General features: G+C 69.0%; 51 protein-coding genes and 1 tRNA gene. 22 read left to right on the plus strand and 30 right to left on the minus strand.

Annotation, left to right across the window (positions count from 1 at the left end; genetic code table 11):
• Positions 1-37: 37 nt before the first annotated feature.
• From ABD927_RS22960 to ABD927_RS22980, 5 genes are all read left to right on the plus strand, one after another.
• Positions 38-550, plus strand: coding sequence for a (2Fe-2S)-binding protein (locus ABD927_RS22960; protein WP_345252267.1), 513 nt, complete (start codon positions 38-40; stop codon positions 548-550).
• A gap of 11 nt (positions 551-561) precedes the next feature.
• Entirely contained in the window at positions 562-1575 is a 1014-nt protein-coding gene (locus ABD927_RS22965) for an FAD binding domain-containing protein (RefSeq protein ID WP_345252218.1), read from the plus strand.
• Complete coding sequence (locus tag ABD927_RS22970) at positions 1572-3806, plus strand: xanthine dehydrogenase family protein molybdopterin-binding subunit (protein WP_345252219.1); 2235 nt, start codon at positions 1572-1574, stop codon at positions 3804-3806. Before ABD927_RS22965 ends, ABD927_RS22970 begins: the two co-directional genes overlap by 4 nt.
• Positions 3807-3934: 128 nt before the next feature.
• A complete protein-coding gene (locus tag ABD927_RS22975; protein ID WP_345252220.1) occupies positions 3935-4231 on the plus strand; it encodes an ArsR/SmtB family transcription factor in 297 nt (98 codons plus the stop codon).
• Positions 4232-4274: 43 nt separating this feature from the next.
• A complete protein-coding gene (locus ABD927_RS22980; protein WP_345252221.1) occupies positions 4275-5330 on the plus strand; it encodes an alkene reductase in 1056 nt (351 codons plus the stop codon).
• 66 nt (positions 5331-5396) lie between these two features.
• Here ABD927_RS22980 and zigA read toward each other — a convergent pair whose 3' ends face one another.
• The 8 genes from zigA to ABD927_RS23020 form a co-directional block, all read right to left on the minus strand.
• On the minus strand, positions 5397-6593 hold the full coding sequence (zigA, locus tag ABD927_RS22985; RefSeq protein ID WP_345252222.1) for a zinc metallochaperone GTPase ZigA: 1197 nt from the start codon (positions 6591-6593) through the stop codon (positions 5397-5399).
• A 140-nt stretch (positions 6594-6733) separates the two neighbouring features.
• Positions 6734-6919: a hypothetical protein gene (locus ABD927_RS22990; protein ID WP_345252223.1), complete on the minus strand. Its 186-nt coding sequence runs from the start codon at positions 6917-6919 to the stop codon at positions 6734-6736.
• A gap of 197 nt (positions 6920-7116) precedes the next feature.
• Positions 7117-7192 (minus strand) — tRNA-His (locus tag ABD927_RS22995).
• Between the two features lie 49 nt (positions 7193-7241).
• Entirely contained in the window at positions 7242-8090 is an 849-nt protein-coding gene (locus ABD927_RS23000; protein ID WP_345252224.1) for a fumarylacetoacetate hydrolase family protein, read from the minus strand.
• Positions 8091-8179: 89 nt separating this feature from the next.
• Positions 8180-9352 carry a CaiB/BaiF CoA transferase family protein gene (locus ABD927_RS23005; RefSeq protein WP_345252225.1) on the minus strand — a complete coding sequence of 391 codons (1173 nt, stop codon included), beginning with the start codon at positions 9350-9352 and terminating at the stop codon, positions 8180-8182.
• A 55-nt stretch (positions 9353-9407) separates the two neighbouring features.
• The gene (locus tag ABD927_RS23010) at positions 9408-10382 is read right to left on the minus strand and encodes a Bug family tripartite tricarboxylate transporter substrate binding protein (RefSeq protein WP_345252226.1); all 975 of its coding nucleotides are present in this window, start codon (positions 10380-10382) and stop codon (positions 9408-9410) included.
• Positions 10383-10450: 68 nt separating this feature from the next.
• Entirely contained in the window at positions 10451-11239 is a 789-nt protein-coding gene (locus ABD927_RS23015; protein WP_345252227.1) for an enoyl-CoA hydratase-related protein, read from the minus strand.
• Between the two features lie 43 nt (positions 11240-11282).
• Entirely contained in the window at positions 11283-12248 is a 966-nt protein-coding gene (locus ABD927_RS23020) for a hydroxymethylglutaryl-CoA lyase (protein ID WP_345252228.1), read from the minus strand.
• A 187-nt stretch (positions 12249-12435) separates the two neighbouring features.
• On the opposite strand from ABD927_RS23020, the gene ABD927_RS23025 reads away from it, so the two are divergent.
• Positions 12436-13206, plus strand: a complete 771-nt coding sequence (locus ABD927_RS23025) for a GntR family transcriptional regulator (RefSeq protein ID WP_345252229.1) — start codon at positions 12436-12438, stop codon at positions 13204-13206.
• Between the two features lie 52 nt (positions 13207-13258).
• Here the strand turns inward: ABD927_RS23025 and ABD927_RS23030 are convergent, their stop codons facing one another.
• Both ABD927_RS23030 and ABD927_RS23035 read right to left on the minus strand, forming a co-directional pair.
• Positions 13259-14200 carry a TauD/TfdA dioxygenase family protein gene (locus tag ABD927_RS23030; protein WP_345252230.1) on the minus strand — a complete coding sequence of 314 codons (942 nt, stop codon included), beginning with the start codon at positions 14198-14200 and terminating at the stop codon, positions 13259-13261.
• A 130-nt stretch (positions 14201-14330) separates the two neighbouring features.
• Positions 14331-15311: a LacI family DNA-binding transcriptional regulator gene (locus ABD927_RS23035; protein ID WP_345252231.1), complete on the minus strand. Its 981-nt coding sequence runs from the start codon at positions 15309-15311 to the stop codon at positions 14331-14333.
• A 233-nt stretch (positions 15312-15544) separates the two neighbouring features.
• Between ABD927_RS23035 and ABD927_RS23040 the strand changes: the two genes are divergently transcribed.
• The 3 genes from ABD927_RS23040 to ABD927_RS23050 all read left to right on the plus strand — a co-directional run bounded on the left by ABD927_RS23040 (position 15545) and on the right by ABD927_RS23050 (position 16723).
• Complete coding sequence (locus ABD927_RS23040) at positions 15545-15712, plus strand: hypothetical protein (RefSeq protein WP_345252232.1); 168 nt, start codon at positions 15545-15547, stop codon at positions 15710-15712.
• A gap of 274 nt (positions 15713-15986) precedes the next feature.
• Positions 15987-16205 carry a hypothetical protein gene (locus ABD927_RS23045; RefSeq protein ID WP_345252233.1) on the plus strand — a complete coding sequence of 73 codons (219 nt, stop codon included), beginning with the start codon at positions 15987-15989 and terminating at the stop codon, positions 16203-16205.
• A gap of 119 nt (positions 16206-16324) precedes the next feature.
• On the plus strand, positions 16325-16723 hold the full coding sequence (locus ABD927_RS23050; protein WP_345252234.1) for a response regulator: 399 nt from the start codon (positions 16325-16327) through the stop codon (positions 16721-16723).
• Between the two features lie 59 nt (positions 16724-16782).
• Here ABD927_RS23050 and ABD927_RS23055 read toward each other — a convergent pair whose 3' ends face one another.
• From ABD927_RS23055 to ABD927_RS23070, 4 genes are all read right to left on the minus strand, one after another.
• Positions 16783-17022, minus strand: coding sequence for a hypothetical protein (locus ABD927_RS23055; protein ID WP_345252235.1), 240 nt, complete (start codon positions 17020-17022; stop codon positions 16783-16785).
• Positions 17023-17054: 32 nt separating this feature from the next.
• Positions 17055-17312 (minus strand): hypothetical protein, encoded by a 258-nt coding sequence (locus tag ABD927_RS23060; protein ID WP_345252236.1) that lies wholly within the window; start codon positions 17310-17312, stop codon positions 17055-17057.
• 80 nt (positions 17313-17392) lie between these two features.
• Positions 17393-17857 (minus strand): OB-fold protein, encoded by a 465-nt coding sequence (locus ABD927_RS23065; protein WP_345252237.1) that lies wholly within the window; start codon positions 17855-17857, stop codon positions 17393-17395.
• A gap of 136 nt (positions 17858-17993) precedes the next feature.
• A complete protein-coding gene (locus ABD927_RS23070) occupies positions 17994-18422 on the minus strand; it encodes a hypothetical protein (RefSeq protein ID WP_345252238.1) in 429 nt (142 codons plus the stop codon).
• A gap of 122 nt (positions 18423-18544) precedes the next feature.
• Between ABD927_RS23070 and ABD927_RS23075 the strand changes: the two genes are divergently transcribed.
• The 4 genes from ABD927_RS23075 to ABD927_RS23090 all read left to right on the plus strand — a co-directional run bounded on the left by ABD927_RS23075 (position 18545) and on the right by ABD927_RS23090 (position 21930).
• Positions 18545-19534: a GGDEF domain-containing protein gene (locus ABD927_RS23075; protein ID WP_345252239.1), complete on the plus strand. Its 990-nt coding sequence runs from the start codon at positions 18545-18547 to the stop codon at positions 19532-19534.
• 30 nt (positions 19535-19564) lie between these two features.
• Positions 19565-20443 carry a dienelactone hydrolase family protein gene (locus ABD927_RS23080; protein ID WP_345252240.1) on the plus strand — a complete coding sequence of 293 codons (879 nt, stop codon included), beginning with the start codon at positions 19565-19567 and terminating at the stop codon, positions 20441-20443.
• Positions 20444-20484: 41 nt separating this feature from the next.
• Positions 20485-21054, plus strand: coding sequence for a PIN domain-containing protein (locus ABD927_RS23085; protein WP_425570351.1), 570 nt, complete (start codon positions 20485-20487; stop codon positions 21052-21054).
• Positions 21055-21153: 99 nt separating this feature from the next.
• Positions 21154-21930 (plus strand): ZIP family metal transporter, encoded by a 777-nt coding sequence (locus ABD927_RS23090; protein WP_345252242.1) that lies wholly within the window; start codon positions 21154-21156, stop codon positions 21928-21930.
• 46 nt (positions 21931-21976) lie between these two features.
• Here the strand turns inward: ABD927_RS23090 and ABD927_RS23095 are convergent, their stop codons facing one another.
• Genes ABD927_RS23095 through ABD927_RS23110 form a run of 4 tightly spaced genes read right to left on the minus strand, consistent with a single transcriptional unit; the run spans position 21977 to position 26698 of the window.
• Positions 21977-23662, minus strand: coding sequence for a Na/Pi cotransporter family protein (locus ABD927_RS23095; protein WP_345252243.1), 1686 nt, complete (start codon positions 23660-23662; stop codon positions 21977-21979).
• 17 nt (positions 23663-23679) lie between these two features.
• On the minus strand, positions 23680-24870 hold the full coding sequence (locus ABD927_RS23100) for a DUF3734 domain-containing protein (RefSeq protein ID WP_345252244.1): 1191 nt from the start codon (positions 24868-24870) through the stop codon (positions 23680-23682).
• A gap of 8 nt (positions 24871-24878) precedes the next feature.
• Positions 24879-25661: a 3-hydroxybutyrate dehydrogenase gene (locus ABD927_RS23105; RefSeq protein ID WP_345252245.1), complete on the minus strand. Its 783-nt coding sequence runs from the start codon at positions 25659-25661 to the stop codon at positions 24879-24881.
• 41 nt (positions 25662-25702) lie between these two features.
• A complete protein-coding gene (locus tag ABD927_RS23110; RefSeq protein WP_345252246.1) occupies positions 25703-26698 on the minus strand; it encodes an LLM class flavin-dependent oxidoreductase in 996 nt (331 codons plus the stop codon).
• 284 nt (positions 26699-26982) lie between these two features.
• Here ABD927_RS23110 and htpX point away from each other — a divergent pair, with 284 nt between their 5' ends.
• The gene (gene htpX / locus ABD927_RS23115; RefSeq protein WP_345252247.1) at positions 26983-27861 is read left to right on the plus strand and encodes a protease HtpX; all 879 of its coding nucleotides are present in this window, start codon (positions 26983-26985) and stop codon (positions 27859-27861) included.
• Between the two features lie 16 nt (positions 27862-27877).
• Here the strand turns inward: htpX and ABD927_RS23120 are convergent, their stop codons facing one another.
• A complete protein-coding gene (locus ABD927_RS23120) occupies positions 27878-28198 on the minus strand; it encodes a BON domain-containing protein (protein WP_345252248.1) in 321 nt (106 codons plus the stop codon).
• A gap of 279 nt (positions 28199-28477) precedes the next feature.
• Positions 28478-29653: an aromatic ring-hydroxylating oxygenase subunit alpha gene (locus tag ABD927_RS23125; RefSeq protein WP_345252249.1), complete on the minus strand. Its 1176-nt coding sequence runs from the start codon at positions 29651-29653 to the stop codon at positions 28478-28480.
• A 259-nt stretch (positions 29654-29912) separates the two neighbouring features.
• Between ABD927_RS23125 and ABD927_RS23130 the strand changes: the two genes are divergently transcribed.
• From ABD927_RS23130 to ABD927_RS23150, 5 genes are all read left to right on the plus strand, one after another.
• Entirely contained in the window at positions 29913-30206 is a 294-nt protein-coding gene (locus tag ABD927_RS23130) for an exodeoxyribonuclease VII small subunit (protein ID WP_345252250.1), read from the plus strand.
• 3 nt (positions 30207-30209) lie between these two features.
• On the plus strand, positions 30210-31103 hold the full coding sequence (locus tag ABD927_RS23135; RefSeq protein ID WP_345252251.1) for a polyprenyl synthetase family protein: 894 nt from the start codon (positions 30210-30212) through the stop codon (positions 31101-31103).
• Positions 31104-31123: 20 nt separating this feature from the next.
• Positions 31124-33025: a 1-deoxy-D-xylulose-5-phosphate synthase gene (gene dxs, locus ABD927_RS23140; RefSeq protein WP_345252252.1), complete on the plus strand. Its 1902-nt coding sequence runs from the start codon at positions 31124-31126 to the stop codon at positions 33023-33025.
• On the plus strand, positions 33022-33816 hold the full coding sequence (gene folE2, locus ABD927_RS23145; RefSeq protein WP_345252253.1) for a GTP cyclohydrolase FolE2: 795 nt from the start codon (positions 33022-33024) through the stop codon (positions 33814-33816). Before dxs ends, folE2 begins: the two co-directional genes overlap by 4 nt.
• Positions 33817-33974: 158 nt before the next feature.
• A complete protein-coding gene (locus tag ABD927_RS23150; protein WP_345252254.1) occupies positions 33975-34250 on the plus strand; it encodes a helix-turn-helix domain-containing protein in 276 nt (91 codons plus the stop codon).
• A 17-nt stretch (positions 34251-34267) separates the two neighbouring features.
• Here ABD927_RS23150 and ABD927_RS23155 read toward each other — a convergent pair whose 3' ends face one another.
• Complete coding sequence (locus tag ABD927_RS23155) at positions 34268-34753, minus strand: YajQ family cyclic di-GMP-binding protein (protein ID WP_345252255.1); 486 nt, start codon at positions 34751-34753, stop codon at positions 34268-34270.
• Between the two features lie 167 nt (positions 34754-34920).
• Here ABD927_RS23155 and murB point away from each other — a divergent pair, with 167 nt between their 5' ends.
• Positions 34921-35994 carry a UDP-N-acetylmuramate dehydrogenase gene (gene murB / locus ABD927_RS23160; protein ID WP_345252256.1) on the plus strand — a complete coding sequence of 358 codons (1074 nt, stop codon included), beginning with the start codon at positions 34921-34923 and terminating at the stop codon, positions 35992-35994.
• A 114-nt stretch (positions 35995-36108) separates the two neighbouring features.
• Here murB and ABD927_RS23165 read toward each other — a convergent pair whose 3' ends face one another.
• The 3 genes from ABD927_RS23165 to argF form a co-directional block, all read right to left on the minus strand.
• The gene (locus ABD927_RS23165) at positions 36109-36834 is read right to left on the minus strand and encodes a glutamine amidotransferase (protein WP_345252257.1); all 726 of its coding nucleotides are present in this window, start codon (positions 36832-36834) and stop codon (positions 36109-36111) included.
• A 73-nt stretch (positions 36835-36907) separates the two neighbouring features.
• The gene (locus ABD927_RS23170) at positions 36908-38134 is read right to left on the minus strand and encodes an argininosuccinate synthase (protein WP_345252258.1); all 1227 of its coding nucleotides are present in this window, start codon (positions 38132-38134) and stop codon (positions 36908-36910) included.
• A 318-nt stretch (positions 38135-38452) separates the two neighbouring features.
• Complete coding sequence (argF, locus tag ABD927_RS23175; protein WP_345252259.1) at positions 38453-39403, minus strand: ornithine carbamoyltransferase; 951 nt, start codon at positions 39401-39403, stop codon at positions 38453-38455.
• Between the two features lie 265 nt (positions 39404-39668).
• On the opposite strand from argF, the gene ABD927_RS23180 reads away from it, so the two are divergent.
• Entirely contained in the window at positions 39669-39992 is a 324-nt protein-coding gene (locus ABD927_RS23180) for a DUF3579 domain-containing protein (protein ID WP_345252260.1), read from the plus strand.
• A 273-nt stretch (positions 39993-40265) separates the two neighbouring features.
• Here ABD927_RS23180 and rpsT read toward each other — a convergent pair whose 3' ends face one another.
• Positions 40266-40526, minus strand: coding sequence for a 30S ribosomal protein S20 (gene rpsT / locus ABD927_RS23185; RefSeq protein WP_345252268.1), 261 nt, complete (start codon positions 40524-40526; stop codon positions 40266-40268).
• A gap of 191 nt (positions 40527-40717) precedes the next feature.
• Here rpsT and murJ point away from each other — a divergent pair, with 191 nt between their 5' ends.
• Positions 40718-42277 carry a murein biosynthesis integral membrane protein MurJ gene (gene murJ / locus ABD927_RS23190; protein ID WP_345252261.1) on the plus strand — a complete coding sequence of 520 codons (1560 nt, stop codon included), beginning with the start codon at positions 40718-40720 and terminating at the stop codon, positions 42275-42277.
• 151 nt (positions 42278-42428) lie between these two features.
• On the opposite strand, the gene ABD927_RS23195 is transcribed toward murJ, so the two are convergent.
• The 5 genes from ABD927_RS23195 to ABD927_RS23215 form a co-directional block, all read right to left on the minus strand.
• Positions 42429-44495 (minus strand): sodium-translocating pyrophosphatase, encoded by a 2067-nt coding sequence (locus tag ABD927_RS23195; protein WP_345252262.1) that lies wholly within the window; start codon positions 44493-44495, stop codon positions 42429-42431.
• 208 nt (positions 44496-44703) lie between these two features.
• Positions 44704-45357, minus strand: a complete 654-nt coding sequence (adk, locus tag ABD927_RS23200) for an adenylate kinase (RefSeq protein ID WP_345252263.1) — start codon at positions 45355-45357, stop codon at positions 44704-44706.
• Positions 45358-45790: 433 nt separating this feature from the next.
• Positions 45791-46555, minus strand: coding sequence for a 3-deoxy-manno-octulosonate cytidylyltransferase (kdsB, locus tag ABD927_RS23205; RefSeq protein WP_345252264.1), 765 nt, complete (start codon positions 46553-46555; stop codon positions 45791-45793).
• Positions 46556-46565: 10 nt separating this feature from the next.
• A complete protein-coding gene (locus tag ABD927_RS23210; RefSeq protein ID WP_345252265.1) occupies positions 46566-46763 on the minus strand; it encodes a Trm112 family protein in 198 nt (65 codons plus the stop codon).
• Positions 46744-47184, minus strand: a 441-nt coding sequence (locus ABD927_RS23215) for a tetraacyldisaccharide 4'-kinase (RefSeq protein WP_345252266.1), incomplete at its 5' end; no start/stop codon positions are given. The genes ABD927_RS23215 and ABD927_RS23210, both read right to left, overlap by 20 nt.

Here is a 47184-nt window from a genome sequence, read left to right on the forward strand (position 1 = left end):
CGCCGCCGCGGCCGCCGCCGCCGCCGCGGCGCCGGCGATGGCCGCACCGGCCGTGCGGCCGCGTCCGGCGCCGGCCGCCGCGTCGGCGATGACGGTCGCGTTCAGCATCAACGGTCAGCCGTGTTCGGTCGAACTCGACCCGCGCACCACGCTGCTCGACTGCCTGCGCGAACGGCTGGCGCTGACCGGCACCAAGAAGGGCTGCGACCACGGCCAGTGCGGCGCCTGTACCGTGCACCTGAACGGCCGGCGGGTCAACGCCTGCCTGGTGCTGGCCGCTACGCTGGACGGCAACGACGAGGTCATCACCATCGAAGGGCTGGCGCGCGACGGCGCGCTGCATCCTGTCCAGCAGGCTTTTCTCGAACACGACGGCTACCAGTGCGGCTACTGTACGGCCGGCCAGATCATGTCGGCCGCGGCGCTGCTGAACGAGCCCTGCGGCCCGTCGGACGCAGACGTCAAGGAGTGCATGAGCGGCAACATCTGCCGCTGCGGCGCCTATGCCAACATCCTGGCCGCCATCCGGCAGGTCCGGGCCGCATCCTGACGGAGGCCGTCATGCAAGCTTTCGAATTGAGCCGGGCCGGCGACGTGGCCCAGGCCGTGCGCACCGCCGCCGACATGGCGCGGCAAGGCGTGCCGCTGCGCTTCCTGGCCGGCGGCACCACGCTGGTCGACCTGATGAAGCTGGACGTGGAACGGCCGAGCCGGGTGCTCGACATCAACCGGCTGCCGCTGGCGGGCATCGATGCGCTGCCCGACGGCGGCCTGCGCATCGGCGCCATGGTGCGCAATGCCGACCTCGCCCACCATCCGCTGGTGGCCAGCCGCTATGCCGTGCTGTCGCAGGCGCTGCTGTCGGGCGCCTCGCCGCAGCTGCGGCACATGGCCACCACCGGCGGCAACCTGCTGCAGCGCACCCGCTGCGTGTATTTCCGCGACGTCGCGATGCCTTGCAACAAGCGCGAGCCCGGCAGCGGCTGCGCGGCGATCGGCGGCTTCAACCGCAATCTCGCGGTCATGGGCACCAGCGACGCCTGCATCGCCAGCAATCCGTCGGACATGAACGTGGCGCTGATGGCGCTCGATGCCGTCATCCACATCGAGGGGCAGGGCGGCGCGCGCCAGGTCGCGATCGGCGATTTCTTCACGCTGCCGGGCGACACCCCGCAGCGCGAAACCGTGCTGGAGCCCGGCGACCTCATCACGCACGTAACGCTGCCGCCGCTGCCGGACGGCAGCCGCTCGCTGTACCTGAAGCTGCGCGACCGCGCCTCGTACGAATTCGCGCTCGCCTCGGCCGCCGTGGTGGTACGCATGGACGGCCCGCGCATCGCGAGCGCGCGCTTCGCGATGGGCGGCATCGGCGCGCGTCCGTGGCGGGTGCCGCAAGCCGAGGCGATGCTGGCCGGCCGCGCGCCCGAGGACGCCGCCTTCGACGCCGCCGCCAGGCGGGTGCTGCAGGGCGCGCGTCCGCAAAGCGAGAACGGCTTCAAGGTGGAGCTGGCCAGGCGCTGCCTGGTCCACGCGCTGCAGGCAGCCACCAGCACAGACGGGAGAGCAGTTTCATGAGCGATACCCTACAGACCGAGCCTTTCATCGGCGGCGCCTTTCCGCGCGTGGAAGGCCCCTACAAGCTGACCGGCCTGGCCCGCTACACCTCCGATCACGATTTCGAAGGCATGCTGTACGCGGTGCCGGTGTGCGCCACCATCGCCAACGGCCGCCTGCGCGCGCTGCATACCGAGGCGGCGGCCGCGATGCCGGGCGTACACATGGTCTATACGCGCGACAATATCGGCCGCTTCTACCGCGTGGCGGCCGACGCCGGCGCCAAGGTGGACGAGACCCGGCCGCCGTTCGAGGACGACGTCATCCGCTACTACGGCCAGTACGTGGCGCTGGTGGTGGCCGATACCTACGAACAGGCGGTCGCCGCGGCGGCCGCGGTGCGGGCCGAGTACGACGCCAGCGCGCCCGACGTGTCGATGCGGCTGGCGCCCGACGATCCACCCAAGGTGGAGGACGAGCGCGGCGACGCGGCGGCGGAATTCGCGCGCGCGCAGATCCGCCTCGACCGCACCTACACCACGCCGATCGAGACCCACAATCCGATCGAGCTGCACGCCAGCGTCGCGCTGTACGACGGCCAGTCGTTCACGTTGTACGAAACCACGCAGGCCATCCAGAACCACAAGCGGGCGATGGCGCAGATGCTGGGCGTGCCGGAAGACCGCGTGCGGGTGGTGACCGAGCACCTGGGCTCGGGCTTCGGCGGCAAGCTGTGGCCGTGGCCGCACGCGCTGCTGGCGGCAGCCGCCGCGCGCAATCTGCGGCGGCCCGTCAAGCTGGTGGTCGACCGCCGGATGATGTTCCACAACGTCGGCCACCGCGCCAACACCCAGCAGCGCGTGCGCCTGTCGGCGCGGCCCGACGGCCGGCTCACCTCGCTGCAGCACGACTACCTGTACCACGTGGCGCAGGCCGAGTTCATGAAAGAGAACTGCGGCGAGGCCACGCCCTACCTCTACAGCACGCCCAACCTGCGCGTGACATCGGGCTCGGCGCGCCGCCACCTGGCGCCCAATACCTCGATGCGCGGGCCGGGCGCCGTGCCCGGATTGTTCGCGCTCGAATCCGCGATGGACGAACTGGCCATCCAGCTGGGCATCGACCCGGTCGAACTGCGGCTGCGCAACGAGCCCGGCATCGACGAATCCGAGAACGTGCCGTTCTCCAGCCGCCACATGCGCGAATGCCTGCAGCAGGGCGCCGAGGTTTTCGGCTGGGGGCGCCGCGACCCGCGCGTGGGATCGATGCGGCGGGCCGACGGCGCCGTGCTCGGCTGGGGCATGGCCTCGTGCTCGTGGATGGCCAAGCGGCAGCCGGCCGAGGTCTCGGTGCAGCTCAATGCCGACGGCACTGCCCGCGTGGCCACCGGCAGCCAGGACATCGGCACCGGCACCTACACCGTCGTGGCGCAGATGGCGGCGCAGGCCTGCGGCCTGCCGCTCGACCGCATCCAGGTGGTGCTGGGCGATACGACGCTGCCGCCCGGGCCGCTGTCGGGCGGATCGATGGCCACCGGCTCGCTGGTGCCGGCCGTGCTCGCCGCCGCCCGCGAGGCCACCCGCCACGCCATCGACTGCGCGCTGCGCGCGCCGGGTTCGCGCTTCGCCGGCGCCAAGGCCGAGGAGCTGGCCTTCAGCGCGGGGCGCATCCATCGCCGCGGCGAGCCGCCGTCGTCCGGCGAGCCGTTCGAACGCTTCCTGCAGGCCGAGCGGATCAGCCACGTGACCGGCCATGGCCGCTCGGACTCCAGCGACGCCGACCCGGACGCCGGCAAGTACTCGATCCATTCCTACGGCGCCCATTTCGTCGAAGTGGCGTGGGAGCCTGCCATCGCCCGCTTGCGCGTCGAGCGCGTGGTGACCTTCATCGACGCCGGCAAGGTGATCAACCTGCGCACGGGGCGCAACCAGATCGAGGGCGCGGTCGTGATGGGCATCGGCATGGCGATGTTCGAGCAGACCCACTACGACGCCCGCAACGGCGCGCCGGTCAACGGCAATCTGGCCGACTATCTGGTGGCCACGCATGCCGACGCGCCGCCGATCGACGTGCATTTCATCGATGCGCCCGATACGAAGCTCAACGAACTGGGGGCGCGCGGCATCGGCGAGATCGGCCTGGCCGGCTTCGCGGCGGCCGTGACCGCGGCCGTCCATCACGCGACGGGGGTGCGCGTGCGCGACCTGCCGGTGAGAATCGAAGACCTGCTGATGGCGCCCGTACATGCCTGACCGGCCGGGCGGCATATCGCCGCCCGGCATTTCCTTATGAATATATATCGAATGAAGGCGTTTTTTGAATCTTTGTCTTCCGATATATGATTCGTAAATCAACGATATATTGCGTAGCCAAGACGCACATGGACATCGACGCCATTCACAAAGCCCTCGCCAATCCGGTGCGCCGGCAGATCCTCGGCTGGCTGAAGGACCCGGCGCAGCATTTCTCGGCCCAGGAACATCCGCTCGACATCGGCGTCTGCGCCAGCCTGATCGACCAGCGCGCGGGGCTGTCGCAATCTACCGTCTCGGCGCACCTGGCCACGCTGCAGCGGGCCGGCCTGATCACGTCGCGGCGGGTGGGCCAGTGGATCTTCTTCAAGCGCGACGAACACACCATCCAGGCTTTCCTGCGGCATATGCAAGGCGAACTCTAGCGGACGCCGGGCAAGCCGTCCTTCCACTCCCAAGGCAACTTCCATGACGACTCTTTTCGACCCCGTGCGCGTGGGCGCGCTCGAATTGCCCAACCGGATTTTCATGGCTCCGCTGACCCGTTCGCGCGCCGTGGGCGGCGGCCGCGTGCCCAACGACCTGATGCGCGAGTACTACGCGCAGCGGGCCTCCGCCGGCCTGATCCTGACCGAGGCCACCTCGGTCACGCCGCAGGGCGTGGGCTATGCCGACACCCCGGGCATCTGGACCTCCGACCAGGTGGCGGGCTGGCGCCGCATCACCGAGGCCGTGCACGAGAAGGGCGGTCGCATCTTCCTGCAGCTGTGGCACGTGGGCCGCATCTCCGACCCGATCTTCCTCGACGGCGAACTGCCGGTCGCGCCCAGCGCCATCCGGCCGGCCGGCCACGTCAGCCTGGTGCGGCCGCAGCGGCCCTATGTCACGCCGCGCGCGCTCGACCTGGACGAGATCCCGCACGTGGTGGCCTCCTACCGCCTGGGCGCCGAAAACGCCAAGGCCGCCAGCTTCGACGGCGTCGAGATCCACGGCGCCAACGGCTACCTGCTCGACCAGTTCCTGCAGGACCGCAGCAACCGCCGCACCGACGACTACGGCGGCTCGATCGAGAACCGCGCCCGGCTGATGCTGGAAGTGACCGACGCCGTGATCGACGTCTGGGGCGCCGACCGCGTCGGCATGCACCTGGCGCCGCGCGGCGACGCGCACGACATGGGCGACTCCGATCCGCTGGCGACCTTCGGCTATGTGGCGCGCGAACTCGGCCGCCGCAAGATCGCCTTCATCTGCGCCCGCGAATCGCTCGGCGCCAACCGCATCGGCCCCCAGCTGAAAGAGGCGTTCGGCGGCGTGTACGTGGCCAACGAGAACTTCGACTTCGAGACCGCCAGCAAGGTGGTCGAATCCGGCGAGGCCGACGCGGTGGCCTTCGGCAAGCTGTTCATCGCCAATCCCGATCTGCCGCTGCGCTTCCGGCGCGGGGCTCCGCTGAACGCGCCGGATCCCGGCACGTTCTACGGCGGCGGGCGCGAAGGGTACGTGGATTATCCGGCGCTGGCCTGATCCGGCGACGGGCGCCCCGCCACTGGAGAGGGGCGGCACGCGCAGGCCGCGTCCCGTCGCCCCGTCTCATGCCTCCCAGGCCGGAAACGGGTCGCGATAGCCTGTCCAGGCGGCTGGCCCGTCCGCCATTTCCGCATCGCTCAGCAGGCAGGCATCGAAGCGCGCACGCAGGCCTGCCTCGTCCATGCCGATGCCGATCAGCACCAGTTCCTGGCGCGCGTCGCCCACGTCGTCGGCCCAGTTGGCGCGGATCAGCGCTACCGCTTCGGGGTCGTCCGGCCAATGCCGTTGCGGCACGGCGGCCCACCATTGGCCTGCGATGCCGTGGCGGCACACGCCCCCGGCCTGCGACCACGAGCCGGCAAGCGTGGGCCGGCTGGCGAGCCAGAAGAATCCCTTCGACCGGATCACGCCGGGCCACTCGCTTTCGATCAGCGCGTGGAAGCGCTCGGGGTGGAAGGGGCGGCGGGCGCGATAGACGAAGCTGGCGATGCCGTAGGCCTGCGACTCCGGCGTGTGCTCGCCGCGCAGTTCCTTGAGCCAGCCGGGCGCCAGCGAGGCTTGGTCGAAATCGAACAGCCCGGTATCGAGCACTTTGTCGAGCGCCACCGCGCCGAATCGGGCAATCTCGATCCGGGCGCGCGGGTTCAGCCCGCGCAGGATCGCCAGCAGCCGGTCGCGCTCTGCGGGGCCGACCAGGTCGATCTTGTTGAGCACGATCACGTCGCAGAACTCGATCTGTTCGATCAGCAGGTCCACCACGGTGCGGTCGTCTTCCTCGCCCATCGATTCGCCGCGCGAGCGGATGCTGTCGTGCGACTGGTAGTCGCGCAGGAAGTTGAAGGCGTCCACCACCGTCACCATGGTGTCGAGCCGGGCGACGTCGGACAGGCTGCGGCCGTCCTCGCCGGCGAAGGTGAAGGTCTCGGCCACGGGCAGCGGTTCCGAGATGCCGGTGGACTCGATCACCAGCTGGTCGAACCGGCCTTCCTGCGCCAGGCGCTGCACCTCGACCAGCAGGTCTTCGCGCAGCGTGCAGCAGATACAGCCGTTGCTCATCTCCACCAGCTTTTCGTCGGTGCGCGACAGCGCGGCGCCGCCGTCGCGCACCAGCGCGGCGTCGATGTTGACCTCGCTCATGTCGTTGACGATGACGGCCACGCGCCGCCCTTCGCGGTTGTTGAGAATGTGATTGAGCAGGGTGGTCTTGCCGGCGCCCAGGAAGCCTGAGAGCACGGTCACGGGGAGCCGGGGAAAAGTCATGGGCAGCCTCTCTGCGCCGCATGGCGGTTGCGGGCTGGCCCAGGGGAGGGCACGCCGAAAGCCGCCGGTTATTTGCAATGGAGTTGCATTATAGGCTTATGCAACCGTGTTGCAATTATGGCGAGAGAACGCGGAACGCTTCAACGGGGCCGCAAGGCGTGCCAGCAGGCGACCGCGATGGGGATGAACAGGGCCACCCATGCAGTGCCATGCCAGATCCCGGTGCCCAGCAGGGCGGCCAGCAGGCCGAATGCTGTCAGCACGGCCAGCGCGATGGGCATGCGCCACACGAACCAGAAGGAATGGCGGATGGCTGCCTTGCTCATGGGATCGATCCTTTGTATGGCGGCGGAAAATGCGACAGGAGCGCCGTGCGGGTTCTTGCGCGTGCGGAACGCCGAATTATTGACAGTAATTCTCATTACTGCAAATGCTGCGCATCGGACATAGAAAAAGGCCCCTAGTGGTTCACTAGGGGCCTTTCACGGCCAAGGCACTGCGCGCCTTATGCCAAATCTTAAGTTGGGGTGGCTGATGGGACTCGAACCCACGACAACCGGAATCACAATCCGGGACTCTACCAACTGAGCTACAGCCACCACCGAAAGCAAGACAAAGATTCTAGCCGATTTGCCCGATTTTTGCGAATCAGCCGGCGTCCGCTTCGTCCACCACCGGGTTGCGCAGCGTCCCCAGCCCTTCGACCGTCACTTCGCACACGTCGCCCGCCTTCATCAGCAGCCTGGGTTCGCGCGTCCAGCCGATGCCGGCCGGCGTGCCGGAAACGATCACGTCGCCCGGCTCCAGCGTCATCACGTCGCTGATCAGCGAAATCAGCGTTGCCACGTCGAACAGCATGTCGCTGGTGTTGGCCGACTGCACCACCTGGCCGTTGAGCCGGGTCTCGATCCGCAGGCCGCGCGCGCCGGGCGGCAGTTCGTCGGCGGTGACGAGGTCCGGGCCGAAGCCGCCGGTGCGGTCGAAATTCTTGCCGGCCGTCCATTGCGTCGTCCTGAACTGGTACTCGCGCACCGAGCCGTCGTTGAACAGCGCGTAGCCGGCGACGAGCTCGAGCGCGCGTTCGCGGTCGACGAAACGCCCGCCCTTGCCGAGAACGACCGCCACCTCGCCTTCGAAGTCCAGCGAATCGGACGCGGCCGGGCGGACCAGGGGCGCCTGGTGCGCCGCCAGGCTGGTCGGCACCCGCAGGAACAGCGTCGGGTAGTCCGGCTGTTCGAGTTTCGTTTCCTTGGCGTGATCGGCGTAGTTCAGGCCCACGCAGATGATCTTGGGCGGCCGGGCCAGTGGCGGGAGGTAGGCCGCCTCGCTGGCCGAAACCACCTCGCCGACGGCTTGCTGCGCGCCGTGCCGGGCCAGGTCGACCCCGCGGGCGAGCAGCGATTCGATGCTCTCGTCGCCGATGATTCCGATGTTGCCGTCGGCCGTCCTCAGTCCCAGGACGGGTTTGCCGTTGTGTTGGATTGCGACGTAGCGCATGAATGTCCTCGCAGGGGAAAGTCTGTGTCGATGCGGCCGCGGGCGGCGGCAGGCAATGATGCCCGGTACGGGCCTGCCGCCGCAAGGGTTCAGGCCTGGGCGGGGTCTTCCGGGGCCGCGCCGCCGCATAGCCCGGACAGGATCTCCCCGGTATGTTCCCCCAGCCCCGGCGCCGCCCGGCGGAACGGCGGGCGGGCGCTGTCGAACGACAGCGGCAGGCCGAGGATGTGGCCGGCGCCGTCCGGCGACGGCTGGAAGATCTCCAGCGCCTGCGCATGCGGATCGTCCACCACTTCGTCGATCCGCTTGATGGGGCTGCACGGCACCCCGGCCGCTTCCAGCAGGGCCAGCCATTGCGCCGTGGTCTTGCGCCGGAAGATGGGTTCGAGTTCGGCCAGCAGGGCGGGGCGGTGCTCGACGCGGCCCTTGTTGGCGGCGAAGCGCGGGTCGAGCGCGAGATCCGGCCGCTCGAGCGCGCCGCACAGCTTCCGGAAATTATTGTCGTTGCCGGCGGCCACCATCAGGTAGGAATCCGCGCTTTCGAAGGCCTGGTACGGCGCCATCATGGCGAGCCCCGACCCTTCGCGCTTCGGCACCACGCCGGAGGCGTCGAACGACGAATATTGCACGGTCAGCCAGCACAGCGCGGTTTCGAACAGCGAGGTATCGACCACGCCGCCGGCGCCGCTGCGCCGGCTTTCCTGGTAAGCCGCCTGGATGCCGATCACGGCCCACATCCCGGCCGCCTGGTCGGTGATGGAGACGCCCACCCTGACGGGCGGCCGCCCTTCCTCGCCCATGATGCTCATGATGCCCGTATAGGCCTGCATCAGCGGGTCGTAGCCGGGCCGGTCGCGCAGCGGCCCGGTGCGGCCGAAGGCGCCCACGTTGCAGTAGACCAGCCCGGGCTTGAGCCGCAGCAGTTCCTCGGCGCCGAAGCCCAGCTTTTCCATCGCGCCGTATTTCAGGTTGTGCAGGACCACGTCGGCTTTTTCGACGATCAGCCGTTTCAGCAGCGCGGCGTCGCGCGGCCGTTTCATGTCGAGGGCGATGCTGCGCTTGCCCCGGTTCAGCGCCTGGTAGACGGCCGAGGCGCCGTCGCGGAAGGGCGGCATGCCGCGCGTGTAGTCCCCGGCGTCCGGGTTCTCCACCTTGATGACGTCGGCGCCCAGTTCCGCGAGGATCATCCCCGCATAGGGCGCCGCCACGGTATGTCCGATCTCGATGACGGTCATGCCCTGCAAAGGCAGCGTAGAAGACATATGGGGTGTGCCTGGAATCGAAGGGTTTGCGTGGACCGGGGCCGATGCCCGGCGATTACTCGACGCTGATGCGGGCCTCGGCGATGATCGCGCGGTACTTTTCCGTTTCCTGCTGCAGGAAGCGCTTGAGTTCGCCGGGGTCCTTGCTGTCGATGCTGATGGCCTGCTGGGCCAGCAGCTTGGCTAGCTCGGGGTGGCTCAGCGCGGCCGTCAGCTTCTCTTGCAGGGTCCTGGCGATATCGGCGGGCAGCGCCGCGGGCGCGAACACGCCGTACCAGGTTTCGATCGACGTGGCGGGCAGCCCCGGGGTCTCGGAAATGGTGGGGATGTCCGGCGCGAATTCGCTGCGCCTGGCCGAGCTGACCGCATAGCCCTTGATCTTGTCGGTCTGGATCAGGGGCAGCACCGACGCCAGCGTGGCGATGCCGAGCTCGACGTGGCCGGCGGCCAGGTCGGCGGCGAGCGGGCCGGCGCCCCGGTAGGCCACGTGCGTCAGCGGCGCGTTGGCGCGCAGCTTCAGCATTTCGCCCACCAGGTGCTGGATGGTGCCGACGCCCGAGGTTCCGTAGTTCAGGCCGCCGCCCTGCGCGCGGGACAGCTCGATCGCTTCCTTCAGGTTCGACGCCTTCAGCGATGTCTTGCCGGCGATGACGATGGCGCCGGTGCCGATCGAGGCCAGCGGCGTGAAGTCGCGCGTCGCCTCGTACGGCAGTTCGGGGCGCAGCAGCTTGTTGATCAGCAGCTCCGAGTTGGCCCCGAGCAGCAGGGTATAGCCGTCGGCCGGCGCCTGCGCGGCGCGCTGCACGCCGTTGGCGCCGCCCCCGCCGCCGACGTTCTCGACCACCACCGCCGTGCCCAGCGCATCGCCCAAGAACTTGGCCACCTGCCGGCCCACGATGTCGGACGATCCGCCCGGCGCGTAGGGCACGATCAGCTTGATCGGATGTTCGGGGTAGCGGGCGTGGGCCGCGGTGGCGCCCAGCGCCAGCATGGATACGATGGCCAGGCGCTTGAGCGCGGATAGTTTCATGGTCTGTCTCCTGATTCCGTTTTGCTTTCGGGGTGCGCGGGCCGGCATCCGGCACCGCGCGCACGTTGCTAGCGCCCGGTAAAGCGGGGCGGGCGCTTTTCGTTGAAGGCGGCGATGCCTTCCTTGCGGTCTTCCGAGGGAATCACTTTCTCGTAGGCCTGGACTTCGAGCATCAGGCCGGTTTTCAGGTCGGTCTGCAGGCCGTAGTGGATCGCCTTCTTGGCCTGCGCGACCGAAATGGGGGCGTTGCCGCAGATCCTGCGGGCCACGGTCAGCACGGTGGGCATCAGCGCGTCGGGCTCGCACAGCGCATTGACCATTCCCCATTCGTAGGCCTGCTCGGCCGAGAACGGCGTGGCGCTCATGATGAGTTCCTTGGCGCGCCGTTCGCCCACGGCGCGCGGCAGGTTCTGCGTGCCGCCCGCGCCGGGGATGATGCCCAGGCTGGCCTCGGTCAGCGCGAAGCGCGCGTTGCGGGCGGCGTAGATGAAGTCACAGGCCAGCGCCAGCTCGCATCCGCCCGCATACGCCACGCCGTTGACCGCCGCGATGACGGGAACCGCGCAGTCCATGATCGCGTAGAAGGCTTCTTCGAAAATGGCGTGCTGCAGGCGCCAGGCCTCTTCGGTCATGCCCCTGCGTTCCTTGAGGTCGCCGCCCGACGAAAAGGCCTTGTCGCCGGCGCCCGTGACGACGATGCAGCGCAGGTCGCCGGGCGTGAACCGCAGGGGCAGGAAGACGCTGCGCAGGTCCTTGCCCATCTGTGTGTTGACCGCATTGCGCAGTTCCGGCCGGTTGAGCGTCACGACCATCAGGCCGTCTTCCGTGCGTTCGCAGCTCAGGGTTTCGTATTCCATGTCCGCCTTTGTCTTGTCCGTTGGAGTGGGGAGGGCGCCGGCGTCAGGAAACGCTGGCCGGCCGCGCGTCGCGGTGCCGGGGCGGCGTCGCCGGCACGAAGCCGCGCGGCAGGCCGGCGCGGGCGATCGCGCCGTGCATGTCGATGTCGGGCAGGGCGTTGCGGACCAATTGCCGGACCGCCAGCAGCTGCTCGAGGTCGACCCCGGTCGCGTAGCCCATGGATTCGAGCATGAAGCAGGCGTCTTCCATGACGATGTTGCCGCTCGCGCCCGGCGCGAACGGGCAGCCGCCCAGGCCGGCCAGGGCGGCGTCGAAATGCCGGACGCCGGCGTCCAGCGCGGCCGCCACGTTGGCGAGCCCGGTGCCGCGCGTGTCGTGGAAGTGAGCGGCGACGGGCAGGCTGCCCACTTCTTTCATCACGGCCGTGAACACCGTGCGCACCAGCGCGGGATCGGCATAGCCCACGGTGTCGGGAATGGTCAGCTCGTCGGCGCCGGCCTCGGCCATCGCCACGGCAAGGCGGACCACCTCGGACACCGCGACCCGCCCTTCGTAGGAACAGCCCAGCGCCGTGGCCAGGCCGCCGCACACCTTGGGCCGCGTCGCGGCCGGGACGCCGCGGACCAGCGTGATGACCGCCTTGAAATCGGCCAGCGACTCTTCGCGGCTGCGGCGGACGTTCTTCTGGTTGTGGGTTTCGCTGACCGACAGCACGAAGTCGAGCTTGTGCACGCCCAGCTCGACGCCGCGCTGGGCGCCGCGCAGATTGGGGATCAGGGCGGCGACGGTAAGGCCGGGAATGCGCAGCGATTCCGACGTTACCTGCTCGGCATCGGCGAACTGCGGCAGCAGCCTGGCCGGCGTGTACGACGTGACCTCGATTTCGGCAATGCCCGCCGCTGCCTCGGCCCTGATCCACGCCAGCTTGTCTTCCGTAGGCATGAATTGCGGATGGATCTGCAGGCCGTCGCGCAGGCCGACTTCTCGCAGAACGACGTCTCTTTTCATTGTCTCCTCCTGAAGGTGCCGGGCCTGCCGGCCGTGCGGCGGCAGGTACACTTCCGGCCTGCGGGGGCCGGCCCCGGCCGGGCCTTCCCGGGCTGTCCGGCTTCAATGTACGTACATTACTCTATGGCCTTGAATATTAATGTACGGACATTGTTGGAGCAACAACTTTGTTCGTGGGGATCGTCGTATGCCGGAAAGAGAAAATCGTCCCGCCAAGGAGCGCAAGCTGCTGCCGCGGTACGCGTGGCTGCACCAGTGCCTGCTGCAAGACATCGGCTCCGGCAAGTACGCGGTGGGATCGCTCCTGCCTACCGAGGCGGAGCTGAGCAAGGCCTATGGCGTGAGCCGGCATACGGTGCGCGAGGCCACCCGCCGGCTGGTCGACAGCGGCATGATCCGGCGCCAGCCCAGCACCGGCACGGTGGTGACCGCGGCCCGGCCGACCTGGCCGTCGCCCAGCTACGCGGCCGCGCTGGGCACCATGCAGGAATTCATGGCGTTCACCGAGCGGACCCGGCTGGAGGTGTTCGACGAGGAAGTCATCACGCTGGACGAGGGGGAAGCCGGCAGGCTGCGCTGCGAGGTCGGCTCCAGATGGCTGCTGTGGCATGCCAACCGGCGGCTGGTCGAGGAAGACAAGATCATCACCTACACCCGCGCGATGGTCCGCCCCGAATTCGAAAGCATCAAAGACCGGCTGCACGGCAACCACCCCAGCATGTACCGGATGCTGCAGGAGCAATTCGGCCAGGAGGTCTACAAGGTCGAGCAGGAGATCGAATCGGTGCTGATGCCGGCGGTCGCCGTCGCCCAGCTCGGGCTCGACGAAGGCAGTCCGGCGCTGCGCATCGTCAGGGCGTACCGCGACCGGCACGACCGCCTGCTGACCCTGTCGGACAACTACTACATCGCGAACCGCTTCCGTCTCTTGACCGCGTGGACCAAGGACGGCGCTTGAACCGCAGCCCGCGCGGGCCGGACGATGCGCCGGCCCGCGCGGGCGGCTGCCTTCAATCGAACTTCACGGGCTGGTCCAGCGTGGAAGCCACCCCTTCGATCGTCACCCGCCGCAGTTCGCGCGGATGGACCTGATCTTCGTAGGGGCGGCCGCGGTGCATGGTGCTGCGGTTGTCCCAGATGACCAGGTCGCCCACCGACCAGCGATGGGTGTAGACGAATCTGGGCTGGGTGGCGAACTCGGTCAGTTCGCGGATCAGCGCCAGGGCCTCCGGCCGCGGCCAGCCGTGGATGGTGCCGATGTGGGCCGACAGGAACAGCGAGATCCGGCCCGACGTTTCGTGCTGGCGCACCAGGCGCTGCGGCATGGGCTTGCTGCGCTCGGCCTCTTCGGGCGAGAACGCTTCGAAGCCCAGCTGCTGGCGCGAGTAGATCACCGAGTGGTCGCAGACCAGGTCGCGGATCTTCAGCTTGGTCTTCTCCGGCAGCGCATCCCACGCGGCGCGCATGTCGGCGAATTCGGTCTCGCCGCCTTCGGGCGGCACCACGCGGGCGTGCAGCATCGAATAGCGGGCAGGGACGGCCTTGAAGCTGCTGTCGCTGTGCCACAGCAGGTTGCCGAGGTTGTACATGCGCCGGCGGTCGCCCGCGGGCAGCAGCTTGCCGTCGCGGCCAACGTTGGAGATGTCGTTGATCTGCTTGTTGGCCAGGCGCAGGCGTTCCTGGTCGACCGCGGTGGAAACGCCTTCGATCTTGCCGAAGCGGCCGCCGAAGGCGAACTGCGTTTCGTCGTCGAAGCGCTGGCCGGGGAAGACCAGCACGGCGTACTCGTCCATGGCCGCGTCGATGGCGGCGATGGTGTGGGGCGACAGCGGCCCGGTGAGGTCGATGCCCTCGACCCGGCCGCCGAAAACGGGGGTAAGCGGAGTGACCGAGAACACGTCTTCCCAAGGGGCGTGTTCGCGGGCCGCGGATGATGCTATCGCTGTGCTCATGACTTGTTTCCTGTTCCAGCCTGAGATGGTTATCGATAACATTTCGGGGCGCTCTTGCTGGGCAATCTCGATGTTATCGAGAACATAGTACTCCCGTGGAATGGCGCGGTCAAACCGCGCGGGCGGCGGTTCAGGTGCTCTGGCGCTGCAGGATCTCGAACCCCAGGTCGAGCCGCAGCGGGTGGCGGCGGCCGAGCGCGCTGTCGACGATGGCCTGCGCGGCCTGCACGCCGATCTCGTAGCGGGGATAGCGCACGGTGGTCATGGCCGGGATCAGGTTGGCCAGCCATTCGCTGTCGTCGGAGGAGGCCAGCGCGATGTCGTCCGGCACGCGCAGCCCGCGGCGCTGGCATTCGAACAGCGCGCCGGCGGCCAGCACGTCGCCCACCAGGTAGACCGCGTCGGTGCGGGGCGCCGCTTCCAGCAATTGCGCCATGCCCTTGCCCGCGCTTTCCAGGCCGGCGTCGACTTCCAGGATGGCGTTGCGGTCGATCGACAGGCCGGCCGTGCGCAGGCCGGCCAGGAAGCCGCGGCGCGCGGCGCGGATACGTTCGCGGTCGCGGATCTTCAGCGTGATCAGGCCGGGCCGGCGGTAGCCGCGCTCGGCGAAGTGGCGCGCCATCGCGCTGCCGGCGGCGCTGTTGGAGTAGCTGACGATCATGTCGAGCGGCGACGCGATCAGGTTGCCGGTTTCCACGCAGGGGATGCCGGCGGCGCGCAGCACGGTCTTGGTGCCCGGCGTGTGCATGGTGTTGTGCAGGATGATGCCGCACACCTGCTGCGCGAGATAGGTGCGGACCAGCTTTTCCTCGATCACCGGAGAGTTGGCGCAGTCCGAGATCATCAGCTGGAAGTCGTGCTTGAACAGGACGTCGTTGATGCCCTTGATCGTCTCGGCCAGGATCGCGTTGCGCAGATTGGGCACGATCAGCGCGACCAGGGTGGTGCGGTCCGAAGACAGGTTGCCCGCCACGCGGTTCGGCACGTAGCCGATGCGGTCGATCACCTCGCGCACCCGCCGCAGCGTCTGCTCCGACAGGCGCCCGGGACTGGTGAGGGCGCGCGATACCGTCATGGTGGATACGCCCGCCAGGCGCGCCACTTCTTTCATGCCAATGCGTGGTTCGGTTTTCTTCTTGCCCATTCTCGGAAAAAAACGTCGCAATTCGGACCGCGGCTCGAGCGGCGCATCATACCAGCCGCCTGTGTGGGCGCATTGCGGCCGCCTTTCCGGATGGTAATGACATCCCGCTGTCACCCCTGGGCGGACCTGTCCGATCGGTAAGCCGCTTCCATCGCGCCCAGGCCTAGACTGGGCCTTCCAACTCCCACAGGAGACTCGAGATGGAAGTAGCGCTCACCTTCGCCGCAGTCATCGCGGCGACGATCGGTTTCATGTACCTGTTGATCAAGGCCTGCATACTGATGGGCGGCCGGGGGGCAAAGACCGAGCCTCAGGCCGACGCCAAGACGAAGGCCGACCCTTCCGTGGCCCGGCACTCGCACCCGTAGCCGCGCGAACATGGCACCGCGGCCCACGGTCGCGGTGCGCCGCCCTTCGCAGCGGCAGGGGCCCGCATCCTTTCCCCGCATCCTTCCCGGCATCCTTCCCCGCATTCCTTATCCGCATCTGCCGGCCTGCGCCGCCTTCTCCTCCCGTCCGGGAAAATTTTTCCTTTTTTTCGCCCATTCGCGCTTACCGTTAAGCGTCGTTTCAATCTGGCGCGCAATCCGTCCATTACCATTCGGTAAACTTGTGTCAACGCAGGAGCATGAGGGTACCGGCATGGAGGACTGGAAGCGGCAGGCCACCGGGTGGGTCGACGAGCGCAATTTCGAGATCGATGTCGCGCAGGTCCCGGACGGCTACCTCATGCGAGTGCGCGTCATCGGTTTCCCGCTGCTGCAGGACGACAAGATCTACGCGAGTGCCGCCGAAGCGCAGGCGGCCGCGGTCGATTTCCTCCAGGCGCAGTTTCCTGGAACGGTAACGCTGGGGGAGTAAGCGTTGCCCGACTGGAATTTCCCGTGGAAGGCGTTCCCCATCGGTAGCGCGGGCCGGCGCGGTGCGGCGCCGGCCCGCCGCACCGCTTTCCGCGCGGGGGCACAACAACAAGGAATCTCATGGCGACCAAGGTCCCGTGCAAACTCTTGATAGCCGACGACTACGCCAACGCCGCCGATGCGCTAGCGGAGATGTGCAGCGACCACTACGACGTGAGAACGGCGTATTCGGGCCGGGAAGCGCTGCGCACGGTATTGGACTGGCGGCCCCGCGTGGCCATCCTCGACATCGACATGCCGGCCCCGAACGGGCTGGAAATCGCCGCCACGATCCGCGTTGCGCCCAATCTCGAGCCGATCGCGCTGATCGCGGTGACGGGCCGCACCGCGCAATACGATCGCGCGATCGCGATCAAATACGGGTTCGACGCCTTCCTGTCGAAACCGGTCGACAGCAGGGAATTGCTGCGCCTGGTGGCGCAGTACTGCGACGACGACAGCCAGGCCCCGCGGCGCTGACCGCCGTTGCCGTCCCGGCTTCCCGCCACCGGCAGCCGCGCGTGGCGGCGCCGGACCCTTCAGTCCCTCAGGTTATAGCGAGCGCGCACTAGCGCTGTGCATTCCGCCACCAGCGGTTCATAGACGTCGGGACCGTCATATCCGTCGATGCTCCAGTTGCATCCTTGATCATCAGGGGCATGCCGGCGCGGTTCCCATACTTCGACGCGTTCGCCGTCGACCTTGATTTCTGGCAGGGCATCCACGGCTTCCTGGACGGCGCGGCGGATTTCGGCGGCATCGGCGAGTTGGCGGCTCATGTCGGCTCCTGGCGGGTGGCGTTGGACGGGGCTCAGTGCTGGGCGCCGGTACCGGGCGCGCCGCCTTCCTCGGTCTGGCACACGTTGGCGATCACGGCGAGCCAGCCTTTCTTGAATTCCGGGTGGGCCTGGTCGAGCGTGGGCGCCACCTGTTGCGAGATCGTCTGGATGACGCTCTTGAGCTGTTCCGAATTGGGGTGGGCCACGATCAGCATGCTCAGCACATTCTGCACGGCCGTGATCTGTCCCTTGAGGTGTTCCTGCGCGTTGATGAGAGCTGTCTCGTTCATGGTGGATTCGCGTTGGTTGCGTTGGTCTGGATCGAAGCCGCCATCTTACCGGCATCGATGGCGCCGGTCGCGGGCGGCGCTCAGCCGGCCTTGCGCGCCGGCGGATCCGCCAGCACGCAGTCGAGCAGCGTCGGCACGCGGGCGCCAGGCCCGCCGCCGGTGCAGCGCAGGTAGACCTTGGCGCCCCGCATCAGCGGCGCGACGGCGTCGGCCGCCGCACATGGCGTGCCCGCCGCGCAGGCCTGCATCGGGGCCAGCTGTGCGCGCACCGGCGCGGCGGGGTCCGCCGCCTTCAGGTCCATTTCCACGGCGCCGCCGGCTGCGGGCACGACGCGCTGCATGCGGCCGGTCACGGTGAAGACGCGGCCGGCATAGCGGCGGTCGGCGGCGCCGGGGTTTTCCCGGTAATCGGCATAGAGCAGTTCGGCGTCGTACAGGGCCGGCGTGTCGGGCGCGGCCGGCGCGTCGCGGCCGCCCGACGGGCAGCCTTCCAGCAGGACGCAAGCGCAGAGGACGGCGGACAGGCAGGCAAAGCGGCGAGGCATGGCGATCGACGGCGAAAAGGCAAGGGCGTATTGTGCGCCAGCGCGGCCGGGCGCGGGCCGGGCCGCCGCCGGCAGCGCTGCGGCGCCCGGCCGGGATTGCGAGGCCGGGGTTGCGTAGCCGGACCGGCCGCCGTTCCTAGCGCAGCGGCAGCGTGGCCGGCCGCGCCATCGTCCGGGGCAGCGGATCGTCGACGGCTGCCGACGGGGCCGGCCGGGCGCGGCTGGCCGGCAGCGCGGGCACGACCTCCGGATGGACCACGCCCAAATTGTTCTGCGTCATGTAGTCGTTCATTTCGCGCCAGCCGGAAAAGATCGACGCCTTGGAAACCTGGGGGTTGAAGGCGAAGCAGTCTTCAAGCGCGCGGCCCGCCTGGCGGCAGGCGCCGCCGATGGCTTTGCCCTCGGCCTCTTTGCGGGCCTCGATCTGGGCGACCGATTGCAGGCCGACGTAGTCGCAGCCGCTCAGCAGCGCCGGCAGCAGCAGCGCCGCCGCCGCGCACAGCCGGCGCCCGCCGGCGCGGGAGGGCGGCGTGGTGGAAGGAATAAAGGGACGAGTCGGGCTCATGTACCGGTTATCGGTCGCCGTTTTCGAGACTGTAGGGCCGCGGGCGCGCAGACGCCGGCTGCCGGGCCGCCGGCGGTCCGGAGGAAACTAAACTTGCCGCCGGCCATGCCGATAATCACGCCATGCGCCTACTCCCTTCCCACCTGCCTGCAGACGGTGTCCCGGGCTCGCTTGCCGACGACGACAAGCGCGTGCTGGCCGGCTGCGCCCTGTTCACCGGGTGCAGCGACGAGCAGCGCGAACGCGCCTACGCGTTCGGCTTCGTGCGCCATCTGCCGCTGGGCGCCTTCCTGTTGCAGCCGGGCGAACCCAACGGCCACGTCTACGTGATCGCCGCGGGCCAGCTGGCGGCGTTCCGCGACGCCGCCATGCAGCAGCAGCTGGCGCGCTTCGTGCCCGGCGACTGCATCGGCGAGCACGCGGTGGTGGGCAGCGGCGGCGGCACCACCTACGTGACGGCGCAGTGGCCGGCGCGGCTGGTGGCGTTCGACGCCGCGCAGCTGCGCGCGCTGATGGAAACCGTGCCGCGCATCGCGCTGAACCTGCTGGATCTGCTGAGCGCGCGGCTGCGCGCGTCGAACCTGCGCATCGATTCGGTCAAGCGCGTCGAATCGATGGATTTCATGGCCACCCACGACGCGCTGACCGGCCTGCACAACCGGCGCTGGCTGCAGGGCATCTACCCGGCGCGGCTGTCGGCCGCCGCGCAGGAAGGCGAGCCGCTGTGCCTGGCGCTGATCGACATCGACCGCTTCGACCGCATGAACCGGACATTGGGAAGAACGGCCGGCGATGCTATCCTGCGGCAGCTGGCCGATCTGGTCCGCCAGGCCATGCCGGCGCTCGACACGCTGGCGCGCCTGACGGGCGATCGCTACGCCGCGCTGATCCCCGGCCGCCTGGCCGAGGTCACGGCGGCCTGCGAGCGGCTGCGCTACCAGGTCTCGGGCCGCCAGTTCGCGCTGCGCGGCGCCCTGGCGACGCAGATCACCGTATCGATCGGCGTGGCACAGGCCGCTGCAGACCTGGACGACGCGCTGGAACGCGCTGCGCAAGCCTTGGCCCGGGCCAAGGAGCGGGGGCGCAACGTGGTGGAGCCGCCGCCGGGCTGAGCGTATCAGACGTCTCGCGCGAGGGTTCCCATGCAAAACATCAAGACCGAGTTCGACAGCTTGCTGCCGCCGCTGAAGCTCGACCGCCGCGGCTTCATCGTCACCACGCTGGCCGGCGGGTTCACGCTGGCCGCCGGCCCGGTGGCCGCCCAGACCGCCATCCACACCGACAGCGACGGCCTGGTGGCCGGCGAAGTCAAGATTCCGGTGGCCGACGGCGAGATCCCGGCCTACCGGGCGGCGCCGGCCGGCAAGACGGGGCTGCCGGTGATCCTGGTGGTGCAGGAAGTATTCGGCGTGCACGAATACATCAAGGATGTCTGCCGGCGCTTCGCCAAGGCCGGCTACCTGGCCGTCGCGCCCGAGCTGTACGCGCGGCAGGGCGACCCGTCGCGCTACCAGGACACCGGGCGGCTGATGACCGAGCTGGTGGCCAAGGTGCCCGACGGCCAGGTGCTGGGCGATCTCGACGCCGCCGCGCGCTGGGCCGCGGCCAATGGCGGCAGCCGTGCCCGCATCGGCATCAACGGCTTCTGCTGGGGCGGCCGGATCGTCTGGCTCTATGCCGCCCACAATCCCGCCGTGAAGGCCGGGGTGGCGTGGTATGGCCGGCTGGTGGGCGACACCGACCCGCTGCACCCCACCAACCCCGTCGACATCGCCGGCCAGCTCAAGGGCCCGGTGCTGGGCCTGTACGGCGGCCAGGACGCCGGCATCCCGCTGACCTCCATCAACACGATGAAAGACGCGCTGGCTTCCGGCCCGGCCGCGGCCAAGGCGTCCTCCTTCATCGTCTACCGCGAGGCCGGCCATGCCTTCCACGCCGACTACCGGCCGAGCTACCGGCGCGAGGCGGCCATGGATGGCTGGAAGCACGCGCTGGACTGGTTCGGCCGGTATCTGCGTTGAAGGACGCGCCGCTGTTCCTGGTGCTCGACGCCTGCGTGCTGATGTCGTCCATCGTGCGGCCGCTGTTGCTCGACCTGGCCGGCGACGGCTGGTTCGCGCCGGTCTGGAGCGCCCGCATCGGCGAGGAATGGCGGCGCAACGCCGCGCGCATCTGGGGCCGGCCGGCGGCCGAGCTCGACGCCGAATGGGCATCGATGTGCAGCCGCTTCGCCGGCGCCGATCCGGGCGACCTGTCGGCCTACGAGGCGGGCCTGCGCTACAGCGATCCGAAAGACTGGCATGTGATCGCCGCCGGCCTGGCCAGCCGCGCGCGGGCGCCGGGGCCGGCCACGCCGCTGGTGCGGGTGCTGACCTGGAATCTGAAGGACTTCGACCGCGCCGAGCTCAGGCGCCAGGGGCTGGCCGCCTGGGATCCCGACCGCCAGCTGGCCGACTGGCTGCAGGCCGGGCCGGCGCGGATCGCGCCGCGGCTGGCCGGCGCGACCGATTACGCCCGGGCGCTGGGACGCGAGGAGCCGCTGGTGGACACGCTGCGCCGCGAACGGCTGTTCCGCACCGCGCGGCTGATGCAGGCGATCGGGACGGAGCCGGCCGGCAAGGCCGGCGCCTGAAGGCGCGCAGCCGCGGTCGCAGTGCGCCCGCCCGGTCGGGCCTGCCGTATCCGAACTCCCGTATACTCCCGCTTTCGCCACCGAGTTGCGTGTTTCTTCGTGACCCTTCCCCTCATCTTGCTCGCCACGCTGGTGAGCGGCGTCGTATCGGCGCTGGTCGCCGGCTGGCTGGCCTACCGCTATTTCGCGCGTTTCCTCCACCAGCTGGTGAGTTTTTCGGTCGGCGTGCTGTTGTCGGTCGCGCTGCTGCATACGCTGCCCGAAGCGTTCGAATCGGGCGTTTCGCCGTCGGTCCTGTTCAGCCTGTTGCTGGCCGGCCTGTTGGCGTTCTTCATGCTAGAGAAGCTGGCCCTGCTGCGGCACAACCATCACCACGAACACGACGGCCACGGGCATCCGGCCGGACACGACGCGCACGAGGCCGGCCGCGGCGGGCTGGCGGTACTGGTGGGCGACGGCCTGCATAATTTCTGCGACGGCATGCTGATTGCCGCCTCCTTCCTGGTGGACCACCGGCTGGGCATGATGACCGCGCTGTCGATCGCGGTGCACGAGGTGCCGCAGGAGCTGGGCGATTTCGTCGTGCTGGTCAATGCCGGCTTCACCCGCCGGCGGGCGCTGACCTTCAACGTGATGGCCAGCATGATGGCGATGCTGGGCGGCGTGGTGGGCTATTTCGTGCTGGCCCAGCTGCAGGCCTGGCTGCCCTACGTGCTGGTGGTGGCCGCCAGCAGCTTCATCTACATCGCGCTGGCCGACCTGGTGCCGCAGATGCACCGGCGCTCCAGCCTGGCCGAAAGCCTGCCGCAGTTCGCGCTGGTGGCGGCCGGCGTGTTCGTCATCTATGCGGTGACGCTGCTGGTGCACGAGCACTGAAGGGGCGCCGGGCCGGCTTGCGTGCCGGCGTGCCGCAGTCGGCGGACTAATGCGCGGGCGAGGCGCCCGATTCGGTGGCGGGCCGCACGCGCGTGGTGAGCAGTTCGCCGTGGTCTTCCAGCACCGGGTAGGCGGCTGCGGCCACCAGGTGGGTGTTGATGCGCCGCAGGTCGCGCAGGATGTCGAGGTGCAGCGCGCTGGTTTCGGTGGAGTCGAGCCGGTGCGCGCGCAGGCGGTCGAAGTGGGCCCGCGTGGCGTCGATCTCCAGGCGCCGGAACACGTCTTTCTCGGCCCCGAGCAGGCGCGCGGCGCGCGGATCGTCGGTCATGAACAGTGACGCCGCCAGCTTCAGGTTGGCGCCCAGGCGGTCGAGCATCTCGGTCATCTCGCGCCGTCCGGCGGGCGAGAACGACAGGCCGCGCTTGATCTGCTTGCCGATGTGCGCCAGCAGGTTGGTGACCAGCACGTCGCCGGCATGCTCCAGGTTGGTGATGAAGGTCAGGATTTCGCCCGAGCGCTTGCGGTCGTCTTCGGTGAGCTCGTCGGCGTCGAGGCTGGACACGTAGGTCTTGATCGCGGCGTTCAGCTTGTCGAGCACGTCGTCGAGCTGGCGCGTTTCGGCGATCCGCTTGCGGTCGCCGCGGTCGAACGCGGCGCGGGTGTTCTGCAGCATGGTCTGGAGCGTGTCGGCCATGCGCAGGGCCTCGCGCGCCGCGTTGCCGAGCGCGACCACCGGCAGTTCGCGCGCGGCGTCGTCAAGATAGCGCGGCTGGCCGGGATCGGGACGGTCGGGATTGGGCGGCAGCAGGCGTTGCAGCAGCCGCGAATACGGCCGCAGCACCGGCATGAAGATCAGCGCCAGGGCCAGGTTGAACAGCGTGTGGAAGTTGGCCACGGCGCGCGCATTGTCGCCGTCGGCCAGTTGGGTCATCAGCGGCTGCACGTAGCGCAGCGCCAGCAGGCCCACCGCCACGCCCAGCGCGCGGTTCATGAAGTTGCCCAGCGGCAGCCGGCGCGCGAGCGGATCCTGGCGCGCCGCGCCTTCCAGCATGGGATTGATCGCGGTGCCCAGGTTGGCGCCCAGCACCAGCGCAAAGGCGGTGTCGGGCGGCACGATGCCCTGCGCGGCGAACGACATCACCAGCACCACCACCGCCACGCTGGAGTGCGCGGCCCAGGCCAGCGCGGCCGCCAGCAGCACCGCCAGCACCGGCTGGTCGGACAGCGCTCCCAGCACGGCGCGCAGCGCCGGCAGCTCGCGGTACGGTTCGAGCTGGCCCAGCAGCAGGTGCAGCGACAGCAGCAGCAGCCCGAGCCCGATGCCGACCCGGCCGAGGTCGCGCGTGTGGGTGGCATTGCTGCGGCGGAACATCAGCACGCCGGCCAGCACCAGGATCGGCGCCCATATCGTCACGTCGAACGACAGCACCTGCACGATCAGCGTGGTGCCGACGTTGGCGCCCAGCATCGCGGCCAGCGCCGGCACCAGCCCGACCAGCCCGCTGCCGGCGAAACCCGCGATCATCAGCCCGGTGGCGGTGCTGCTCTGCAGGATCGCCGTCACCCCCAGCCCGGCCAGGAAGGCATAGCCGCGGTTGGCCAGCGCCACGCCCAGCGACGCGCGCAGCCGGGGGCCGAAGGCGCGCTGGATGCCGGTCTGCACCATGTGGACGCCCCACAGCAGCAGGGCGACGTAGCCGGCAAGGTCGAGCAGGGTGAAGATGAGATCCATGGGCGCTTGAGCACCTCCTATTCGACGGTGGGCATGATCCGGTGGACGTCGTGCGTCACGAAGGGTTGGTCGGGGCCCGGCAGGTCGAGCCACTCGGCGTGGGACAGGGTGCGGCGCAGGTCGGACAGGCCGCCGGCCCAGCGTTCTTCCATGCCGAGGCGCCCGAACTGGTAGTCCTTGTAGGGCTCCTCGCACTTCTTGCCGCGGTAGATCAGGTGCAGGACGTTGATCCGGCGGTCGCTGGCGAGTTCCTCGGCCTTGCGCACCAGCGGGTCGGCGGCGCGCCTGGCGGCGGGCACGCGCTGCAGCAGCTCGCGCAGCAGCGTGCGGTATTCCTGCATCTGCCGCATGTAATCCGTGACCATTCTAGTACGACTTGAGTACTGGATGTCTTTTTGCCGGATCGCGACTTCGCTCAGGTTGCCCGGCACCAGCCCGATGGCGCTCCACAGGTCGACCTGGAAGATCAGCGAATGCGGGCTGGGATGCGATTGCAGGATATGGTAGAGCGGCGTGTTGGAAACGATGCCGCCGTCCCAGTAGTACTCGCCGTCGATCGGGATCGGCGCGAAGCCGGGCGGCAGCGCGCCCGAGGCCATGAAGTGCTCCGGCCCCAGCGGCTGCTGGGTGTTGTCGAAATAGGCGAAGTTGCCGGTGCGCACATTGACCGCGCCGATCGAGACCCTTGTTTCGGCCGCGTTGATGCGGTCGAAGTCGACGTATTCCTCCAGCGTGCGCCGCAGCGGCGCGGTGTCGTAGAAGCTGGCGGTATCTGGGCTGTGTTCGAAGCTCGACAGCAGCGACGGCACGCGCGGCACGAAAAAACCGTTCTGGCCTTCGAGCACCGCGCGCCAGGCCTCCCAGGCGCTGGCCACCGTGGCGGCCGGCGGCGGCAGGTAGGCCAGCGTGTCGCGCAGCAGGTCGATCGGCGCCGTGGGCAGCACCGGCGGCTGGCAGATGTGCTGCCAGAACGCCCGCAGGCGGTCCACGCGGTCGGCCGGCCTGTTGCCGGCGATGATGGCGGCGTTGATCGCGCCGATCGAAATGCCGGCGATCCAGTTGGGGTGGATGCCGGCCTCGGCCAGCCCTTCGTAGACGCCGCCCTGGTACGAGCCGAGGGCGCCGCCGCCCTGCAGCACCAGCGCGATGGTGGGGTAGTCTGCATGTACCCGCTTGCCGGGGCGGACCGGCCGGGGGAGTGCTGCCATGGGCCCGCCTACTGCATGAACCAGCCGTGGCTGACCACGAACGATTGTCCGGTCAGCGCGGCGGTCGGGAAGGTGGCCAGGAACAGCACGGTCTGGGCGACGTCGCCCACCGTGGTGAATTCGCCGTCGACCGTGTCGCCCAGCATGACTTTCTTGACCACGTCTTCCTCGCTGATGCCGAGTTCCTTGGCCTGTTCCGGGATCTGTTTTTCCACCAGCGGGGTGCGCACGAAGCCGGGGCAGACTACGTGCGAGCGCACGTTGTGCCGGGCGCCTTCTTTGGCCAGCACGCGCGCCAGCCCCAGCAGCCCGTGCTTGGCGGTGACGTAGGCCGATTTCAGCGGCGAGGCCTCGTGCGAGTGCACCGAGCCGGTGTAGATCACGATGCCGCCGCGGTCGTCTTTGTACATGTGCCTGAGCGCCGCCTTGGTGGTGAGGAAGGCGCCGTCCAGGTGGATGGCTAGCACGCGTTTCCAGTCGGCGTAGGCGAACTGGTCGATCGGGTTGACCACCTGGATGCCGGCGTTGGACACCAGGATGTCGACGCTGCCGAAGGTATCGGCCACGTGCTGGGTGCCGGCCTCGACCGCTGCCTCGTCGGTAACGTCGACCGCGATGCCGATCGCGCGGCCGCCGTGGGCGTTGATGTCGTCGGCGGCGGCCTTGGCGGCCTGCTGGTTGATGTCGGCGATCGCCACCGCGGCGCCGGCGGCGGCCAGGGTATGGGCGATTTCCTTGCCGATGCCGCTGGCGGCGCCGGTGACGATGGCGGATTTTCCGGAAAGCTGCATGGTTGGATCCTTCATGCGACGAGGGAAGGGGAAAGGCGGGGTCAGCCTCCCAGCGCCTCGGCCAGCAGCGCGTAGCTGCGGACCCGCGCCGCGTGGCTGTGGATCATGGACGTGACGACCAGTTCGTCGGCCTGCGTCTGGCGCGCCAGTTCGCCCAGTTCGTCGCGCAGCATGTCGGGGCTGCCGATGTGGATGCGGGTCCGGTTGTACTGGCGCAGGGACTCCTCGGCCGGTTCGTAGCGGTAGGCAAGGGCTTCTTCCACCGTGGGCAGCGGCAGGCGCACCTTGCCGCTGCGCGTGCGCATCATAGCCAGGTCGGCGGTGGCGGCCAGCCGTTCGGCCTCGCCGGCATCGGGGGCGCAGATGGCCGACACGGCCAGGATGGCGCGCGGTTCCTGGTTGAAGGCCGAGGCGCGGAAGTTTTCGCGGTAGATGCGCATCGCGGCATGGACGTTCTCCGGCACGATGTGGTGCGCATAGGCGAAGCCGAAGCCGTTGGCCGCGGCCACCTGCGCGCCGTAGGTGCTGGAGCCCAGGATCCAGATGGGCGGGCAGGGGGTGCCGACCGGCGTGGCGCGCACGCGCGCGTGGGGATGGTCGGCCGGCATGGCGTCTTTCAGGTAGCCGACAAGATCGGCCAGCTGCTGCAGGAAATCGTCGGGCGCGCCGCGGCGCAGCGCGCTGGCGGTGACCGGGTCGGTGCCGGGCGCGCGGCCCAGGCCCAGATCGATGCGGCCCGGGAACATCGACTCCAGCACCCGGAAGTTCTCCGCCACCTTGAGCGGGCTGTGATTGGGCAGCATGACGCCGCCCGAGCCGACCCGCAGCGTGGCGGTGACCGCGGCGATGCGGCAGATCAGCAGTTCGGGCGCCGAGCAGGCCAGCATGGCGGTGCTGTGGTGTTCGGCCAGCCAGTAGCGGTGGTAGCCCAGGCGCTCGGCCTGGCCGGCCAGGTCCACGCTGTTGGCCAGGGCGTCGGTGGCGGTGTGGCCGGAGGGAATCGGGCTCAGATCGAGGACGGACAGCTTGATCGGCATGGCGGCAGGCGGTGCGACGACAAGGTTCGAGTGTGAACCTGCCGGCATTTTGCTGCAACCGCGTCACCGTCATCGGCCCTTGAAGGGGGCGGTCAACGCTACCATATGACCTTGGCCGGGAAATGGACATGGCCCGGATGCGGCGCGCTGCGGCGCCGCTTCCGGAACTCTACCGTTTCGCAGCCGTCACACCGTCGCCGCGCGGGGCGGCGACGGCTGGCGCGCGGACCGGCTCCCTGCCAGGCCAATACAACCATAGAAGGTTTTCGGAGCTCCTGAACCCCATGAAACGCATCGTTCTTTTCCTGATGACCAACCTCGCCGTCATGCTGGTGCTGACGGCGACCTTGAACATCCTCGGCGCCAACCGTTTCCTGACGGCCAACGGGCTCGACATCCCGACCCTGGCCGTGTTCTCGGTGGTGGTCGGGTTCACCGGCTCCATCATTTCCTTGCTGATGAGCAAGTCGATGGCCAAGATGAGCACCGGCGCCCGCGTGATCGACCCGAACGCCCCCGGCGGCCCGCGCGAGCAATGGCTGGTCGACACGGTGCATCAACTGGCCGACCGCGCCGGCATCGGCCGGCCGGAAGTGGCCATCTACGAAGGCGCGCCCAACGCCTTCGCCACCGGGGCGTTCAAGAACGACGCGCTGGTGGCGGTGTCCACCGGGCTGTTGCAGAGCATGACCGAGGAAGAGGTTTCCGCGGTGCTGGGGCACGAAGTGGCCCACATCGCCAATGGCGACATGGTCACCCTCACGCTGATCCAGGGCGTGGTCAACACCTTCGTGGTGTTCCTGGCCCGCATCGTCGGTTCGTTCGTCGACCGCGCGATCCTGAAGAACGAGCGCGGCGGCGGCATCGGCTACTTCGCCACCGTGATCGTCTGTGAACTGGTTTTCGGCATCCTGGCCTCGCTGATCGTGGCCTGGTTCTCGCGCCAGCGCGAGTTCCGCGCCGATGCCGGCTCGGCCCATCTGCTGGGCTCGCGCGAACCGATGGTGCGCGCGCTGATGCGCCTGGGCGGGCTGGAAGCAGGCGATCTGCCGAAGACCTTCGAGGCCTCGGGCATCGCCGGCGGCAACGCCGTGACGGCGCTGTTCGCCTCGCACCCGCCGATCGAACAGCGCATCCGCGCGCTGATGGGGCGGCCGGGCTGAAGCCGCCCCGGGCCGGTCAGCGCGAGCTCTTCAGCCGCAGGTCGTTCTTGACGCTCTTGACGCCTTCGATATTGCGCGCGATTTCCACCGCCCGGCTGATCTGGGCGGAATTGTCGACGAAGCCCGACAGTTGGACCGTGCCGCGATAGGTTTCGACGTTGACGTCGGTGGCGCTGACCGTCTTGTCGCTGACGTAGGCCGCCTTGACCTTGGCGGTGATGGCGGCGTCGCTGGTATATTCGCCGGCCGATTCGTGGTTGCGGGTGGATTCGCAGCCGGCCAGTGCGATGGCCGAAGTGCCGATGATGCCTGCGACGATCAGATTGCGAAAGCTCATGCTTATTCTCCTTGGCTAGGGCGCGCACCGGCCATATTCGTTTTGAAAAAATGCCAGCCGGCAAAGCGCGTATGTAAAAGCTATGCCCCCGCCCTGGCCTTGGCAAGCCGCCGCGTTTTTCATTTGTAATGGCAGGTATATGACGCGGCGCATTTCCCTTGCGCTGCGTGGTGCCCTGTTACAGCGCTGCCCCGGTGTTACGGCATGACACCCGATCCCGCAACGAAAAACGCCCGCGTTCGCGGGCGTTTGTTTTGACCGGGCACCGGAAAATGCGGGTCAGGGGGCGTCGTATTCGGACATTTGCGTTCGATACCACTCGTGGAAATGCTGCATGCCGTCTTCCATCGGCGACTGGTACGGGCCGGTTTCGTTGACGCCGCGTTCCATCAGCACCCGCCGGCCGGCATCCATGCGTTCGGCGATCTCGTCGTCTTCGACCGCGGTTTCCATATAGGCCGCCTGCTGCGCCTCGACGAATTCGCGCTCGAAATGGACGATTTCCTCGGGGTAGTAGAACTCGACGATGTTGACCGTTTCCTGCGGGCTCTTGGGATACAGCGTGGACAGCACCAGCGTGTGCGGATACAGCTCGATCATGTGGGTCGGGAAATGCGTGACCCAGATCGCGCCGAATGCCGGCGATTCGCCGTTGCGGAACTCGAGCACCCTGTCGTGCCAGCGCCGGTAGACCTGCGAGCCGGGCTGCTCCAGCGCGGCATGGATGCCGACGCGCTGCAGGCTGTACGACTGGCCGAACTCCCAGCTCAGGTCGTCGCAGGTGACGAACCGGCCGAGCCCTGGATGGAAGGGGCCGACGTGGTAGTCCTCGAGGTAGACCTCGATGAAGGTCTTCCAGTTGTAGTGGCAATGGTGGACCTGCACCCGGTCGAGCACGTAGTCGGAGAAATCGAACTCCGGCCGGCCGTCGAACGCCGCCAGTTCGCGCGCGGCGTTGCGCCCGCCGGCGCGCGGCGCCTCGAACAGCGAGCCGTTCCACTGCTGCAGCGGGAAGCGCTGCAAGTCGAGCGGCGGCGTTTCGCCGAACAGCGGCGCGCCGATCAGCGCGCCCCGGCTGTCATATGTCCAGCGGTGCAGCGGACATACGATATTGCCGGTGGGACCGAGATTGCCGGCGCTGGGCTCGCAGGCGGGCCGGCCCTGGGCGCTGCCCGGACTGCCGCGGCCGAGCATCAGGGCCTGCCGGTGGCGGCAGACATTGGAGACAAGTTCGACCCCGTGCCGGTTGCGGACGAGCACGCGGCCGTCGTTTTCCTGGGCTAGGGTGCGGTAATCCCCCACTTCGGGGACGCCTTTCAGGTGGCCGACGTAAAGCGGCGCACGCTGGAAGATCGCTTGCATTTCGCGCTTGAAGCGCGCTTCATCGAAATAGGCACTGACGGGTAGCTGCGCTCGGCTCGCCGCCACGTGCTCCACGCGACCGATATCGGTCATGACTTCCCTCCGCGTGAAGTGGTGGGCCAGCCTCTTGCCGGGAAAACCGCCCCTTACGCAACCTGGAGCGGCTGTTGTTTTCCCCGGCCCAAAAAAGGGCTGGCGCGAAGAAAATGATCTGCCCGATCAAACAGTTATTGTACCCCGGCGCGCAAAGGAAGTCCCGGCCGGGCGCCGCCGCGCGCGCCGGCCGTGCGGAGCCTTGCCGGCGCATCCCTTACAATACCGGGTTCGACTCGCACGAGGCTAAGGAGGCTCGATGGCCGACAGCACAGATCTTGCGGCGCGCGCCGCGCGCGGCGCCGGTCCGTCAGCGGATGCGGCGGACTGCGGCGCCGATGCGCCGGCCGATTTCGAGGCAGCGCTGGCCGAGCTCGAAGCCCTGGTGGGTTCGATGGAAGACGGCGCGCTGCCGCTCGAGGCCTCGCTGCTGGCCTACCGGCGCGGCGTGGAACTGGTCAAGGTATGCCAGGAGCGCCTGGCGCGCGCCGAACAGCAGGTCCGGGTGCTGGAAGGCGAACTGCTGCGTCCGCTGGACGGCGGGGACTGCTGACCCATGCCGGCCGATTTTTCCGACTGGATGCAGCGCTGCGCGGCGCGCGCCGAAGCCGCGCTGGAACGCGTGCTGCCCGAACCCTCGGTGGCGCCGGGCCGGCTGCACGAGGCCATGCGCTATGCGATCCTGGGCCCCGGCAAGCGGGTGCGGCCGATGCTGGTCTATGCCGCCGGCCAGGCCTGCGGCGCCGGGCCCGAGCAGGACGGCGCGCTGGATGCCGCGGCCGCGGCGGTGGAACTGATCCACGGCTACTCGCTGGTCCACGACGACCTGCCGTGCATGGACGACGATGTGCTGCGGCGCGGCCGGCCCACCGTGCACGTGCAGTTCGACGAGGCCTGCGCGCTGCTGGTGGGCGACGCGCTGCAGTCGCTGGCCTTCGACGTGCTGGCGCGCATGCCGATCGCGCCGGCGCTCACGGTGCAGGCCGTGCAGGTGCTGGCGGTGGCTTCCGGCAGCGCCGGCATGGCCGGCGGCCAGGCGATCGACCTCGACAGCGTCGGCCGCGTGCTGGATCGCGGGCAGCTCGAGGCCATGCACCGGCTCAAGACGGGCGCGCTGCTGCGCGCGTCGGCGGCGCTGGGCGGCATCGCGGCCGCCGCCGGCTCCGCGCAGCGGCGCGCGCTCGACGCCTATGCGCAGGCCGTGGGGCTGGCGTTCCAGGTCGTCGACGACATCCTCGACGTGACCGGCGATTCCGCCCAACTGGGCAAGACCGCCGGCAAGGACCAGGCCGACGGCAAGCCGACTTTCGTGTCGCTGCTGGGCCTGGACGGCGCCCGCGAACTGGCGCGCGAGCTGCGCCGGCAGGCTCACGAGGCGCTGGCCGGGTTCGGCGAGCCGGCGGCGCGCCTGGCCGAACTGGCCGATTTCGTCGTCCGGCGCGAACGCTGAGAACGGAGACAACCCCTGTCATGACTTATGACCTTCTCGACCGCATCGATTCGCCGGACGACCTGCGCCGGCTCGATCGCCGCGAACTGCCCGCGCTGGCCGACCAGCTGCGCGCATTCGTGCTGGAGTCGGTATCGCGCACCGGCGGCCACCTGTCGTCCAATCTGGGCACGGTCGAACTGACGCTGGCGCTGCACTATGTGTTCGACACCCCCGGCGACCGCATCGTCTGGGACGTCGGCCACCAGACCTATCCGCACAAGATCCTGACCGGCCGCCGCGCCGCGATGGCCTCGCTGCGCCAGGCCGGCGGCATCTCGGGCTTTCCGCGCCGCAGCGAATCGCAATACGACGCCTTCGGCACCGCGCACTCGTCCACCTCGATCTCGGCCGCGCTGGGCATGGCGGTGGCCGCGCGCAACGCCGGCCTGGCCCGCAGGCACATCGCCGTGATCGGCGACGGCGCGATGTCGGCCGGCATGGCTTTCGAGGCGCTGAACAACGCCGGCGTCACGCCCGACATCGACCTGCTGGTGATCCTGAACGACAACGACATGTCGATCTCGCCGCCGGTGGGCGCGCTCAACCGCTACCTGGCGCGGCTGATGTCGGGCCGTTTCTACGCCGCGGCGCGCAACGTCGGCAAGGCCGTGCTGTCGCACGTGCCGCCGGTGCTCGAACTGGCGCGCCGGCTGGAAGAACACGCCAAGGGCATGGTGACGCCCGCCACGATGTTCGAGGAGCTGGGCTTCAACTACGTGGGCCCGATCGACGGCCACGACCTCGACTCGCTGATCCCGACCCTGCAGAACCTGCGCAAGCTCGACGGGCCGCGCTTCCTGCACGTGGTCACCCGCAAGGGCCAGGGCTACAAGCTGGCCGAGGCCGATCCGGTGCTGTACCACGGCCCGGGCCGCTTCGATCCGGCCATCGGCATCCGCCAGCCGGCCACCCCGCCGCGCAAGACCTTCACCCAGGTGTTCGGCGAGTGGCTGTGCGACGCCGCGGCGGCCGATCCGCGCCTGGTCGGCATCACGCCGGCGATGCGCGAGGGCAGCGGCCTGGTGGAGTTCGAGCAGCGCTTTCCCGACCGCTATTTCGACGTCGGCATCGCCGAGCAGCACGCCGTCACCTTCGCCGCCGGCCTGGCCTGCGAAGGGCAGAAGCCGGTGGTGGCGATCTATTCCACCTTCCTGCAGCGCGCCTACGACCAGTTGATCCACGACGTGGCGCTGCAGAACCTCGACGTCACCTTCGCGCTGGACCGCGCCGGGCTGGTGGGCGCCGACGGCGCCACCCATGCCGGCAACTACGACATCGCCTTCCTGCGCTGCATTCCCAACATGGTGGTGGCGGCGCCGTCCGACGAGGCCGAATGCCGGCTGCTGCTGACGACCTGCTACCGGCATCCCGGCCCGGCCTCCGTGCGCTACCCGCGCGGCGCCGGGCGCGGCGCGGCGCCGGCGGCCGGCCTCGATACGGTGCCGCTCGGCAAGGGCGTGCTGCGGCGGCGCGCCGCGCGGCCGGCTTCGGCGGTGGCCGTGCTGGCCTTCGGCACGCTGGCCGTGCCGGCGCTGAAGGCGGCCGAGGCGCTGGATGCCACGCTGGCCGACATGCGCTTCGTCAAGCCGATCGACCGCGACCTGATCCTCGAACTGGCGCGCAGCCATGCCGCGCTCGTCACCGTCGAAGAAGGCGCGGTGATGGGCGGCGCGGGCAGCGCCGTGTGCGAGGTATTGAACGAGGCAGGCATGACCGTACCGGTATTGCAATTGGGCTTGCCGGACCGATTTATCGACCATGGCGACCAGGCCGCCTTGCTGGCGGGCCTCGGCCTCGATGCCGGCGGCATCGAACGGGCGATCCGCGCCCGCTTCGCCGACCTCTGGGCCGCCGCACCGCTTTCCGGCACGCATTCATGAATATCCGACTCGATTCCCTGCAAGCCATACCCGATGTCCAGAGCGTCCGCGACGTTCGCCAGATCCCGATCCAGCGCGTAGGCGTGCGCGGCGTGCGCCATCCCTTCGTGGTGGCGGGCGAGGGCGGCGCGCAGGCCACCGTTGCCGACTGGACGCTGACCGTGGCGCTGCCGGCCGACCAGAAGGGCACCCACATGTCGCGCTTCATGGCGCTGCTGGAACAGCGCCGCGGGCAGCCCACCGACCTCGCGGCCTTCCGCGGGATGGCGGCCGACATGCTGCCGCTACTGCAGGCCGAGCGCGGCGACATTACCGCGTCGTTCCCGTATTTCATCGAGAAGGCCGCGCCGGTATCGGGCGTGCGCAGCCTGATGGATTATCAGGTTACCTGGACGGCGCAGGCCGGCCCGGACGGCGTGGATACCGAGGTGGCGGTGCAGGTGCCGGTCACCAGCCTGTGCCCGTGCTCGAAGGCGATCTCCGAATACGGCGCGCACAACCAGCGTTCGCACGTCACCGTCCGGGCCCGGCTGGCCGACGGCGTGGGCATCGAGGCGCTGATCCGGCTGGTAGAGGCCGAGGCGTCGTCCGAACTATGGGGCGTGCTCAAGCGCACCGACGAAAAATACGTAACCGAACACGCCTACGACAATCCGAAATTCGTGGAAGACCTGGTGCGCGACGTGGCTGCGCGCCTGGCGGCGCACGGAGGCGTGCTGCGCTATACCGTCGAGGCCGAGAATTTCGAGTCGATTCACAATCATTCGGCCTACGCCGTCGTGGAAGGGTAGCGCCGCGGCTGCGGGAAAGCGCTTATTGGTAAATACCCTATTTTGTTCGCGCGAAGCCGTCGGTTTTGTGGAGATTGCACGACGTTTCGATCTGAAAAGAATATTGGTTGATGCAAAAGCGGTAGATATTAAGCAATGGCATGCCGACTATGGCACCGATGCCAGCTCCCCTCAGATCTCCCAATCCATCGGCGATGCTGTCGACCCTGCGGGAAGTGCTCGGATATAACGTCCGCGCCAACCGGGTCGCCAGGAAAATGTCCCAGGAACAACTGGGTTTCGCCGCACACCTCGACCGGACTTTCGTCAGTCAGGTCGAGCGCGCGCGCGTGAATATATCCGTCGACAATATAGAGAAACTGGCCAAGGCCCTCGAAGTAGACCCCTCCCGCCTGTTCTGCCGTCCCACCGAGCTCGAACGCCAGGAAACCTGACCGCCGCAGGGGCGGGCTCACTCCCTGAAGTTTTCGAAACCCAGCGGCAGATCCGAGATCTCTTTCTTCAGCAGCGCGATCGCTGCCTGCAGCTCGTCGCGCTTGGCGCCTTGCACGCGTACCGTGTCGCCCTGGATGCTGGCCTGCACCTTCAGTTTGCTGCCTTTGATCTGCGCCACGATCTTCTTGGCCGATTCCTGCGGCACGCCGTTGCGCACCGTCAGCGGCTGCTTGACCTTGTCGCCCCCCATTTTTTCCACCTTGCCGTGGTCGAGGAAGCGTACGTCGACGCCGCGCCTGGTCATCTTGCCGAGCAGGACGTCGAGCACCTGGCCGAGCTGGAAATCGTTGTCGGCGTAGATGGTGACGTCCTTTTCGGTCTGCTCGACCTTGGCCGACGAGCCCTTGAAGTCGAAGCGCGTGCCGATTTCCTTGTTGGCCTGGTCCACCGCATTGCGCAGTTCTACCAGGTTGGGTTTGCAGACGACGTCGAATGTAGGCATGGGAAACTCCGTGGGTGAAAGCGCCGCCTTGCCCGCGGCCGCGGCGGCCATGATTGCAAGTGTAGCCAATCGCCTGGGCCGCTTCGGGTAAGATGGCCCGCTGCGCGGGCGTGGCGCCCGCTTTTCGTCGAGTCTCCGTGGCCGCTTCCGTACCCCCCGCTTCTTCCATGCCTTCCGGCACCGCCGGCCCCGCCTGCGGGCAGGACCTGACGGCGCTGAATACTCTCGGCCTGACCAGCCATGCCGCCCGTTACGTACGGATCGAGCGCGCCGATGCGCTGCCGGCGCTTGCTGCCGCCGCCGAGGCTGTTGGCTGCGGGACCGCCGCGGCCGGCAGGGCCGCAGGCTTGCTGCTGCTGGGAGGTGGCAGCAACGTGGTGCTGCCGCCCGAAGTGCCGGCGCTGGTCGCCCATATCGCGCTGCGCGGCATCCGGGTGCTGCGGCGCGATGCCGGCGGCACCGTGGTCGAGGCGGCCGCAGGCGAGCCGTGGCACGCGCTGGTCGAATACTGCGTCGGCCAGGGCTGGGGCGGGCTGGAGAACCTGGCGCTGATCCCCGGCACGGTGGGCGCCGCGCCGGTGCAGAACATCGGCGCCTACGGCGTCGAGCTGGCCGACCGCTTCGAGAGCCTGACCGCGTTCGACCTGCAGGCCGGCCGCTGGGTGGAAATGGCCGCCGGCGATTGCCGCTTCGGCTACCGCGACAGCGTGTTCAAGCGCGAGCCCGGGCGCTGGGCGATCGCCGCGGTGCGGCTGCGCCTGCCGGCACCGTGGCGGCCGGTGCTGGGGTATCCGGACCTCTCCGCCGATGCGGCTTCGGCCCCTGGGCGCGCCGGCATCGCGCCGCGCGACGTATTCGACGCCGTATGCCGGATCCGGCGCGCCAAGCTGCCCGATCCGGCGGTGCTGGGCAACGCCGGCAGTTTCTTCAAGAACCCGGTGGTCGACGCGGCCACGCATGATGCACTGAAGGCCCGCTTTCCGGATCTGGTGGCCTATGCCCAGCCGGGCGGCGCCTACAAGCTGGCGGCCGGCTGGCTGATCGACCGCCGCGGCTGGAAGGGCCGGCGCATGGGGCCGGCCGGCGTGCACGAACGGCAGGCGCTGGTGCTGGTCAACCATGGCGGCGCCCGGGCGGCCGACATCATGGCACTGGCGGCGGCGATCCAGACCGACGTGCAAGCCGCCTACGGCGTATGGCTGGAGCCCGAGCCGGTCGTGGTGGCGGGCGCCGGCGCGTAGCGGCACGGGCCCAGGCGGCGTGGTGCCTTGGGAAACCCGGGCGGCGCAGCGCCTCGGGCAACCGACCGGTGCAGCGCCTCGGGGAAATTCAGGCGGCATAGCGCCCCGGGGAAACTAGGCGGCGTAGCGCTGCAGGAAATTCAGCAGCGTCTGCCGCGCGTGCGGCGTCGGCTGCAGGCCGTCCATCAGGCCGCCGACGTCGAAGCCTTCCGCGCCGAGCCGCGGCGTGTAGTGATGCAGATAGGTTTGCATCACATCGGGCTCGAATTCGGGATGGTACTGGGTCGACAGCACATGTTCGCCGTACTGCACGATCTGGTGCGGGTCGTGCGCCGAGCGCGCCAGCACGCGGGCGCCGGGCGGCAGTTCCAGCACGCTTTGCTGGTGGATCAGGTGGGCGGGGAAGCTGACCGGCATGTCCTGCAGCAGCGGGTGGGCGGCGGCGTCGCCGAGCAATTCCACCGCCTGCGTGCCGACCTCGCGCCCGCGCGGGTGGTAGCCCACCACGCCGCCCAGCGCATGGGCCAGCAACTGGTGGCCGTAGCAGATGCCCAGAATGGGCAGGCCGCGGCCGACCGCGCCGCGCAGCCAGTGCGCGGTGTCTTCGCTCCACGCTTCGCGGTCGGATACCATGGCCGGCGAACCGGTGATGATCGCCGCGCAATAGGCCTGCGGGTCGGCCAACGTGCCGCCCGCGTGCACCGCCACCACCGCCACGCGCTCGGGCGGCAGGCCGGCGGTGCGGCAGATCATGCCGCTGAAATCGCCATGGCGTTCGGCGATGGGCTGCGGCGGCAGGCCGGTCTGGATGATGGCGACGGGACGGCTGGCGGCGGTCATGGCGGAAGGCAGGGTGCTGCGGGAGGGACACGGGCAGCCGCCCGCGCGGGGCGGCCGCCAGGGGCGGGCGGCCTTATCCGCGGTGGCGGCGGGCGTTCTCGGCGATGCGCATGCGCAGCGCGTTGAGCTTGATGAAGCCGCCGGCGTCGGCCTGGTCGTAGGCGCCGCCGTCGTCGTCGAAGGTGGCGATGGTCTGGTCGAACAGCGTGTTTTTCGAGTCGCGCGCGACGGTGTACACATTGCCCTTGTACAGCTTGACCCGCACCCAGCCGTTGACCGCCTGCTGGGTATGGTCGATCAGCACCTGCAGCGCCTTGCGCTCCGGGCTCCACCAGTAGCCGTTGTAGATCAGGCTGGCGTAGCGCGGCATCAGGTCGTCTTTCAGGTGCGCCACTTCGCGGTCGAGCGTGATCGATTCCATCGCGCGGTGGGCGCGCAGCATGATGGTTCCGCCCGGGGTTTCGTAGCAGCCGCGCGATTTCATGCCGACGTAGCGGTTTTCCACCAGGTCGAGCCGGCCGATGCCGTGGCGGCCGCCCAGTTCGTTGAGGGTGGTCAGCACCTCGGCCGGCGTCATGCGCTGGCCGTTGAGCGCGACGATGTCGCCCGCCTCGAATTCGAGGTCGAGATATTCGGGATGGTCGGGCGCGGCTTCGGGCGCCACCGTCCAGCGCCACATGGATTCCTCGGCCTCGGCCTTCGGGTCTTCCAGGTGGCGGCCTTCGTAGCTGATGTGCAGCAGGTTGGCGTCCATCGAGTACGGCGCGCCGCCCTGTTTGTGCTTCATCTCGATCGGGATGCCGGCCGCCTCGGCGTAGGCCAGCAGTTTTTCGCGCGACAGCAGGTCCCACTCGCGCCACGGCGCGATGACCTTGATGCCCGGCTCGAGCGCGTAGTAGCCCAGCTCGAAACGGACCTGGTCGTTGCCTTTGCCGGTGGCGCCGTGCGAAACCGTGTCGGCGCCGACCTCGCGCGCGATCTCGATCTGGCGCTTGGCGATCAGCGGCCGCGCGATCGACGTGCCCAGCAGGTATTCGCCTTCGTAGATGGTGTTGGCGCGGAACATCGGGAACACGAAGTCGCGCACGAATTCTTCGCGCAGGTCGTCGATGTAGATGTGTTCCGGCTTGACGCCGAACTTCAGCGCCTTGGCGCGCGCCGGCTCCAGTTCCTCGCCCTGGCCGATGTCGGCCGTGAAGGTGACGATTTCGCACTGGTAGGTGTCCTGCAGCCATTTCAGGATCACCGATGTGTCGAGGCCGCCCGAGTAGGCAAGCACGACCTTCTTTACTTCGCTCATTGAATTTCCCAGGACATGGACGAGGGCGCCGCGCGTGGGCTCGCTGCGGTGCGGCTTTCGGGCCGGTGGAGGTCACCATGCGCAAGGGGGGCGGGCGCCCGGGCCGCGCGGATGGGATCATGCGATCGCCCCCCGGCTTGAACGGGGCGATCCTCGATTGTACTCAAGCCCGGCGCCCCGGGGGCGCCAGCGTCATTATTGCGCAACGGAAACTCGGGACATGACGGAGTCGCTCCTCCCACCCAGGACGCCGCGGATCCGGCTCCGCCGGTCCGCCAGCGTCGCCCCTTGAGGGGCGCGCGAGCGCGTAGGAGGGGCCTACTGCCGGCCCAGCAGCAGGAATTCCATCAGCGCCTTCTGCACGTGCATGCGGTTCTCGGCCTCGTCCCAGACCACGCTTTGCGGGCCGTCTATGACCTCGGCGGTGACTTCCTCGCCCCGGTGGGCCGGCAGGCAGTGCATGAACAGCGCGTCGGGGGCGGCCTGGGCCATCATGTCGGCGTCCACGCACCAGTCGGCGAACGCGGCGCGCCGCGCCTCGTTCTCGGCCTCGAAGCCCATGCTGGTCCAGACGTCGGTGGTGACCAGGTGGGCGCCGGCGCAGGCCTGCATCGGGTCGGCGTACTGGACCAGGCGGTGGCCGCTGGCCAGGCCGGCGCGCTCGGGCTCGACCTCGTAGCCGGGCGGGGTCGACACGTGCACGGTGAAGTCGAGCAGTTCGGCCGCCTGCAGCCAGGTGTTGCACATATTGTTCGAATCGCCGATCCACGCCACCGTCTTGCCCTGGATCGAGCCGCGGTGCTCGATGTAGGTGAAGATGTCGGCCAGGATCTGGCAGGGGTGGAATTCGTTGGTCAGGCCGTTGATGACCGGCACCCGCGAATTGGCGGCGAAGCGCTCGATCTTGGTCTGCTCGTAGGTGCGGATCATGACCAGGTCGACCATGCGCGAGATGACCTGCGCCGAATCCTCGATCGGCTCGGCCCGACCGAGCTGCGAGTCGCCGGTGGTGAGGTGGATGACCGAGCCGCCCAGCTGGTACATGCCGGCCTCGAACGAGACGCGGGTGCGGGTGCTGGCCTTTTCGAACACCATGGCCAGCGTGCGGTCGTGTAGGGTGAGGTGCGGTTCGTAGTTCTTGAACTTGCGCTTGATCAGCGCGGCGCGGCGGAACAGGTAGTCGATCTCGTCGCGGCTGAAATCCTTGAATTGCAGAAAATGCCGCAGCGGGGCGCGGAGGTTGGAAGTCGGGGTCACGGTTGCAGTCATACGACGCCTCGCGGGAAATGCCGGGTCGCGGCCGGCGGGCAGGGCCGGCGGCCGGATTCGTTGGCTTCGTTTCGGCGGGAAACGTCAATGATACCCGAGGCGGGCGGCGAAACCCATGTCCCCGGAATGGGGAAAGCATGGATGCGATACAATGCCGCCTGCCCTCGCGGGGGCGGTCCGCGCCAGCGCAGGTCCGCCGTCGGCAGGCCGCAAGCCGCGGCGCCCCGGGAGTTTCTTTTTGCGTGGGACCGCCCGCGATTCATCGATGGCTGAAAGCGTCAGGCACTTCATCATTCAGGGCATCACGTCCTCGGGCCATACCTTCCGGCCGAGCGACTGGGCCGAGCGGCTGGCGGGCGTGATGTCGCCGTTCCGGCCCCAAGGCAGTGCCGCCAGCCACCTGACCTATTCCCCATACGTATTCCCCACCGTGATCGGCGGCGTCAAATGCGTCGTGGTCGACCCGCGCCTGCGCCAGCTCGAGCCGCTGGCATGGAAATTCGTGGTCGATTTCGCCCACGACAACGACCTGCAGACGGCGGAAACCGAAGGCCCGCTCGCCGACCTGCCGATCAAGCGCAAGGGCTGACCGCGCAATGCAAGGCGCCGGCATGCACCGGCAGCCTGTGAGCCACCAGCGCCCGCCGGCGCCCGATACGTCCAATCGTTTCATCGGTCGTGCCCAAACACGACCCACCACGCATGCCCCTATCCCATCCAGGATGCGGCGGATCCGGCTCCGCCGGTCCGCCCGCATCGCCCCCTTGAGGGGGTGCGGCCGCAGGCCGCGCAGGGGTGGGCTTCCCTTCCGGTCCCCCCGCATCGCCCCCTGGGGGGCGCGCGAAGCGCGTAGGGGGGCTTCTTACAACCCTTTTATTGCGCTGGCCAGACGGCTCTTGTGGCGGGCGGCCTTGTTCTTGTGGATGATGTTCTTGTCGGCCACGCGGTCGATCACGCTGGTGGCTTTCTGGAACACTTCCGCGGCGGCAGCCTTGTCGCCGGCTTCCACGGCCTGGCGGACGCGCTTGATCGCGGTGCGCAGCGCCGAGCGCAGGCTGGAGTTGTGCTTGTTGCGAGCCACGGCTTGGCGGGCGCGCTTGCGTGCTTGGGCGGTATTGGCCATTGAAATTCCGTATTCGAGTAAGACGAAGACTGCGCCTGCGGCAAAATGCGCTTTTTCTTTGCGCGCTTCTTCTTCGCAGCTACGGCAGAATCGTAAGGAAAGCCAGGTAATATAGCCGTCCCCAGCCATAAAATCAAGCCGATGCACGCTCACAACACGGGCTCCGGCCGCGCCGCCGGTTCAAGGATGCCATGAATCTGCTGCGCGCCGCCGCCACCGTCAGTGGCATGACCTTCCTGTCGAGGATTACCGGGCTGTTCCGCGACATCCTGATCGCCCGGGCCTTCGGTGCCGGCAGCCTCACCGACGCCTTCTGGGTCGCCTTCCGGATCCCCAACCTGCTGCGCCGGCTGTTCGCCGAGGGCGCGTTTTCGCAGGCCTTCGTGCCGATCCTGGGCGAAACCCGCAACAATCACGGCGACGACCGCACCCGCAGCCTGCTCGACCATGTGGCGTCGCTGCTGACGGCGGCGGTGATCGCGGTCACCGCGCTCGGCATGGTGGCCGCCCCGCTGGTGGTCAGCGTGATGGGCAGCGGATTGCGCGGCGCCGAGCGCGCCGGCGAATTCCAGTCGGCGGTGTGGATGACGCGGGTCATGTTCCCGTACATCGTCTGTATGTCGCTGGTCGCGCTGGCCTCCGGCGTGCTCAACACCTGGCGCCGCTTCGCGGTGCCGGCTTTCACGCCGGTGCTGCTGAACCTGGCCATGATCGGCGCCAGCCTGTGGCTGGCGCCGCGCCTGCAGACGCCCGTCTACGCGCTGGCCGTGGGCGTGCTGGCGGGCGGCGCGCTGCAGCTGGCGATCCAGTTCGCGGCGCTGGCGCGGCTGGGCATGATGCCGCGCTACACGCTGCGGCTGCGCGAGGCCTGGCGCGATCCGGTGGTCAAGCGCATCCTGCGCCAGATGCTGCCGGCGGTGCTGGGCGTGTCGGTGGCGCAGCTGTCGCTGATCATCAATACCAACATCGCCACCTGGCTGCCGCCGGGCAGCGTGACCTGGCTGTCTTTCGCCGACCGCCTGATGGAGTTCCCCACCGCGCTGCTGGGCGTGGCGATCAGCACCGTACTGCTGCCCAACCTGTCGCAGGCCCACGCCGCCGGCCGCCGCGCCGACTACGCCGAGCTGCTCGACTGGGGGCTGCGGCTGACGCTGCTGCTGGGGCTGCCGGCCGCGCTGGGCCTGGCGCTGATGTCGCGCGCGCTGGTCAGCACGCTGTTCCACTACGGCGCCTTCACCGGCGCCGACGTGGGCCAGACCCAGCTCGCCGTGATCGCATACTCGGTCGGGCTGATCGGCCTGCTGGCAGTCAAGATCCTCGCGCCGGGCTTCTATGCCCGGCAGGACATCCGCACTCCGGTACGCATCGCGCTGGGCGTGCTGGCGGCCACCCAATGCATGAACCTGGTGTTCGTGCCGTATCTGCACCACGCCGGGCTGGCGTTGTCGATCGGGCTGGGCGGCTGCCTGAACGCGCTGGCCCTGTTGACCGGGCTGCGCCGGCGCGGCGTGTACCATCCGGCGCCGGGGTGGGGGGCTTTCGTGCTGAAACTGGCCGTGGCGCTGGCCTGCATGGCCGCGGTGCTGTGGCTGGCCGACCATCGCATCGACTGGATCGGGCTGCAGCATCACGCCGCGCTGCGCGCGCTGCTGCTGGCGGCGGCCATCGGCGCCGCCGCGGCGGTGTATTTCGCCGCCCTCGCCCTGCTCGGCTTCCGGCCGCGCGACTTCCGGCGCAGCGCAGCGGCGTAGGCTGCCCCAGACCCCGCGGGTTCATGCGCCGCGCGCCTACCCGGATATATGGAAATTCCACGGTCCACCCAGGGCACAGCGGATCCGGCTCCGCCGGTCCGCCAGTGCCGCCCCTGGGGGCGCGCGAAGCGCATGGGCGGGTCTTCTACTTCTACAACAGCGGCACCAGCAGCAGCGCCACGATGTTGACGATCTTGATCAGCGGGTTGACCGCCGGGCCGGCGGTGTCTTTGTAGGGGTCGCCCACGGTGTCGCCGGTGACGGCGGCCTTGTGGGCCTCGGAGCCCTTGCCGCCGTGGTTGCCCTGCTCGATGTACTTCTTGGCGTTGTCCCACGCGCCGCCGCCGGTGCACATCGAGATCGCCACGAACAGGCCGGTGACGATGGCGCCCATCAGCATGCCGCCCAGCGCCTGGCGCGCGGCCTCGCCGCCCATCAGCCAGCCGATCAGCAGCGCCAGCACGATCGGCACCAGCACCGGCAGCGCCGACGGGATCATCATCTCGCGGATCGCGGCGCGGGTCAGCATGTCGACCGCGCGGCCGTATTCGGGCTTGCCGGTGCCTTCCATGATGCCGGCGATCTCGCGGAACTGGCGGCGCACTTCCACCACCACCGCGCCGGCCGAGCGCCCCACGGCTTCCATCGCCATCGCGCCGAACAGGAAAGGGATCAGGCCGCCGATGAACAGGCCGATGATGACCGCCGGCTCGGCCAGCGAGAACGCCACCGTCTTGCCGAGGTGGTCGAGCGCGTGGGTGAAGTCGGCGAACAGCACCAGCGCGGCCAGGCCGGCCGAGCCGATCGCGTAGCCCTTGGTGACCGCCTTGGTGGTGTTGCCGACGGCATCCAGCGGGTCGGTCACGTCGCGCACGGCCTCGGGCATCTGCGCCATTTCGGCGATGCCGCCGGCGTTGTCGGTGATCGGGCCGTAGGCGTCGAGCGCCACCACGATGCCGGCCATCGACAGCATCGAGGTGGCGGCGACCGCGATGCCGTACAGGCCGGCCAGCGTGTAGGAGGCGAAGATCGCCAGGCACACCAGCACCACCGGCGCCGCGGTGGATTTCATCGACACCGCCAGGCCGGCGATGACGTTGGTGCCGTGGCCGGTGGTGGAGGCCTGGGCCACGTAGCGCACCGGCTTGTACTCGGTGCCCGTGTAGTACTCGGTGACCCACACCAGCAGGCCGGTCAGCAGCAGGCCGACCAGCGAGCAGCCGTACAGCCGCAGGAAGCTGTCGCTGTCGCCCAGCGCGGTGCCGCCGAAGATCCATGCGGTGATCGGGTAGAACAGCAGCACCGCCAGGATGCCGGCGGTGGCCAGGCCGCGGTACAGCGCGCTCATGATGCGCTTGCCGGGCAGGTACTTGACCACCGAGCAGCCGGCGATCGAGGCCAGGATCGAGAAGCCGCCTAGCGCCAGCGGGTACATCACGGCCTCGAACGGCGCGGCGGTGATCACCAGCGAGCCCAGCAGCATGGTGGCGATCAGCGTGACGGCGTAGGTTTCGAACAGGTCGGCCGCCATGCCGGCGCAGTCGCCCACGTTGTCGCCCACGTTGTCGGCGATCACGGCCGGGTTGCGCGGGTCGTCTTCCGGGATGCCGGCCTCGACCTTGCCGACCAGGTCGGCGCCGACGTCGGCGCCCTTGGTGAAGATGCCGCCGCCCAGCCGCGCGAAGATCGAGATCAGCGAGGAGCCGAAGGCCAGGCCGATCAGCGGCTGCAGCCGTTCGTGCAGGTCGAGCCCGGGATCGCCGACCGCCAGCAGGATCCACAGCAGCGCGGTGATGCCGGTCAGCCCCAGGCCGACCACCAGCAGGCCGGTGATGGCGCCGCCGCGGAAGGCCACCTTGAGCGCCTGGTCGAAGCCGTGCGAGGCGGCCTGCGCGGTGCGCACGTTGGCCCGCACCGAAACGTTCATGCCGATGAAGCCGGCCGCGCCCGACAGCACGGCGCCGACGGCGAAGCCGATGGCGGTGGCCCAGCCCAGGCCGGGCACCAGTCCGATCACGATGAACAGCACCACGCCGACGATGGCGATGGTGGTGTACTGCCGGTTGAGATAGGCTTGCGCGCCTTGCTGGATGGCGGCGGCGATCTCCTGCATGCGGGGATTGCCGGCTTCCTGCCTGAGGACCCAGCGTGTGGACAGGGCGCCGTACAGAACGGCCAGCAGGCCGCAGACGAGCGCGAACGGCAAAGCGACAGCCATGTAACTCTCCTTTTTTGTCCGACAGCGATTCGTGAATCGACTACGTAAAAACAAAAACATCGAGTACCGGCCGGACGCGCGACCCGCAACGCATGCCTCCGCCCGTCGTCCCATCCAGGATGCGGCGGATCCGGCTCCGCCGGTCCGCCCGCATCGCCCCTCGAGGGGCGCGCGTCAGCGCGTAGGGGTGGGCTCTTTCAGGGGAGCCTTACTTCAGCGCGTCGAATAGCCGCGCTTTGATCTCGTCCACACTGCCTACGCCGGATATTTTTCTGTAGCGCGGTGCCGCGGGGTCTCCCGACGCGGCCCAGCGCGAGTAGTAATCCACGAGCGGGCGGGTCTGCTGGCGATAGACCTCCAGCCGCTTGCGGACCGTCTCTTCCTTGTCGTCGTCGCGCTGCACCAGCGGTTCGCCGGTGACGTCGTCGACGCCTTCCTTTTGGGGCGGATTGAAGCGCACGTGGTAGGTGCGGCCGCTGGCCGGGTGGACCCGGCGGCCGCTCATGCGCTCGATGATTTCCTGTTCGGGAACGTCGACCTCGACGACGAAATCCAGGCCCACGCCGGCCGACTTCATCGCGTCGGCCTGGGGAATGGTGCGCGGGAAGCCGTCGAACAGATAGCCGTTGCCGCAGTCGGCCTGTTGCAGGCGGTCTTTCACGAGGCCGATGATGATGTCGTCGGAAACCAGGCCCCCCGCGTCCATGACTTTCTTGGCCTCGACGCCCAGCGGCGTGCCCGCCTTGACGGCGGCCCGGAGCATGTCTCCGGTCGAGATCTGGGGGATGCCGAAACGTTCCTTGAGGAAGGCGGCCTGGGTGCCTTTGCCGGCGCCGGGCGCTCCGAGCAGGATCAAACGCATTGATGGTTCCTGGTGATGTGGGAATTCCTGGCCTGGCCGATGCGGGAAAGGACCGTCGGCCGGCGCGCGTTGCCGCGTCGTTCGTGAACGGAACAATGGCAGGGACGGTCGTCGCGGACCGCCTTATTGTGCATGGTCACCAGCCCCCTCGTCGCTTCTTGCCAGGCGCGATTTTGCACAAACTTACCTCAGCGGCGTTGAGCGGTCAAATTGAGAGCCCCCGATCGCCTGGCCGCCTGTACGGCGGCCAGGCGATGGCCCCCCGAGGGGGCGCGGCGGGCTTGGGGCGGCCCGGCGCCCGCCTAGGCCACTGGCCTGCAGTTTGCCACCTGGCTACAGCTCCACCCGGCTGCGGATCGCCACCCGGCTAGAGCCACCATCCGCCTGCGGATCGCCACCCGGCTAGAGCCACCCTCCGCCTGCGGCCACCCGCCTATCGGCTGCCGGCGAGGTGCGCGCGGACTCGGTCGAGGTCGGCCTGGGTGTCGACGCCGGCCGCCGGCGCGGCGGCGACCAGGTGGACGTGGATGCCGTGGCCGTGTTCGAGCGCGCGCAGCTGCTCCAGCGATTCCCAGCGTTCCAGCGCGCCCTGCGGCAGCTGCGGGAAGCGCCGCAGGAAACCGGCGCGGTAGGCGTACAGGCCGATGTGGCGCAGCGCCGGCAGGCCGGCGGGGAAGACGCGGTCGCCGCCGGCCAGCGCGTCGCGCGCCCAGGGAATGGGGGCGCGCGAGAAGTACAGCGCGCGGCCGTCGGCGCCGCACACGACCTTGACGACGTTGGGGTTGAACCATTCTTCGGCGCCGTCCAGCGGATGGGCGGCGGTGGCGATCGCGGCCCCGGGCTGGCGCGCCAGCGTGCCGGCCACGCCGGCCACCAGGGCCGGGTCGATCAGCGGCTCGTCGCCCTGCACGTTGACGACGATGACCTCGTCGGCCAGGCCCAGCAGCTCGCAGGCCTCGGCCAGGCGGTCGGTGCCGGTGGGATGGTCTTCGCGCGTGAGCAGGACGTCGAAGCCGTGGGCGGCGACGGCGTCGCGGATCGCGCAGTCGTCGGTGGCCACGATGACCTGCTGCGCGCCGCTGGCGCGGGCCTGTTCGGCCACCCGGACCACCATCGGCCGGCCGCCGATGTCGGCCAGCATCTTGCCCGGCAGCCGGGTCGAGCGGGCGCGGGCCGGGATGATGACGACGAAGTCCATGCCCGGCCGGTCAGTTGCCGGGGGCGGCGGCGGCCGCCTCGTCGTCGGAGAGCGGCAGGGCTTCCGACTCCAGCATGATGGGGATGCCGTCGCGCACCGGATAGGCCAGCCGGCTGCTGCGCGAGATCAGCAGCTGGCGCTCGCGGTCGTATTGCAGCGGGCCTTTGCTGACCGGGCAGACGAGAATTTCAAGCAGGCGTGCGTCCATGCAGTCGGGTTTCCAGCCAGTCGATGAAAGAAGGGTCGGACAGGTGCGCCGAAACCGGCACCGCCCACAGGCGCGGGTCGTCCAGATGCTCGCATTTTACGGCGTCTTTGGTGGTGACCAGGATGCAGTCGGCGGCCAGCGCGGCGAACGGCGAGGCGTCGTAGCGGTGGTGGTCGGGCAGCGCCAGCGTGGCCGCCGGTTCGACCCCGGCGGCGCGCAGGCTGGCGAAGAAGCGTTCGGGGTGGCCGATGCCGGCGGCGGCGGCCACCCGGCCCGCGGCGGCCAGTTCGCGCAGCGGGCGGCGCAGGCCGTCGGCGATCCGCACGGCCTCGCCGATTTCCAGCCGCATCGAGACGCGGCGCGGCGCCGTCGGGCCGCCGCGGCCGGTGTCCATCGCCGCCGTGGGCGACGCGGCGGCCGG

The organism is Pigmentiphaga soli, from assembly GCF_039541095.1.
In the GTDB taxonomy this organism is placed as follows: domain Bacteria; phylum Pseudomonadota; class Gammaproteobacteria; order Burkholderiales; family Burkholderiaceae_B; genus Pigmentiphaga; species Pigmentiphaga soli.

Bases quoted from the DNA above. Each gene is read 5' to 3' on its own strand.
- ABD927_RS23135 (WP_345252251.1), top strand. From the start codon at position 30,210: ATGCCGGCCGATTTTTCCGACTGGATGCAGCGCTGCGCGGCGCGCGCC.
- ABD927_RS23020 (WP_345252228.1), bottom strand. From the start codon at position 12,248: ATGAAAAGAGACGTCGTTCTGCGAGAAGTCGGCCTGCGCGACGGCCTG.
- ABD927_RS23195 (WP_345252262.1), bottom strand. From the start codon at position 44,495: ATGGCTGTCGCTTTGCCGTTCGCGCTCGTCTGCGGCCTGCTGGCCGTT.
- ABD927_RS23010 (WP_345252226.1), bottom strand. From the start codon at position 10,382: ATGAAACTATCCGCGCTCAAGCGCCTGGCCATCGTATCCATGCTGGCG.
- ABD927_RS23130 (WP_345252250.1), top strand. From the start codon at position 29,913: ATGGCCGACAGCACAGATCTTGCGGCGCGCGCCGCGCGCGGCGCCGGT.
- ABD927_RS23080 (WP_345252240.1), top strand. From the start codon at position 19,565: ATGCAAAACATCAAGACCGAGTTCGACAGCTTGCTGCCGCCGCTGAAG.
- ABD927_RS23050 (WP_345252234.1), top strand. From the start codon at position 16,325: ATGGCGACCAAGGTCCCGTGCAAACTCTTGATAGCCGACGACTACGCC.
- htpX (WP_345252247.1), top strand. From the start codon at position 26,983: ATGAAACGCATCGTTCTTTTCCTGATGACCAACCTCGCCGTCATGCTG.
- ABD927_RS23075 (WP_345252239.1), top strand. From the start codon at position 18,545: ATGCGCCTACTCCCTTCCCACCTGCCTGCAGACGGTGTCCCGGGCTCG.
- ABD927_RS23125 (WP_345252249.1), bottom strand. From the start codon at position 29,653: ATGACCGATATCGGTCGCGTGGAGCACGTGGCGGCGAGCCGAGCGCAG.
- ABD927_RS23120 (WP_345252248.1), bottom strand. From the start codon at position 28,198: ATGAGCTTTCGCAATCTGATCGTCGCAGGCATCATCGGCACTTCGGCC.
- ABD927_RS23005 (WP_345252225.1), bottom strand. From the start codon at position 9,352: ATGTCTTCTACGCTGCCTTTGCAGGGCATGACCGTCATCGAGATCGGA.
- ABD927_RS23110 (WP_345252246.1), bottom strand. From the start codon at position 26,698: ATGCCGATCAAGCTGTCCGTCCTCGATCTGAGCCCGATTCCCTCCGGC.
- ABD927_RS23055 (WP_345252235.1), bottom strand. From the start codon at position 17,022: ATGAGCCGCCAACTCGCCGATGCCGCCGAAATCCGCCGCGCCGTCCAG.
- ABD927_RS22990 (WP_345252223.1), bottom strand. From the start codon at position 6,919: ATGAGCAAGGCAGCCATCCGCCATTCCTTCTGGTTCGTGTGGCGCATG.
- ABD927_RS23035 (WP_345252231.1), bottom strand. From the start codon at position 15,311: ATGAAAGAAGTGGCGCGCCTGGCGGGCGTATCCACCATGACGGTATCG.
- ABD927_RS23100 (WP_345252244.1), bottom strand. From the start codon at position 24,870: ATGGCAGCACTCCCCCGGCCGGTCCGCCCCGGCAAGCGGGTACATGCA.
- ABD927_RS23045 (WP_345252233.1), top strand. From the start codon at position 15,987: ATGGAGGACTGGAAGCGGCAGGCCACCGGGTGGGTCGACGAGCGCAAT.
- adk (WP_345252263.1), bottom strand. From the start codon at position 45,357: ATGCGTTTGATCCTGCTCGGAGCGCCCGGCGCCGGCAAAGGCACCCAG.
- murB (WP_345252256.1), top strand. From the start codon at position 34,921: ATGCCTTCCGGCACCGCCGGCCCCGCCTGCGGGCAGGACCTGACGGCG.
- ABD927_RS22970 (WP_345252219.1), top strand. From the start codon at position 1,572: ATGAGCGATACCCTACAGACCGAGCCTTTCATCGGCGGCGCCTTTCCG.
- ABD927_RS23000 (WP_345252224.1), bottom strand. From the start codon at position 8,090: ATGCGCTACGTCGCAATCCAACACAACGGCAAACCCGTCCTGGGACTG.
- ABD927_RS23170 (WP_345252258.1), bottom strand. From the start codon at position 38,134: ATGAGCGAAGTAAAGAAGGTCGTGCTTGCCTACTCGGGCGGCCTCGAC.
- ABD927_RS23015 (WP_345252227.1), bottom strand. From the start codon at position 11,239: ATGGAATACGAAACCCTGAGCTGCGAACGCACGGAAGACGGCCTGATG.
- ABD927_RS23155 (WP_345252255.1), bottom strand. From the start codon at position 34,753: ATGCCTACATTCGACGTCGTCTGCAAACCCAACCTGGTAGAACTGCGC.
- argF (WP_345252259.1), bottom strand. From the start codon at position 39,403: ATGACTGCAACCGTGACCCCGACTTCCAACCTCCGCGCCCCGCTGCGG.
- ABD927_RS23040 (WP_345252232.1), top strand. From the start codon at position 15,545: ATGGAAGTAGCGCTCACCTTCGCCGCAGTCATCGCGGCGACGATCGGT.
- ABD927_RS23060 (WP_345252236.1), bottom strand. From the start codon at position 17,312: ATGAACGAGACAGCTCTCATCAACGCGCAGGAACACCTCAAGGGACAG.
- ABD927_RS22975 (WP_345252220.1), top strand. From the start codon at position 3,935: ATGGACATCGACGCCATTCACAAAGCCCTCGCCAATCCGGTGCGCCGG.
- ABD927_RS23210 (WP_345252265.1), bottom strand. From the start codon at position 46,763: ATGGACGCACGCCTGCTTGAAATTCTCGTCTGCCCGGTCAGCAAAGGC.
- folE2 (WP_345252253.1), top strand. From the start codon at position 33,022: ATGAATATCCGACTCGATTCCCTGCAAGCCATACCCGATGTCCAGAGC.
- kdsB (WP_345252264.1), bottom strand. From the start codon at position 46,555: ATGGACTTCGTCGTCATCATCCCGGCCCGCGCCCGCTCGACCCGGCTG.
- murJ (WP_345252261.1), top strand. From the start codon at position 40,718: ATGAATCTGCTGCGCGCCGCCGCCACCGTCAGTGGCATGACCTTCCTG.
- ABD927_RS22960 (WP_345252267.1), top strand. From the start codon at position 38: ATGGCCGCACCGGCCGTGCGGCCGCGTCCGGCGCCGGCCGCCGCGTCG.
- ABD927_RS23105 (WP_345252245.1), bottom strand. From the start codon at position 25,661: ATGCAGCTTTCCGGAAAATCCGCCATCGTCACCGGCGCCGCCAGCGGC.
- ABD927_RS23180 (WP_345252260.1), top strand. From the start codon at position 39,669: ATGGCTGAAAGCGTCAGGCACTTCATCATTCAGGGCATCACGTCCTCG.
- ABD927_RS23165 (WP_345252257.1), bottom strand. From the start codon at position 36,834: ATGACCGCCGCCAGCCGTCCCGTCGCCATCATCCAGACCGGCCTGCCG.
- ABD927_RS22965 (WP_345252218.1), top strand. From the start codon at position 562: ATGCAAGCTTTCGAATTGAGCCGGGCCGGCGACGTGGCCCAGGCCGTG.
- ABD927_RS23150 (WP_345252254.1), top strand. From the start codon at position 33,975: ATGCCAGCTCCCCTCAGATCTCCCAATCCATCGGCGATGCTGTCGACC.
- ABD927_RS23070 (WP_345252238.1), bottom strand. From the start codon at position 18,422: ATGAGCCCGACTCGTCCCTTTATTCCTTCCACCACGCCGCCCTCCCGC.
- ABD927_RS23085 (WP_425570351.1), top strand. From the start codon at position 20,485: ATGTCGTCCATCGTGCGGCCGCTGTTGCTCGACCTGGCCGGCGACGGC.
- zigA (WP_345252222.1), bottom strand. From the start codon at position 6,593: ATGACTTTTCCCCGGCTCCCCGTGACCGTGCTCTCAGGCTTCCTGGGC.
- rpsT (WP_345252268.1), bottom strand. From the start codon at position 40,526: ATGGCCAATACCGCCCAAGCACGCAAGCGCGCCCGCCAAGCCGTGGCT.
- ABD927_RS23025 (WP_345252229.1), top strand. From the start codon at position 12,436: ATGCCGGAAAGAGAAAATCGTCCCGCCAAGGAGCGCAAGCTGCTGCCG.
- ABD927_RS22980 (WP_345252221.1), top strand. From the start codon at position 4,275: ATGACGACTCTTTTCGACCCCGTGCGCGTGGGCGCGCTCGAATTGCCC.
- ABD927_RS23095 (WP_345252243.1), bottom strand. From the start codon at position 23,662: ATGGATCTCATCTTCACCCTGCTCGACCTTGCCGGCTACGTCGCCCTG.
- dxs (WP_345252252.1), top strand. From the start codon at position 31,124: ATGACTTATGACCTTCTCGACCGCATCGATTCGCCGGACGACCTGCGC.
- ABD927_RS23030 (WP_345252230.1), bottom strand. From the start codon at position 14,200: ATGAGCACAGCGATAGCATCATCCGCGGCCCGCGAACACGCCCCTTGG.
- ABD927_RS23065 (WP_345252237.1), bottom strand. From the start codon at position 17,857: ATGCCTCGCCGCTTTGCCTGCCTGTCCGCCGTCCTCTGCGCTTGCGTC.